The 57,671-nt window shown below is 42.7% G+C and carries 53 protein-coding genes, 1 pseudogene and 1 riboswitch (2 of these 55 only partly in view); of the genes and pseudogenes, 36 read left to right on the top strand and 18 right to left on the bottom strand.

The window, feature by feature from the left end; genetic code table 11:
• Positions 1 to 1,305, top strand: partial view of a bifunctional acetaldehyde-CoA/alcohol dehydrogenase gene (gene adhE / locus AB5I83_RS05890; protein WP_448973936.1) — the 3' portion only. The gene continues 1,338 nt to the left of window position 1, outside the view; only the last 1,305 of its 2,643 coding nucleotides appear in the window; its start codon lies off the left edge, out of view; the stop codon is at positions 1,303 to 1,305.
• A 134-nt stretch (positions 1,306 to 1,439) separates the two neighbouring features.
• Here the strand turns inward: adhE and AB5I83_RS05885 are convergent, their stop codons facing one another.
• From AB5I83_RS05885 to AB5I83_RS05875, 3 genes are all read right to left on the bottom strand, one after another.
• Positions 1,440 to 2,138, bottom strand: coding sequence for a DUF421 domain-containing protein (locus tag AB5I83_RS05885; protein ID WP_448973578.1), 699 nt, complete (start codon positions 2,136 to 2,138; stop codon positions 1,440 to 1,442).
• A gap of 239 nt (positions 2,139 to 2,377) precedes the next feature.
• Positions 2,378 to 2,578 (bottom strand): cold-shock protein, encoded by a 201-nt coding sequence (locus AB5I83_RS05880; protein WP_044392209.1) that lies wholly within the window; start codon positions 2,576 to 2,578, stop codon positions 2,378 to 2,380.
• A 172-nt stretch (positions 2,579 to 2,750) separates the two neighbouring features.
• Positions 2,751 to 4,328 (bottom strand): bifunctional metallophosphatase/5'-nucleotidase, encoded by a 1,578-nt coding sequence (locus AB5I83_RS05875; protein ID WP_448973576.1) that lies wholly within the window; start codon positions 4,326 to 4,328, stop codon positions 2,751 to 2,753.
• A 176-nt stretch (positions 4,329 to 4,504) separates the two neighbouring features.
• Here AB5I83_RS05875 and AB5I83_RS05870 point away from each other — a divergent pair, with 176 nt between their 5' ends.
• Complete coding sequence (locus AB5I83_RS05870) at positions 4,505 to 4,687, top strand: hypothetical protein (RefSeq protein ID WP_167830734.1); 183 nt, start codon at positions 4,505 to 4,507, stop codon at positions 4,685 to 4,687.
• A 21-nt stretch (positions 4,688 to 4,708) separates the two neighbouring features.
• Entirely contained in the window at positions 4,709 to 4,831 is a 123-nt protein-coding gene (locus AB5I83_RS05865; RefSeq protein WP_448973574.1) for a hypothetical protein, read from the top strand.
• Positions 4,832 to 5,133: 302 nt separating this feature from the next.
• Here AB5I83_RS05865 and AB5I83_RS05860 read toward each other — a convergent pair whose 3' ends face one another.
• Positions 5,134 to 5,724 (bottom strand): biotin transporter BioY, encoded by a 591-nt coding sequence (locus tag AB5I83_RS05860; RefSeq protein WP_448973572.1) that lies wholly within the window; start codon positions 5,722 to 5,724, stop codon positions 5,134 to 5,136.
• A gap of 236 nt (positions 5,725 to 5,960) precedes the next feature.
• Positions 5,961 to 6,269 (bottom strand): hypothetical protein, encoded by a 309-nt coding sequence (locus tag AB5I83_RS05855; RefSeq protein WP_448973571.1) that lies wholly within the window; start codon positions 6,267 to 6,269, stop codon positions 5,961 to 5,963.
• A gap of 154 nt (positions 6,270 to 6,423) precedes the next feature.
• On the opposite strand from AB5I83_RS05855, the gene AB5I83_RS05850 reads away from it, so the two are divergent.
• The 3 genes from AB5I83_RS05850 to AB5I83_RS05840 all read left to right on the top strand — a co-directional run bounded on the left by AB5I83_RS05850 (position 6,424) and on the right by AB5I83_RS05840 (position 8,911).
• Positions 6,424 to 7,389 carry an alpha/beta hydrolase gene (locus tag AB5I83_RS05850; RefSeq protein WP_448973569.1) on the top strand — a complete coding sequence of 322 codons (966 nt, stop codon included), beginning with the start codon at positions 6,424 to 6,426 and terminating at the stop codon, positions 7,387 to 7,389.
• Between the two features lie 9 nt (positions 7,390 to 7,398).
• Positions 7,399 to 8,256 carry an MBL fold metallo-hydrolase gene (locus tag AB5I83_RS05845; protein WP_448973567.1) on the top strand — a complete coding sequence of 286 codons (858 nt, stop codon included), beginning with the start codon at positions 7,399 to 7,401 and terminating at the stop codon, positions 8,254 to 8,256.
• 202 nt (positions 8,257 to 8,458) lie between these two features.
• Positions 8,459 to 8,911, top strand: coding sequence for a CoxG family protein (locus AB5I83_RS05840; protein WP_448973565.1), 453 nt, complete (start codon positions 8,459 to 8,461; stop codon positions 8,909 to 8,911).
• A gap of 32 nt (positions 8,912 to 8,943) precedes the next feature.
• Here AB5I83_RS05840 and AB5I83_RS05835 read toward each other — a convergent pair whose 3' ends face one another.
• Positions 8,944 to 9,252 carry a hypothetical protein gene (locus AB5I83_RS05835; protein ID WP_448973563.1) on the bottom strand — a complete coding sequence of 103 codons (309 nt, stop codon included), beginning with the start codon at positions 9,250 to 9,252 and terminating at the stop codon, positions 8,944 to 8,946.
• A 122-nt stretch (positions 9,253 to 9,374) separates the two neighbouring features.
• Between AB5I83_RS05835 and AB5I83_RS05830 the strand changes: the two genes are divergently transcribed.
• Entirely contained in the window at positions 9,375 to 10,079 is a 705-nt protein-coding gene (locus AB5I83_RS05830) for a DUF2161 domain-containing phosphodiesterase (protein ID WP_448973561.1), read from the top strand.
• Positions 10,080 to 10,500: 421 nt separating this feature from the next.
• Here the strand turns inward: AB5I83_RS05830 and AB5I83_RS05825 are convergent, their stop codons facing one another.
• On the bottom strand, positions 10,501 to 11,370 hold the full coding sequence (locus tag AB5I83_RS05825) for a TetR/AcrR family transcriptional regulator (protein WP_448973559.1): 870 nt from the start codon (positions 11,368 to 11,370) through the stop codon (positions 10,501 to 10,503).
• 185 nt (positions 11,371 to 11,555) lie between these two features.
• Between AB5I83_RS05825 and AB5I83_RS05820 the strand changes: the two genes are divergently transcribed.
• The 3 genes from AB5I83_RS05820 to AB5I83_RS05810 all read left to right on the top strand — a co-directional run bounded on the left by AB5I83_RS05820 (position 11,556) and on the right by AB5I83_RS05810 (position 14,122).
• A complete protein-coding gene (locus tag AB5I83_RS05820; protein WP_448973557.1) occupies positions 11,556 to 13,094 on the top strand; it encodes a DHA2 family efflux MFS transporter permease subunit in 1,539 nt (512 codons plus the stop codon).
• Between the two features lie 72 nt (positions 13,095 to 13,166).
• Positions 13,167 to 13,505 (top strand): nuclear transport factor 2 family protein, encoded by a 339-nt coding sequence (locus tag AB5I83_RS05815; protein ID WP_448973555.1) that lies wholly within the window; start codon positions 13,167 to 13,169, stop codon positions 13,503 to 13,505.
• 470 nt (positions 13,506 to 13,975) lie between these two features.
• On the top strand, positions 13,976 to 14,122 hold the full coding sequence (locus tag AB5I83_RS05810) for a hypothetical protein (protein WP_448973553.1): 147 nt from the start codon (positions 13,976 to 13,978) through the stop codon (positions 14,120 to 14,122).
• Between the two features lie 21 nt (positions 14,123 to 14,143).
• Here the strand turns inward: AB5I83_RS05810 and AB5I83_RS05805 are convergent, their stop codons facing one another.
• Positions 14,144 to 14,980, bottom strand: coding sequence for a GDSL-type esterase/lipase family protein (locus AB5I83_RS05805; RefSeq protein ID WP_448973551.1), 837 nt, complete (start codon positions 14,978 to 14,980; stop codon positions 14,144 to 14,146).
• Positions 14,981 to 15,152: 172 nt separating this feature from the next.
• Between AB5I83_RS05805 and AB5I83_RS05800 the strand changes: the two genes are divergently transcribed.
• Together AB5I83_RS05800 and AB5I83_RS05795 are read left to right on the top strand one after the other, a co-directional pair.
• Positions 15,153 to 16,520, top strand: a complete 1,368-nt coding sequence (locus AB5I83_RS05800) for an MATE family efflux transporter (RefSeq protein ID WP_448973549.1) — start codon at positions 15,153 to 15,155, stop codon at positions 16,518 to 16,520.
• A gap of 148 nt (positions 16,521 to 16,668) precedes the next feature.
• Positions 16,669 to 17,209, top strand: a pseudogene (locus AB5I83_RS05795) (DUF1572 family protein).
• Positions 17,210 to 17,231: 22 nt separating this feature from the next.
• Here AB5I83_RS05795 and AB5I83_RS05790 read toward each other — a convergent pair.
• The gene (locus AB5I83_RS05790; protein ID WP_448973547.1) at positions 17,232 to 17,663 is read right to left on the bottom strand and encodes a DUF4395 domain-containing protein; all 432 of its coding nucleotides are present in this window, start codon (positions 17,661 to 17,663) and stop codon (positions 17,232 to 17,234) included.
• A 184-nt stretch (positions 17,664 to 17,847) separates the two neighbouring features.
• Between AB5I83_RS05790 and AB5I83_RS05785 the strand changes: the two genes are divergently transcribed.
• Positions 17,848 to 18,855 carry a VanW family protein gene (locus tag AB5I83_RS05785; RefSeq protein ID WP_448973545.1) on the top strand — a complete coding sequence of 336 codons (1,008 nt, stop codon included), beginning with the start codon at positions 17,848 to 17,850 and terminating at the stop codon, positions 18,853 to 18,855.
• Positions 18,856 to 19,212: 357 nt separating this feature from the next.
• Here AB5I83_RS05785 and AB5I83_RS05780 read toward each other — a convergent pair whose 3' ends face one another.
• The 6 genes from AB5I83_RS05780 to AB5I83_RS05755 form a co-directional block, all read right to left on the bottom strand.
• Positions 19,213 to 19,431 carry a hypothetical protein gene (locus AB5I83_RS05780; protein ID WP_448973543.1) on the bottom strand — a complete coding sequence of 73 codons (219 nt, stop codon included), beginning with the start codon at positions 19,429 to 19,431 and terminating at the stop codon, positions 19,213 to 19,215.
• Between the two features lie 118 nt (positions 19,432 to 19,549).
• A complete protein-coding gene (gene metH / locus AB5I83_RS05775) occupies positions 19,550 to 23,002 on the bottom strand; it encodes a methionine synthase (RefSeq protein WP_448973541.1) in 3,453 nt (1,150 codons plus the stop codon).
• Complete coding sequence (locus tag AB5I83_RS05770) at positions 22,983 to 24,845, bottom strand: bifunctional homocysteine S-methyltransferase/methylenetetrahydrofolate reductase (RefSeq protein ID WP_448973539.1); 1,863 nt, start codon at positions 24,843 to 24,845, stop codon at positions 22,983 to 22,985. The genes metH and AB5I83_RS05770 overlap by 20 nt, the downstream gene beginning before the upstream one ends.
• Positions 24,842 to 26,026, bottom strand: coding sequence for a cystathionine beta-lyase (gene metC, locus AB5I83_RS05765; protein ID WP_448973537.1), 1,185 nt, complete (start codon positions 26,024 to 26,026; stop codon positions 24,842 to 24,844). The genes AB5I83_RS05770 and metC overlap by 4 nt, the downstream gene beginning before the upstream one ends.
• A complete protein-coding gene (locus tag AB5I83_RS05760) occupies positions 26,023 to 27,138 on the bottom strand; it encodes a methionine biosynthesis PLP-dependent protein (RefSeq protein ID WP_448973536.1) in 1,116 nt (371 codons plus the stop codon). The genes metC and AB5I83_RS05760 overlap by 4 nt, the downstream gene beginning before the upstream one ends.
• Before the next feature lie 159 nt (positions 27,139 to 27,297).
• A riboswitch (SAM riboswitch) is annotated at positions 27,298 to 27,410 on the bottom strand.
• Between the two features lie 844 nt (positions 27,411 to 28,254).
• Positions 28,255 to 29,883, bottom strand: coding sequence for a M4 family metallopeptidase (locus AB5I83_RS05755; RefSeq protein WP_448973534.1), 1,629 nt, complete (start codon positions 29,881 to 29,883; stop codon positions 28,255 to 28,257).
• Between the two features lie 253 nt (positions 29,884 to 30,136).
• Here AB5I83_RS05755 and AB5I83_RS05750 point away from each other — a divergent pair, with 253 nt between their 5' ends.
• The 4 genes from AB5I83_RS05750 to AB5I83_RS05735 all read left to right on the top strand — a co-directional run bounded on the left by AB5I83_RS05750 (position 30,137) and on the right by AB5I83_RS05735 (position 33,970).
• Entirely contained in the window at positions 30,137 to 31,879 is a 1,743-nt protein-coding gene (locus AB5I83_RS05750) for a carbon starvation CstA family protein (RefSeq protein ID WP_448973532.1), read from the top strand.
• A gap of 58 nt (positions 31,880 to 31,937) precedes the next feature.
• Entirely contained in the window at positions 31,938 to 32,201 is a 264-nt protein-coding gene (locus AB5I83_RS05745) for a cory-CC-star protein (RefSeq protein WP_167830760.1), read from the top strand.
• Between the two features lie 11 nt (positions 32,202 to 32,212).
• Positions 32,213 to 33,175, top strand: coding sequence for an ArsA family ATPase (locus AB5I83_RS05740; RefSeq protein ID WP_448973530.1), 963 nt, complete (start codon positions 32,213 to 32,215; stop codon positions 33,173 to 33,175).
• A 117-nt stretch (positions 33,176 to 33,292) separates the two neighbouring features.
• Entirely contained in the window at positions 33,293 to 33,970 is a 678-nt protein-coding gene (locus tag AB5I83_RS05735; RefSeq protein ID WP_448973528.1) for a hypothetical protein, read from the top strand.
• Positions 33,971 to 34,385: 415 nt separating this feature from the next.
• On the opposite strand, the gene AB5I83_RS05730 is transcribed toward AB5I83_RS05735, so the two are convergent.
• A complete protein-coding gene (locus AB5I83_RS05730; protein WP_448973526.1) occupies positions 34,386 to 35,159 on the bottom strand; it encodes a hypothetical protein in 774 nt (257 codons plus the stop codon).
• Positions 35,152 to 35,316, bottom strand: coding sequence for a hypothetical protein (locus AB5I83_RS05725; protein WP_448973524.1), 165 nt, complete (start codon positions 35,314 to 35,316; stop codon positions 35,152 to 35,154). The genes AB5I83_RS05730 and AB5I83_RS05725 overlap by 8 nt, the downstream gene beginning before the upstream one ends.
• A gap of 124 nt (positions 35,317 to 35,440) precedes the next feature.
• Here AB5I83_RS05725 and AB5I83_RS05720 point away from each other — a divergent pair, with 124 nt between their 5' ends.
• Positions 35,441 to 36,682 (top strand): ATP-binding protein, encoded by a 1,242-nt coding sequence (locus tag AB5I83_RS05720; RefSeq protein ID WP_448973523.1) that lies wholly within the window; start codon positions 35,441 to 35,443, stop codon positions 36,680 to 36,682.
• Between the two features lie 170 nt (positions 36,683 to 36,852).
• A complete protein-coding gene (locus AB5I83_RS05715; protein WP_448973521.1) occupies positions 36,853 to 37,806 on the top strand; it encodes a hypothetical protein in 954 nt (317 codons plus the stop codon).
• Between the two features lie 33 nt (positions 37,807 to 37,839).
• On the opposite strand, the gene AB5I83_RS05710 is transcribed toward AB5I83_RS05715, so the two are convergent.
• Positions 37,840 to 38,682, bottom strand: coding sequence for an STAS domain-containing protein (locus tag AB5I83_RS05710; protein WP_448973519.1), 843 nt, complete (start codon positions 38,680 to 38,682; stop codon positions 37,840 to 37,842).
• A gap of 285 nt (positions 38,683 to 38,967) precedes the next feature.
• On the opposite strand from AB5I83_RS05710, the gene AB5I83_RS05705 reads away from it, so the two are divergent.
• The 17 genes from AB5I83_RS05705 to AB5I83_RS05625 all read left to right on the top strand — a co-directional run.
• Positions 38,968 to 40,113, top strand: a complete 1,146-nt coding sequence (locus AB5I83_RS05705; protein WP_448973517.1) for an exonuclease SbcCD subunit D — start codon at positions 38,968 to 38,970, stop codon at positions 40,111 to 40,113.
• Positions 40,110 to 43,247, top strand: coding sequence for an AAA family ATPase (locus AB5I83_RS05700; protein WP_448973515.1), 3,138 nt, complete (start codon positions 40,110 to 40,112; stop codon positions 43,245 to 43,247). The genes AB5I83_RS05705 and AB5I83_RS05700 overlap by 4 nt, the downstream gene beginning before the upstream one ends.
• Before the next feature lie 121 nt (positions 43,248 to 43,368).
• A complete protein-coding gene (locus AB5I83_RS05695; RefSeq protein ID WP_167830769.1) occupies positions 43,369 to 44,430 on the top strand; it encodes a DUF3900 domain-containing protein in 1,062 nt (353 codons plus the stop codon).
• Between the two features lie 152 nt (positions 44,431 to 44,582).
• A complete protein-coding gene (locus AB5I83_RS05690) occupies positions 44,583 to 45,074 on the top strand; it encodes an NUDIX domain-containing protein (RefSeq protein ID WP_448973513.1) in 492 nt (163 codons plus the stop codon).
• 27 nt (positions 45,075 to 45,101) lie between these two features.
• Positions 45,102 to 45,881 carry a class I SAM-dependent methyltransferase gene (locus AB5I83_RS05685; RefSeq protein WP_448973511.1) on the top strand — a complete coding sequence of 260 codons (780 nt, stop codon included), beginning with the start codon at positions 45,102 to 45,104 and terminating at the stop codon, positions 45,879 to 45,881.
• A gap of 206 nt (positions 45,882 to 46,087) precedes the next feature.
• Positions 46,088 to 46,840 (top strand): SDR family NAD(P)-dependent oxidoreductase, encoded by a 753-nt coding sequence (locus AB5I83_RS05680; protein ID WP_448973509.1) that lies wholly within the window; start codon positions 46,088 to 46,090, stop codon positions 46,838 to 46,840.
• A 39-nt stretch (positions 46,841 to 46,879) separates the two neighbouring features.
• On the top strand, positions 46,880 to 48,493 hold the full coding sequence (locus tag AB5I83_RS05675) for a long-chain-fatty-acid--CoA ligase (protein WP_448973507.1): 1,614 nt from the start codon (positions 46,880 to 46,882) through the stop codon (positions 48,491 to 48,493).
• An 80-nt stretch (positions 48,494 to 48,573) separates the two neighbouring features.
• Positions 48,574 to 49,137, top strand: coding sequence for a TetR family transcriptional regulator (locus tag AB5I83_RS05670; RefSeq protein ID WP_448973505.1), 564 nt, complete (start codon positions 48,574 to 48,576; stop codon positions 49,135 to 49,137).
• 109 nt (positions 49,138 to 49,246) lie between these two features.
• Positions 49,247 to 49,654, top strand: a complete 408-nt coding sequence (locus AB5I83_RS05665; protein WP_448973503.1) for an acyl-CoA thioesterase — start codon at positions 49,247 to 49,249, stop codon at positions 49,652 to 49,654.
• Positions 49,655 to 49,689: 35 nt separating this feature from the next.
• Complete coding sequence (locus AB5I83_RS05660; protein WP_448973501.1) at positions 49,690 to 50,469, top strand: SDR family NAD(P)-dependent oxidoreductase; 780 nt, start codon at positions 49,690 to 49,692, stop codon at positions 50,467 to 50,469.
• Positions 50,470 to 50,507: 38 nt separating this feature from the next.
• The gene (locus tag AB5I83_RS05655) at positions 50,508 to 51,299 is read left to right on the top strand and encodes an enoyl-CoA hydratase/isomerase family protein (RefSeq protein ID WP_448973499.1); all 792 of its coding nucleotides are present in this window, start codon (positions 50,508 to 50,510) and stop codon (positions 51,297 to 51,299) included.
• Positions 51,300 to 51,313: 14 nt separating this feature from the next.
• The gene (locus tag AB5I83_RS05650) at positions 51,314 to 52,288 is read left to right on the top strand and encodes a quinone oxidoreductase family protein (RefSeq protein ID WP_448973498.1); all 975 of its coding nucleotides are present in this window, start codon (positions 51,314 to 51,316) and stop codon (positions 52,286 to 52,288) included.
• A gap of 15 nt (positions 52,289 to 52,303) precedes the next feature.
• Complete coding sequence (locus tag AB5I83_RS05645; protein WP_448973496.1) at positions 52,304 to 53,302, top strand: phosphotriesterase family protein; 999 nt, start codon at positions 52,304 to 52,306, stop codon at positions 53,300 to 53,302.
• 108 nt (positions 53,303 to 53,410) lie between these two features.
• Positions 53,411 to 54,298 carry an MBL fold metallo-hydrolase gene (locus tag AB5I83_RS05640; protein ID WP_448973495.1) on the top strand — a complete coding sequence of 296 codons (888 nt, stop codon included), beginning with the start codon at positions 53,411 to 53,413 and terminating at the stop codon, positions 54,296 to 54,298.
• Positions 54,299 to 54,341: 43 nt separating this feature from the next.
• The gene (locus tag AB5I83_RS05635) at positions 54,342 to 55,859 is read left to right on the top strand and encodes a class I adenylate-forming enzyme family protein (RefSeq protein ID WP_448973493.1); all 1,518 of its coding nucleotides are present in this window, start codon (positions 54,342 to 54,344) and stop codon (positions 55,857 to 55,859) included.
• Between the two features lie 12 nt (positions 55,860 to 55,871).
• Positions 55,872 to 56,765 carry a R2-like ligand-binding oxidase gene (locus tag AB5I83_RS05630; protein ID WP_448973491.1) on the top strand — a complete coding sequence of 298 codons (894 nt, stop codon included), beginning with the start codon at positions 55,872 to 55,874 and terminating at the stop codon, positions 56,763 to 56,765.
• Between the two features lie 30 nt (positions 56,766 to 56,795).
• Positions 56,796 to 57,671 carry the 5' portion of an aldehyde dehydrogenase family protein gene (locus AB5I83_RS05625; protein ID WP_448973489.1) on the top strand. 654 nt of this gene lie beyond the right edge of the window, so only the first 876 of its 1,530 coding nucleotides appear in the window; the start codon lies at positions 56,796 to 56,798; its stop codon lies beyond the right edge, outside the window.

Raw genomic sequence — 57,671 nt, 5'->3', positions numbered from 1 at the left:
AATTCAGTTTCTACGAACGTCGGTGCCATCAACCTGATCAACGTGAAAAAAGTTGCGAGAAGGAACGTGAATATGCAGTGGTTCAAGGTCCCATCAAAAATTTACTTTGAAAAGAACTCAACTCAATATCTTGCAAAAATGCCAAAAATCTCGAAAGCTTTCATTGTAACAGATCCTGGAATGGTCAAGCTGGGATATGTTGATAGAGTGCTTTATCACTTAAGGAAGCGCCCGGATTACGTACATTGTGAAATCTTCTCTGATGTAGAGCCAGATCCATCTATTGAAACAGTCATGAAAGGTGCGGAAATGATGGCGAGCTTCCAGCCGGATGTCATCATTGCATTGGGCGGTGGCTCAGCGATGGACGCGGCGAAAGGCATGTGGCTGTTCTATGAATATCCTGACGCAGATTTCCATGGCTTGAAGCAGAAATTCCTTGATATTCGCAAACGAATCGTCAAGTACCCGCAGCTAGGCCGCAAAGCACAATTTGTTGCCATTCCGACAACATCAGGCACTGGATCAGAAGTGACATCTTTCTCGGTTATCACCGATAAAAAGGCCAATATCAAATACCCGCTGGCAGACTATGAATTGACTCCTGATGTCGCAATTGTCGATCCGCAGTTTGTCATGACTGTGCCGAAGCATATTACGGCCGATACGGGAATGGATGTACTGACACATGCTATTGAAGCGTATGTCAGCTGCATGGCAAATGACTATACAGACGGTCTTGCAATTAAAGCCATCCAATTGGTATTTGAGTATCTGCCAAGAGCGTATCGAAATGGCGAGGATGAGGTGGCACGGGAAAAGGTTCACAACGCCTCAACGATTGCCGGGATGGCGTTCGCCAATGCATTCCTGGGTATCAACCATAGTCTGGCGCATAAGCTTGGAGCGGAATTCCATATTGCACACGGCCGTTCCAATACTATCTTAATGCCGCATGTCATCCGTTATAACGCGACAAAGCCGAAGAAATTCACGGCATTCCCTAAATATGAAAGCTTTGTCGCCGACCAGCGGTACGCAGAAATCGCCAGGATACTAGGACTTCCATGCCGAACCACTGAAGAAGGGGTGGAAAGTTTCGTCCAGGCAATCATCAAATTAGCAAGGGAAATGGATATTCCAATGAGCATCGAAGCAAATGGTGTAGAAAAAGCCGAATTTGAAGCAAAAGTAGACCAGCTTGCAGATCGTGCTTTCGAAGACCAGTGCACAACTGCCAACCCTAAGCTGCCGTTAGTATCAGAACTAGCCGAAATCTATCGATTGGCATTTAAGGGAGTGTAATAGAATGAAAAGGGGTGGATGTATGCTTCCACCTCTTTTATTTTTTCAGTGTATTTCTTTTCTTTGTTATGTGGCCTCATTCCAACAGTTCCGGATTGGACTACAATAAATAAACCTAGTTAACATGAGCATCGTTAATGCAAAAAATCTTCTCTTTTATCAATATACAACTTCCCATCAGGCTGTACTTCTGCGTAAAAGACATCCTCTGCTGACTGGATTCCAGCCTGTTGAAGCTGCTGGTCAAGCCACAATCGATCCTTATTCATCTTAGCGAGGTTTTGGACATTTACTATTCCATCAGATACCAGTTCTGTTGAAAGCGGAACAAAGTCGCTTGAAGCCTTCGCTATCTTCATATCCGTTTTTGTAACCGTCTGCTTGCCTTCTTTCTTTAAGACAGAAAGTTTTCCGTCTGTTTCAAAGATGGCATAGTCAACATCGCTCAAAGAAAAGATATTCTTCTCCCGGAGTCTGGCTTGTAGTGAATCTGCATCAAGACGAGTCTGCCTAAGAGCATCCTCCATTATTTCACCTTTTTTAATAACAATTACCGGGTTACCCATTAGCAGTTTCCTGGCTTTTTTAGATTTTAAGTGAATTTGGTCGGTTAGGACTGTAAAAGCAGCCCAGCCAACTAACGCAATGACACCATTAACAATGCTTACCGCAGAATTGACTACAAGCGCTGCCGCTATTGACCCAAATGCAATAGCAGATACTAGGTTAAAAAAAGTCATTTGGCTGATTTCTTTTCGGCCAGCCCATCGTGCCATTGAAAGCAAGACAATAAAACCAATTGTGATTCTTGTTAATAATTCTAGCTGATTCAATAGCAATCCCGCCTTAATTTTAGTCTTTTAAATTATTTGCTTGGAGTCGAAATCATATTCGATTAAATTCACATTCCATTCTCATGGTTATTAAAAGTTTATTTCTACATACAGCTTGATTGGGATATGTGAATGAGAAAGTTGGTTGTTGTTGGATTTGTGGGGTGGTGAGGGAGAGGGAAGTAAACATAATAAAAAGAAGGTCCCTGAGGAACCTTCTTCATTTGACAAAACTAATATTATAGTTTTGTTACGTTAGCAGCTTGTGGTCCGCGAGCGCCTTGCTCAACGTCGAAAGATACTTTTTGACCTTCGTCTAATGATTTGAAACCTTCAGATTGGATAGCAGAGAAGTGTACGAATACGTCGTCTCCACCTTCGCGCTCGATGAATCCAAAACCTTTTTCTGCGTTAAACCATTTTACTGTACCTTGTTCCATTACTTGTTACCTCCCAGTGCATTTGCACATTATGTTACTATCCTTGCCCAAAGTGATCATTAAGACGAAATAATTTCTATCCTTTACACCGAACAAAAATAATTCTACTTCATCATAACAGATACTGGAATCAATAGCAAACATTAATAAAAGATTTCGTCCTAATTGCCTATTAGGGAGACAACACTCTCCAATTATTATTGCAAGTAGCCTGAATTCTCCCATGCCTCTGGATATATTCAGCTAGTAATTCTGTCATGTCTGTCTGGATTTCTCTTTTAACAGGCTTATCTTTGAACATATCGTAGTTTCCTCCGCCGCCTGCACGGTAATTATTGACGACTATGTCAAAGGCATGATCTAATTGCAAAGGTTTCCCTTTATACTCCAGATGTTTCACCCTGTTACCGATTGGTTGGGAAATATCAAGCAGGTATTCAATTCCCTCCCACATATCATAGTTATAATGCTGTGGTTTAGGATACTCAAAGGCCGGATTAACCTGGATTTCGCCTTTGGAATCTAATAGGAAATACTCTGCTGATTTTTCGATTGCGTCTTTAATATCCTGACCTGAAACAGTAATTACTTTCAACGTGTTGGGGTAGACATAGTTTGAAACGATGTCTCTCATGGTGATCCTATTCGGAAATCCAGGGGCCCCATTATGGAAGAGCGCTGTTGAAGATATATCCACTTGGGCAGCATCCATTTGTACCATATTAATTAACTCGATGAGTGGATGATCTTTTATTCGGGTTTCAAAAGGGGAGCTGATCCGCATATCTCCGATAATTTCTCCTAGAGGCTGGTCGAGCCATATTTGTGTGGCCTCTTCGTACGCTTTGGTCATCTCTAGGATCGTTGCATCCTGCTCAACGCTTTCATCTATTTCTACTATCTCAATCGACTGACCAGCAACATTCCAGGTTCCGTTCAATTTCTCAAGTTTAAAACAAACCTTTGAAAAGGCATGTGCATTATGTCCTGGCTGAACAACCAGCACTCCATTAAGTTGTCCCGCAAGCTGGCGGTGCTGGTGGCCAGTCAGTAAAACCTGGATTCCCGGTATTTCCTTGCAAATTCGATAGGCTTGATTTTCACCAGTTAGCTTTTCAGTCTCACATCCTGTTTCAATGTCTCGTTCAAATCCACCATGATAAGAAACAATGAGGAGGTCGTATTTCTCATGTTCTTGTAAATACTCAACCCATTTTTTTAGTGTTTCAAAAGCATCATGGAATTCAAGCCCTTTGATGTGAGCAGGGTTTTCCCAGTTCGGTATATAATGTGTGGTGGCTCCAAGGACTGCTACACGCAAGCCATTTTGGAAGGTTTTGATAAAATAGGGCCTTCCGAAAGCAGGTTCTCCTGAATGCCTCGTCACAATATTCGCTGACAGCCAAAGAAAATGGGATTCCTTAATCGCATTTTCCAATAATTCGATCCCATAATTGAATTCATGATTGCCAATGACTGCGCAATCATACTCCAAGTAATTCATTACACTGATAACTGGATTTTTTAAACTGTTCATATATCTCGAATAATAATAAGTAAGGGGAGTGCCCTGAATGACATCGCCGTTATCTATTAATAAGCTGCAATCACAATTTTTTCGTGCCTCTTTGAATACAGATGCCAGTTTCGCCATCCCTGAATGTGATACTGAATGGTCCCCATAATTAATAGGTAAAAGATTGCCATGAATATCGCTTGTTTGAAGCACAACCAGATCGCATTGATCCATGAAATTCACGTCCATCCATATAGATTTACACCTTTATTCTTGCCCACTTTTACAAAAGTGCATGAAATAAAGCAAATGATTTATTTCTTTTTCATTGAATGAGGAGAGGTATACATCATTAATCAGGAATGATAGGGAATGATTTAACAAATAGTAAGAAAAAAGGGGGGAGTAGTATGGGAAAATGGAACGAAGAAGGTGCAGCCAATAATAATCTTTCTGCCGAGACAATTGAGAGCTCAAAGCTCTTGGGTAAGCCGGGACTTCAGGAGCATGAGTTTTCCGAGGAACTTGCAGATGGTGGAGAGAGGGATAAGGCGATCAAGAAGCAAATAAAGGAGCAACATTCTGATATGTAATAGAAGGGAGAGGATTTTATAATGAAAAGTAAAGGTAATTACCTAAATGAAAGAGGAGATTTTACTGCTCCGCCTCAAGGTACTGCTGATTATCCGAAGAAACCAGATCACAGGAAAATTGAACCTGAGAATAAAAGGAAGTGACTTGGGAGTTGTCTGGTGAGTGTGCCAGACACTTTCTTTAAATGGATTAGAGGAAAAGATTATATGCTTTTTAAGGCAGGGTTCAGTTTTTCGAACCGTGCGCTGGCGAAACTTAATTGATTGTTATCTTTTATTTTATGAATTGCAAATACTATAATGTTTTAAGCCAAGCAGATAAAAAACACAGCTGTTCCTTTAAGGATCAGCTGTGTTTTTATTATACTTCAAGTTAATTCCTTAAGTTGTGATTGCTAAAATTCAAGTTCAATTCCTAGTCACCGCTGCCTCTTTACATATAATACCTAAGCGGCTTTTCTTAAGTGTTTGAAGTTGCCTTTGGATAGGACCGTTTTTTCCAGTCGATGGCCCATCATGCCAGCGAATACAGCAAGGATAATATCTTTTGGAAGCGGGGCAACCATCCAAAGCCATGCCATTTTATATGTAAATCCTTCAGGAGCAGCTGCCCAGAATTTATAGGCAAAATACATCCAATTTGTTCCGAAAACATAATTGATGACGAGACCGATTAATGAAGCAATAACAAATGCAGAAAGAGTTCGGTTCTTTTCCACGATTTTTCCTACAACATATGCTGTTAATATGAAAGATAGAATAAATCCGAATGTTGGACTGATAATAGTAGAGAAACCAGCTCCAAATCTAGCAAAAATAGGTACGCCTACTAATCCTACTAATGCATAGACAGTCATTGAAATGGCGCCTAATCTGCTCCCAAGGATGATCCCTGCTAATATGGCAAAGAAGGTTTGCAGTGTGATCGGTACACCGCCAACAACCATGAACGGCACAAATGAGGTAATATTTGCTCCGATAGCCATCAGGCCGACAAACATTGATGCCAGAGTTAAATCTAATGCTTTGAACTTCATGTTAGATGCTCTCCTTTTTCGTAATATACATAAAGAATAAACTTTTTGAATATTTTATGTCAACCTAAAAATATTTAAGTTAACAAATATATTTTAACCTTATAAATTTTAAAAAGTAACAGGGGAATGGGTGGATTGAGCATCCTACATAGTTATGAAGCGTCTCACTGAAAGTAATGACTAAACAAAGTTGTCTAATAAACAAGGTGCACGGACAAAAATCCGTGCACCTTTTCTTATCTAATGCGATTATTCATTGCCCGTTCTGGCAAAGGCCGCTCTATATCCTTGTTCTTATCTTTTTCTAATGCGGGGTTTTCTGTTGGGTCATCCTTGTAATCTTCAAAAGCCGGTTCTCCCATATCGAGCTCACCTGGACTAAAGGCATTCGTAGGGTATTCTTTGGTGGATTTCTTTTCTACGTTATAGCCGGAAATGGAACTGTTTACTGGATGATCTTTCTCGTCTTTAATTTTTTCAATAGAATCAATAGCTTTCTCTTCGTTTTTATATGACTTAAGGATATGTTTTTTTTCAATTTCCATTTCAATCAGCCTCCTATCCGTTTTATTGGTATATACCCATAAAATGGTCCACACTAACTTTTACAAATTCCCGCTATAAGGTCTTTTTTTCCATACTTTCTGGTAAACTATTTTTAAAAAGAACAAGAACTAGGGGAAAAAGGGGAATGTGATTGTGAAGAAAAAATTAATATGGATAGTAACTGGTACGTTTCTGACGATTTTCATTCTATTGATTGCTGCAGGGAACTATTTTTATAATGTCGCGATTAATCGGAGCCAAGAATCTGTTGATCTTCATGGTGGCGGAAAAAGTGTAACGGCTGCCAAACTGTTAAGTGAAGATGAGGAGCAGAGGAAGTTGGAGGAAATCACTGACTGGACAGCGAAACAGGATTTTGAGTTGGTAGAAATAGAATCAGAAGACGGGCTCAAACTGAAGGCTCGCTTTTTAAAGAATGAGAACCCCTCCGGTAAAGCAGTGATTCTTGCTCATGGATATAAAGGAAACAGTGAACAAATGCCTGGTATCACGAAGTTTTATTATGAGCAGGGCTATGATATTCTAAAGCCTGATGCAAGGGGACACGGTCTTAGCGAAGGAGAGTATATTGGATATGGCTGGCATGATCGCAAAGATTATGTTCAATGGTCAAGGTTTTTAGCTGAAGGAGCTGGAGCGGAAACGATCTTCTTGCATGGCTTTTCCATGGGTGCAGCAACGGTCCTGATGGCGAGCGGCGAAAAACTTCCTGAGCAAGTCAAGGGAATCATTGCTGACAGTGGATATACGACAGTTCTTGAGGAATTAAGCCACCAATTGAAGTATTTATACAAACTGCCAGCTTTCCCGGTCATGCAGGTTACAAGTTTCATCACGGATATCAGGGCAGGCTATACATTCGCTGAAGCATCGGCAATTGAAAGTGTTGCAAAAAACAAAATTCCATTACTCATCATCCACGGTGATCAGGATGCATTAGTTCCAACTGAAATGGGACAACGTTTATTTGATACAGCAAATAGCGAAAAAGAACTTTGGATTGTGCCGGGAGCTGGGCACACAGAGGCGTATACAATCGCTGAAGAAGAATATCAAGAAAAATTAAAGGCTTTCTGGACGAAAGCCATAGGAAAATAGGTGAAATGAATGCAAACAATTGAAAGAATTGGCGAGCGATTTTGGTATATGACGCCAGTTTCTGAGACAGACAGGCCAATCCTCGGAATCGTTGCAGGCAGCGAAAGAACTCTGATGATTGACGCGGGAAATTCTGAAGCCCACGCTAACCTTTTCATGAAAATGGTCAATGAAAAAGGCGTGGATCTTCCTTCTTATGTAGTTTTGACTCACTGGCATTGGGATCATATATTCGGCCTGTCTGCCTTAGGCAATTTATTATCAATCTCTTCGACGAAGACGAAAAAAGAAATTGAAAAGCTGCGCCCATTATCCTGGTCCAATGAGGCAATAGATCAAAGGGTAGCGGAAGGAACGGAGATTGAATTTTGCGCGAATGCGATAAAACAGGAGTTCCCTGATAAGCGGGACATTACCATCACTCTGCCTGTGATGACATTCGAAGATGAAATCGAGATCGACCTTGGCGGCATCACATGCATTATTAAACATGTAGGAGGTGACCATGCTGACGATTCGGTGGTCATCTATGTCAAAGAGGAAAAGATATTGTTCTTGGCAGACAGCTTTTATCCAGATATTTTTTCCGAAAAAGATAACTATACAGTCGATGGAATCAGGGAATTATTGAACAAACTTGAAGTCTTTGATGCAGACTATTATATTCTGTCGCATACCGGCATCCTATCTAAGCAACAGTTCGCAGAGGAAGTAAAACTCCTAAGATCCATCGCGGATCTGACAGAAAAATACGAAGGAGTTTCTAAAGTAATCATTGACGAATACAGGAATATGGCTGGCAGGGACCTTAGCGAGGACGAACTCGAAACAGTACAATTTTTCGTCAATGGATTTGATATGAAGTAGCAGCAAAACACATCTGAAAAGGTGTGTTTTTGTGTTTTATGAAGGGAATATACTGACAGATGGCTCCAATCTGGAATGGTCTTTTTTTACAGTAAATACAATTTCATCTGAATGGCAAACTGCTCTTTAAAATAGTATGGACAAAGTATAAATCCATACGGAAAACATATATCTCATAAAGGATGAAAAAGGAGGAGAGATCATGCCAGAAGGAAAACACGATATTGTCATTGATGTTCCAATCGAACAAGTCTGGGATTTCGTGAAGGACATGGACAACTGGGCGCCATTATTGCCTGGATATATCAGCCATGAAAAGTTGAACGAAAAACAGTCCAATTGGATATTCAAGGAAACAGTGGTTGTATTGAAGAAAAAAATCAGTTTGCAGGTGACTATCAAGGAATGGATTGAGCCGACTAGAGTGACATTTGATTTAAAGGGAATCAATGAAAACCTCACTGGTACCGGTTATTTTAACGCTGAAGCGCTGGACAAAAACCGGACAAAGATGACTGGTTATCTGGAAATGACCGCTGAAGGCGCACTTGCACCAGTCATGAATGCCGTAATGAAGACTTCTTTGCCGAAAAGCGGCCAAGAGCTTACGACGGCAATCGCACAAAAGCTCGAGGAAAGAAAGGTAATCCGATAAAAATTCGAGGGAGCTGGCTATCAACTGGCTCCCTAGTCTATTTTTTCTATTTTTACAGGTCCATCAATACGCCCGCTTTTATCAAAGTACACTAGAACGGAATCCCCATTTTCAAACTTCTCGTGGTCTGGCACTTTCTCCTTTTTGAAATAAATGCTTTTGCCATCTCTGCTCGCTCCGTAATATCCTGAATCATCTCTCTCGCTGATTGTGTATTCTTCAGATATATATTCTGTTTCCGTCTCATTTGAAGCTCTTTTGGCTTCCTCCATTTCAACCTTCAAGTAAATCATCAATCCAAGAAGCATCGTCAATAAAAACAGGAACACTATCCTCATCATTCATCCTCCACTGCTTAATCCGTAAACATTATATGTAGAAGGCTTGTCTAAATGACTTAAACATTTAAAAAGTTTGCTATAATGATAGGAATAACTGCCGGATGGACAGAAGGGTTTGACACATGACAAAACTATACGAAGCCGATTTATATGAGCCGATCCGCAAGCATTTTATAAAACAAGGCTATCGTGTCAATGGTGAGGTGCACGATTGCGATTTAACAGCTGTGAAGGATGACGTTCTCATAATCGTGGAATTAAAACTAAATCTGAATATCGATCTTTTGCTTCAGGCTACGAGAAGGCAGCGCCTGACAGACCTTGTTTATATAGCTATTCCTAAGCCGAAGCGCATCACGAGGAAACGATGGAATGATATTACACAATTGATCCAAAGGCTTGAGCTGGGGTTGATTATCGTATCATTTGCTGGTAACCGGAAGAAAGTTGAATTCAAGATTCACCCTGAACCTTATAAGCGTATGACAAGCAAGAACACCAGGAAAAGAGCTGCCCTGATCAAGGAGATAGAAGGAAGAAGCGCTGACTATAATATTGGCGGCAGCAGCAAAACCAAGATCATGACTGCCTACAAAGAAAACTGCATCCAAATCGCCTGTTATCTTGAAAAACTCGGGCAAATGTCTCCAAAAGCACTGGCTGCTCTCGGAACAGGCAATAAAACGCCATTGATCCTTCAGAAAAACTATTATAAATGGTTTGAAAGAGTGGAGAGAGGCATTTATGTGATTACAGAGCAAGGAAGGTCCGAACTCAAGGACTATCCAGAACTCGTGGAATTTTATTTAAGGAAACTTGATCAGTAATCCTGATTTCACGGAACCTACTGTTTAGTAATTAATTTCAATGTGGTTAATGACCTCAAGTGGACGGTAGTGAATATGTAGCTGGCCAATAAACCATATTGGCGAACTGGAAAAAAAGGCTCTAAATTTCCAGTTCGCCAATAAATTTAGATTTTCGCCAATAAATAGAAGAAAATCGCCAATATAAAATGATTTTCGCCAATAAAACGAAATTATCGCCAATAAAATTGTGAAAATCGCCAATAAAGTGCGTTACCCATTATGATCTTACAGAACTGAACCATAGATTTACTCATTTTCGATCAGATGGACAAAAAACAAACAGCGGTAAAAGAATATAATTGTACGCATTGTGGAAACTTCGCAATAAATTCCTTAAAAAAACGTGGCAGAAAACAAAATCGTTTTCTGCCACGTTTTTTCATGCTTTTTCAAGGAGATTCTCATCGATTAATGCTTGTAAGTCGTTAAGTTCATTGGCATCGACTTCTTCCATTGATTGAAGGACACAATCAATCAGGAATTTTCTTGGTGAGGATGAACGGAGGATTTCTTCCTCGATGAATTCAAGCTTCCTTATATAATCAGTGTTATTGCAGACTGGCTTTTTCATGCGTGAGATAACTGAATGGATTTTAATCCTCCAGTCAAGCTCTTCTGATTTGGAGACGGGCAGCCACTTCTCCATGATCTCTGGAGCTACTAATTGTTCCCCGGTAAATACAAGCTCATCTAGCGTATTCAAAATCCGAGTGACACTATACCGAACAACGGGATGTAAATGGGCTGTTTCGCCGTTTGCTTTACGGTGGAACCTGATGTTCTGGAGAAGGATGCCATTAAGCATGATCGCCGCATCAAGAAGGTATGGCTGGGTACTTTCATCCGTTATGTTTCCGAGCCGTTCAGCGAACCAGCGTAACACCTTCAATTGACCTACTTCAATGAATTGTTTCAGTTCTTTGTCTCCCGAGAAAAACACTTCTTCAAAAAGAGGAATGATCTTATTTTCACGGTTAGCGGTCATCTGGAATTCGATTTGACTGATGAAAATTTCCGCGTCCCCAGGATCTTTACCAAGCAACATGCCATTCCGTTCATTTTCCATTTTCCGGAAAGCTGTTCTGAAAATATCCATGAGCAGCTCATTTTTAGATGAAAAATAATTATAGAAGGTTCCTTTTGATATTCCGCTGTATTCCAGGATATCCTGAATAGAAGTAGCCTGGAAACCTTTTTCGATGAAAAGCTGATGTGCTTTTTCAATTACATGGCGTTTTCTGTCGTTCATTTCATCACCCTGACCTTTTTTGTACCGGTTGTATAAAAAATATACTACATTAAATTTTTAGACTTTACAAACCCCTTTATAATAACGATTTAAAAACGTTGCAAAAAATGTACCGATAGTATATGCTAGTGTCTATGCAATTACATTGTTTACAAATTTGTGAACAATCTAGGGGGAAATAAAGAATGGAACAGAATATGAAAACACCTGACAAACCGCCCTATGGTATACTGGCGGTATTAATTGTTGGAGCATTTATTGCATTTTTAAATAATACATTGCTAAATATAGCTTTGCCTTCCATAATGACTGACTTGAAGGTCGAAGCAACCACAGTTCAATGGCTTACGACCGGCTTCATGCTTGTCAGCGGTGTCATGATCCCGCTTAGTGCCTATTTGATTCAAAAATATTCGGTAAGACGATTATTCTTGACAGCAATGGGTTTGTTTACAGCAGGTACGATTTTAGCCGGAGCAGCTCATATTTTCCCGCTTTTATTGGCAGGAAGGATGATTCAGGCTTCCGGGACGGCAATCATGATGCCGTTATTGATGAATGTTATGCTTGTCAGCTTCCCGATTGAAAAACGAGGAACGGCAATGGGTGTATTCGGATTGGTCCTTATGTTTGCGCCAGCTATTGGACCGACACTTTCGGGCTGGCTCATCGAGCACTACGACTGGAGAATGCTTTTCCATTTTGTCACACCAATCGCAGCCATTGTCCTTTTGCTTGGATTCTTCATGCTAAAAGACAAAAAAGAGAAAGTGCAGATGCGTCTCGACATCATCTCTTTATCCTTGTCTAGCATCGGGTTTGGCGGACTGTTGTACGGTTTCAGTTCTGCTGGATCGAAGGGGTGGGACAGTCCGCATGTCTATCTGACACTGACAATTGGAGCGGTTTCCCTTATCGTCTTTATCCTTCGTCAATTAAGCCAGGATAATCCAATGCTAAACTTCAGGATCTATAAGTATCCAATGTTTGCTTTATCTTCCGTGATTTCAATGATTGTCACAATGGCGATGTTCTCAGGAATGCTGTTGCTGCCGATTTACGTACAGACCATCCGCGGAATTTCTCCATTGGATGCAGGGTTGATGTTATTGCCTGGTGCGATTGCCATGGCGATCATGTCTCCTATCACCGGAAGATTATTTGATAAATTTGGCGGCCGTGCTTTGGCGCTTATAGGTTTGACCATTACGCTAGTGACTAGCTATTATTTCAGCAAGCTATCGATGGAAACAACTTACACACAGCTGATCATCCTTTATACAGTTCGCATGTTCGGTATGTCTATGGTGAATATGCCGGTTAACACCAACGGTCTTAACCAGTTGCCTGCACGTTATTATCCACATGGCACGGCTATGAACAATACGTTGCAGCAGGTGTCCGGTGCAATTGGAACAGCGTTGCTGGTCACTGTCATGTCCATGCGTGCGGAATCTTATGGGAAAGAATTAGCTGCTTCAGCGCTTAAAGAGGCTTCAGCAGCAGGAAAAGCCGTCACACCTGCAGTTCAGGCAGAAATGGAACAGCAGATTGCCATGCAGGCTATGCTTCATGGAATCAATGACGCATTTTATGTCACTGTATTTTTATCAGCCATTGCCTTGGTGCTGGCATTCTTTATCAAACGTGCAACACAGGCAGAAGACACAATCGGCAAAAAAGCCCCAGTTAAGAAGCAAAATGCTAAATTGGTCAATAATTAATTCATTCCCCCTGTTTTCAGGGGGTTTTTGTATAATTGGAAGTGAACTAATTCTAATCGAGGAGACCGGATTATGGAAAAAATATCAGAAATGCTCGCGCAAAAGCAACTTGATGCCTATAATAGACAAGATTTAGAAGAGTTTTTGTCCGTTTATAGTGATGATGTGGTCATAATGGATTTTCCCGGCAATAAGGTAATGACAAATGGCATTGATGAAATGCGGAAAAGATATGGCCAGCTTTTTAAAGAGCATCCAAATAATCATGCTGAATTATTGGCAAGGATCGTCCATGGCAATAGAGTAGTCGACCATGAACTTGTCACAGGCAGGGAGAATTCCACACCCAAAAAAGCTGTCGCCATATATGAAATAGATGGCGAGAAGATAGCGAAAGTATGGTTTTTATAAGTTAAAAAATGAAAGCCAGCACTCCTATTTACATCAGGATGCTGGCTTTTTTTCTTTGTGGCGATAGAATAAAGGTGTTGCTCGGGGTAGAATCATTCGTCATTTCAAAACTGTAAAAGCTGACCATTACAGGTTCAGTAATACCATTATAATTTCGTTTTCAAGGGGGAATCTATCCTTAAATAAACAAAAAAAGAAGTGACGCAGCTGGAAATTAGAAAAGGCAGCATCCTCTTGTACCACAAATTGTTTATTGGGCAAGATTAATTCGCATGAATACCGATGGACGATGAAGGGGCTTAACCTGCCTCCGCTAGGTGAAGGACCTGTGTATAGGCTGATAATTATGTGGTAAAATCCATGAGTAACGAAAATAGAGTAATTCTGATTGAAGACTCAAACATTTTCATAGAAAGAAATCAATGAGCTGAATTCACTATAGATTGAACCATGAAAGGAGGTCTGCCGATATGCATAAGGATAAAGCAGGTCACGAGAGTGAGGTAGCTCAACTATTCGGACTGGATGAAGAAACAAGTTTGCAATCGGTTAATTTTGCGACAACTGAAAATCCTCTGTTAAATGAACATTTCCAGGAGGAACAGGAACATAAATAAAAGCCAGGCGTAAGGCCCAGCTTAATTTTCGCGGTTTGCCAGTACGGCATCCGCTTTCTGCTGTTGTTGAAATTGCTTTAGCATCTGGCTTGATATTGCCGTATTCCCTGATGGGTTTGGGTGCACTCCATCACTAGCCAGGTACTCGAGATTTTTGCTGTTAATGACATTCGTGGTTTGAACCACGATAGAAGACGATGTGCTATTTGCAGCTTCGTAAATCATTAAATTCCACTGCGGAAGAAGCTTATCTGCCAATGAGTAAAACTGATGATCTGATGGCATCGGGTTATAAAGCTCCATGAGGACGATCGTTGCTGATGGATTCAATTGTTGAATTCTTGAAGTGATTTCAGCAAGATTTTGAGAAAACACTTCCTGCAGACTGTCGAAGGATTTAAGGGCACTATATATATCGCTCTTTTTGACCAATTTAAGAATGTCATTGCCACCGACGTTGACAGTGATGATGTCAGCCTCTTTGATTGCTTCGTCGTACACTCCATCCTGAACCAGAACGTTCAGCCTCTCGCTTGTAATCCCAATCACACCTTCATTTTGTGAAAGAACTTGTTTGCCAGTTTCCACACCTAGCTGGGAGGAGAATTGACTGATGATATTTTCTTCATCCGGAATTCGGTAGCCACGGATAATTGAGTCACCGAGCGCAAGGTGATTGATGGTACTTTCAGAAGAGGTACGATAATAATCTATATAAGTGAGCTTATTAGTCTTTTCAGTATTGGGTGCATGTTCCTGCTTGATTTTGTTTATCTGGTATTGTGGATAATAGATCCATGCGGAAAACGACAAAAGAGCAAGCAAAGACGACAGAAGAAGAAATTTGATGATTTTCATGGTGAATCACTCCTCGATATACTTCTATTGTATCAAGGATTGCAAAGGAAATAATTAGGGGGGTATTTCCATTTTTAAAATAATAATAATATTTCGTGATTCAAAAAAATTTCGGTTCCTGAAATGATATTTTGTTATAATTATATAATTACTATATTCAAGGAGTACACAGATGTACCAGACATATTCGACAAAAGAGAAAATAAAACAGATTTTTGTCATGCTGATCCCAATTTTGATCACTCAATTAGGCATGTTTTCAATGGTATTTTTCAACACCATCATGTCGGGAAAGTATAATTCCTCAGATCTTGCAGGTGTTGCCATTGGATCCTCGATCTGGAGTCCGGTCTTTACAGGGCTCAGCGGGATCCTTCTTGCTGTATCGCCAATTGCAGCTCAGCGATTTGGTGAGAAGAAGGGAAGAGAAGTATCTTCTATCCTCACCCATGGTATTTACTTAGCTTTGATGATTGCTGTACTTGTCATCATCCTGGGGGTTTTTCTGCTTAATCCAATTTTAACCGCGATGAATCTTCCGGAAAGTGTCCATGAAACGGCATTTCGCTATCTGGCTGGTTTAAGTTTTGGTATCATCCCGCTATTTATTTTTAATGTATTGAGATCATTCATTTACGCACTAGGAAAAACAAGAGTGGTCATGTATATCCTGCTCATGTCATTGCCAATCAATTTCTTTTTGAATTACGTCTTGATTTTCGGCAACTGGGGTTTTCCTGAATTAGGAGGAGCAGGAGCTGGTTATGCCACGTCGATCACTTATTATGTGATAGCGGGATCAACAGCATGGGTGATCATTAAGCAAAGTCCATTCTCCGATTTTGTCGGGTTGAAATACTTCAAGGAATTTTCCAGTGAAAAAGTGAAGGAGATTCTGAAAATCGGTGTGCCGATGGGATTATCGATTTTCTTTGAGACCAGCATGTTTGCTGTTGTCACCATACTCATAAGTAAATTCAACATTACGACGATAGCAGCCTATCAGTCAGCCCTGAACATTGTTTCCTTTCTATATATGATCCCGATGAGTATTTCAATGGCTCAAACTGTATTGGTTGGTTTTGAGGTAGGTGCCGGCCGTTATGAAGATGCCAAAGCCTACAGCTGGATGGGCATTTATCTCGGCGCCATTATTGCTGTCGGAGCAGGATTGCTTGTCGTTCTGTTCCGATATAAGGTAGCCGGGTTTTATTCGAATGAACCCGCGGTCATTGCTTTAACAGGCCAATTTTTGATTTATGCATTGTTCTTTATGATATCTGACGCCATCCAGGCAACTGCACTAGCCGCCTTGCGCGGATATAAAGATGTGAATATATCCTTTATCATCACATTGATCGCCTACTGGCTCATCTGCCTTCCGGTCGGATACCTGCTAGCTCACAACACTGCCCTAGGAGCTTCAGGATATTGGGTAGGGTTGACAATCGGATTGCTCGCAGCGGGGATATCCTTATCGTTGAGATTGATCTTTATCCAAAAGCGTCGTTTTAACGCTAAAATGGCAGAGCTTGTTTAAAAGAGTGAGGTTCCAATAGGAATCTCGCTTTTTTGCATTATATGGTCTAAGTTGTTATTTATAATCATTGGTACTTAAGTACATTAAAAAAATCCTAATACTGGAAAACAAAGAAGGAATTCTCCCATTTTGGAGGAATAGATATTGCATGGAGGTGTTGAAAATGGATTATTTAATGTTGGTCACTGAAAATTTCAAGAGCATTAAAAATCAGTCTGAAAGAGCGATGGAACAATTAAATTTAGAGGAACTTCACTATTCACCAAACGAAGAATCAAACAGCATAGCCATTATTGCGAAGCATATGAGCGGCAATCTTCGATCAAGGTTCCGAGACTTTTTGACAAGCGATGGGGAAAAGCCCGATCGCAACAGGGACGGAGAATTTGAAGGGTCATTTCCCACGAGGGAGACTCTGAATTCACATTGGAATGCTGGCTGGGATGTACTTTTCCGAACACTTTCACAGTTATCACAGGAGGACTTGGACAAAACAGTCTACATTAGAAATGAACCCCACACCGCCATTGAAGCGATTCAGCGTCAGGTTGTCCATCAAGCAACACATGCTGGACAGATCGTCTATTTAGCAAAGATAAATCAAGGACACGGAATGGAGCACGCTCAGTATTCCAAAGGGTCAATCACAGCAATTCAATGAAAAGTTGATGGAAAGACAAAAAAAATAAGAGACCCGATTGAAGGTCTCTCTTAAGAATTTGCTGCATATTTTTTGTGCTTGTATTTAGACCATTGGAAGCGAATGAAGCAGCCTATGCAAAATCCCAGAATTGCAATAAAAGCGGCTAAAGCTACCATTATAGTGAATATATGTCCTAATAGCGTCAAACCAGCTGCATAAGCAATAAGTCCGCCTGTTAAACAGCCAACAGCAATTTTTTGATTGAACTGCTGTTGATCCCAGTCTTCCGGGATATAGTCTGATTTTTTCTTACTAAGGAAGGCGCTCGCTATTCTCATTACCGGATTATTTCCAAATAGAAGTCCTGAAATTCCTGCAAGGAGCGGCAAAGCCAGGATCCATTCAAAGCCTGTTAACCATGTGCTAATGACACTAATGACAATGAACCACTGATTTGTTCTAACCAGGGGACGAGGAACTGTGCGAATTTCAGCAGTCACATTAATCCCGACCTTTCTTATTGGTTTATAAGTATTTTATCTTTTTTTCCTTAAAAAGTGAAGCCTTAAGACTTTATTTTAATTTTTTTTAGAACTTCCGGAAATATGGAAAAGTATTCCTGAATATAATAGAATGCTGTTTTTCAATATATAGAGGAATGATGGGGGTAACATGGGGAGAAAAATGAAGATTATTTGGCTGTTGTTTGTAGCGATATTCATTGGATTAACTGGCTGTTCCCAACCTAGTGCTAAGAAGGGTGAGAACGAGAATAAGGTGATTGAACAGGTACAAGAGCAAGAAAGAGAAAATGCAAATGACGAAAATGAGCCTGTGGAAGAAGAAAAAGAAGAAGAGGCTGAACCCATTGTAGTGAATGTTATCGAGCCTACCACTCAAGAAGTGCTCAGATCACTTACACCTATTGAAATGGGTTACGGAAGAGATGATGAAAAGTATAAAGCTGATTTGGCAAAGTGGGCTAGTGAATTGGCTCGCGGTACCGATACGACCCCAGGATATGATCGAAGGATGATCCCAGATAAACTCGGCCTGGATGGCCAGGTGATCAAAGGCAGCCCTTTAATCATTTTGGAAGAAGCTGAACTAGTGGAAAACATCATTCAGGCATCAGAAAAAGGGGGGAATGTTGAGCTTCCGCTGTATGTGACCGCAAGCGGATATGAAATCACTGATGCTGCGCAGCTTGGTGAGGTAGTTGTGGGTAAATACACAACCTATTATAACGCATCCGTTGCTGGCAGGACGAAGAACATTGAGCTGTCAGCGGAGGCAATCAACAATGTCATCCTGGGAGTAGGAGATGTTTTTTCTTTCAATACAACTGTCGGTCCTAGTGATGAAGCACATGGATATCAGCCTGCTGAGGAAATTGTCAATAAAAAGCTCGTCATGGGGATAGGGGGAGGCATCTGCCAGACCTCGTCTACTTTATACAATGCTGTTGATGTAGTTGGTGTTGGCTATGTGGAAAAACATCATCACTCACTGTCTGTAGGCTACGTCCCAGAAGGAAGGGACGCAACAGTCTCTTATGGAGGCAAAGATTTCAGGTTCGAGAACACAACAGGCGTGCCTCTTTTACTAAAAGCAATCGTTGGAAAAGGTTCTTTGACAGTAGAAGTGAGAACATCAAAGGAATACGAAGCACAAATGAAAAAAGGCGTATAAAGGTCTTAAAAACAATCCGTCAAGAGACGTAGAAAGAATCAATCGTATGGTGAATGTTTCCATATCCAATCTCCCTTATTCTTAAATTAAGAACAAGGGAGGCTAACGATATGGAAATGAATTATTTAGCATTAGAATATATTTGGAACACAAAGAAGGAAGAAATGAAAAGGAAAGATGAATTTCGGGAAACGTATAAACTTTATAAGGGTTTTAATTGGAACAATTCCTTGAGAAGAAAGAAGAAGTCAGAATAACGATGGCCTCAGCCCTTAACATAGCAAAAAAACAGCGGCTAAAATCAAGCCGCTGTCTTCTTCATTTAGATCAAGCCAGGACTCCATGCATCCTATTCTGTCAAGAAGTCCTCTTTTTTTCATTTACATTCACCAAAAGGCCTCGTTTGATCCAATAATCAAAATTATCCACCGGAAAAACACTTCGATTTTCCGCGTTATTCATCTTGATGATCACACTGCTGTTAGAAACCTCCAAAACCCTCAACCTGTCTGAATTGTACATATTCGGCATAAAGCCATGTTGGATTTCAAACTCCATATTGTTTTGATATTCCATAAAAAAACCTCCAGCATTTCTTCATGGACATAATATTTACCAATTCGTGATTATTTATCCATTAATTAAACCCAGAAAAAGCAAGAGGGCGAGGAACCTCTTGCTTCATTTTTCTTCACTAGTTCTTCAACACATTGAAATATCTTGCCTCTGGATGGGAAAATACGATTGCTGTAACAGATGCTTCAGGTTCCATCATGAACCCCTCGGTCAAGTGGATACCGATATCTTCTGGTTTAATCAAGTTAAAAAGCTTCCGTTGATCTTCTAGATCAGGACAGGCAGGATAGCCGAATGAGAAGCGCTGACCTTGATACTTAGCGGCAAATCGGTCCTTCATTGTCATATCAGGTGTGTCTGGGAAACTCCATCGATCCCGGATTTGGCGGTGGATCAATTCGGCAAACCCTTCTGCCGTCTCGAGTGCAAGTGCCTGAAGAGCATGGCTTTCCAGGAATCTGCCTTCGTCTTTCAATTGTTCTGCCGCCTGGCGTATCCCTGCTCCTGCGGTGACAGCGAACATTCCGACATAGTCCTTTTCCAAATCACTGACAGGGCGGACGTAATCTGACAAACATAAACCCGGAGAAACCTCTTGTCTCGGGAATTCAAAAGTCTCGATCATTTGATCCGGCTGTTCTGGATTAAATATATATAGACTATTTCCATCTGCTTGGGCAGGGAAGAACTGATAGACAGCAGCTGGTTTAATCCATCCATTTGCTTTTGCTTCTTTTAGCAAAGATTCAACGATTTCATTAAGCTTGATTGCCTTTTCATTTCCTTCAGCAAGCAATTTATCTACCTTTCCCTTTAATCCGAGATGGTGCCCTATCAGCATTTGCTGGTTGATATAAGGCTCAATATGGGAGAGGGAGTATGATTTAACCAAGTGCCTTTTTGTATCTTGTGGAATAAATACCGGTGCCTTTGCGATTCCCTTTGGACGTTCCAAAACGGTTATAGCAGAAGTGCGGCCAGCTGCTGAAAATTCTTGCTTATTCATTGCAGCTTCTTGTTTCGCTTTTTGTTCTGTTAAAAATTGTTCGTACCCGCCCGGCTCCCTGAGTTGATTCGCGATTGACAGCCCGTTCATCGCATCTTTTGCATATATCACAAGTCCGTCATACTCTTTGGCGATTTTTGCATCTGTGAATTTCCGGGATAAAGCAGCACCACCCACCAGGATGGGTGTATCGATTCCAGCTTGCTTCATATCATGGGCAGTCAGCACCATTTGCTGAGCGGATTTCACTAGCAACCCTGAGAGACCAATGATATCAGGCTTTTCCTTTTTAATCTTCTCAATAAGGGCAGTAGGGGTAACCTTGATCCCAAGGTCGACAACATCATAACCGTTGTTGCTGAGGATGATATCCACCAGGTTTTTTCCGATATCATGGACATCACCTTTTACTGTGGCGAGAAGCACCTTTCCCTTTGCAGCAGTTGAATCATTTTTCTCCATGTGAGGCTCCAAATGAGATACGGCAGCTTTCATCACTTCTGCACTCTGAAGGACCTCAGCCACAATTAACTGGTTATCATTGAACAGTCTGCCAACTTCCTTCATCCCATCCATCAATGGACCGTTGATGATATCAAGCGGGGCAGGGTAGCTTCCAAGTGCTGCTTCAAGATCTGGATGGAGGCCTTCTTTCGTGCCTTCAACTACATAATAGGCCAGCCTTTCTTCAAGCGTCATATCCGGAAGGGTGCTTTTTGTTTCCTTCTTTTTATCACGGTAAAAATCAGTGAAATCTGCAAGTGTCTTATCTGTTGTATTGAATAATAAATCCTCGGCCATTTTTATTTCAAGTGGACTTATTGAAGCAAAGCGTTCAAGTTTTTCCGTGTTCACAATGGCGTAATCCAGTCCAGCCTGGGTGCAGTGATAAAGAAATACAGAATTTAATACTTCACGGCCAACAGGAGGGAGGCCAAAAGAAACATTGCTGATTCCAAGGATCGATTGTGTTTCCGGGAGAGCTTCCTTGATCCTCCTGATTCCATCCACGGTTGCTTTCGCTGAGCCAATATACTGTTCATCACCGGTGCCGACAGGGAAGACGAGGGGATCAAAAATCAAATCCTGTGCCGGAACTTTGTATTTATTGACTAACAGATCATAGGATCGTTTGGCAATCTCCAATTTTCTTTCAGCTGTAACACCCATGCCCTCTTCATCAATCGTTCCGACCACCACAGCAGCTCCAAATTTGTGAATAAGGCGTGCAACGGACTCAAATCGTTCTTCGCCATCCTCCAGATTGATTGAATTAATGATCGCCTTACCCTGAGAATAACTGAGCGCTTTTTCGATGACCTCATCATCAGTAGAATCAATCACGAGCGGCGCCTTCACTTTTTTAACAACTTCCTTAATGAATCCTTCCATATCCTGAAGCTCATCTCTGTCTGGATCCGCCAGACAGATGTCGATGACATGTGCTCCGTTTTTAACCTGAGCCCTTGCAATCTCAGCTGCTTCTTCCAATTTCCCTTCTGAAATCAGGCGTTTGAATTTTCTTGAACCGATGACATTCGTCCGTTCACCGACCATGATTGGCCTTAGTGTCGGATCATCATAGATGAAAGGCTCAATCCCTGAAACCATATGAAGCTTATTTTCTTCTCTCTGCCTTGGAGCGCGCTGCTGCATTTTTTCAGCAATCGCCTTTATATGTGCTGGAGTAGTGCCACAACAACCGCCAACAATATTCAGCCAGCCTTCACGGGCGAAGTCGGACAGCTTCTGGGCAAGCGTGTCAGGTGTTTCATGATATTGACCTTCCTCATCTGGCAGGCCTGCGTTCGGATAACAGCTGACAGCAGAAGTCGAAAGGGAGGATAGTGAACGCAGATGTTCCTGCATGAATTCCGGTCCGGTTGCGCAATTCAGTCCGATGGCAATCGGATTCATATGCTGGACTGAAATATAGAAAGCTTCGATCGATTGGCCAGCAAGTGTCGTCCCCATTGGTTCGATAGTGGCAGAAATCATAAGCGGGAGTTCTTTGCCACTTTTCTGGAATGCGCGCTGGATTCCTGTATAAGCCGCTTTAACATTCAGTAAGTCCTGGCTCGTTTCAAGCAAAAGCAAATCAACATGGCCATCGATCAACCCAAGAGCCTGTTCCTCGTATGAAACAGACATCTCTTCGAAGGTTGCTCCGCCAGTCACGCTAAGTGTTTTGGTTGTCGGACCCATTGAACCCGCCACAAACCGGGGCTGAGAGGGAGTGGAGACTTTATCGGCTGCTTTCCTGGCGATCAAGGCTGCTTCCTTGTTGATTTCGTAAGCCCTATGGCCCAGGTCGTATTCGTCAAGGACCAAACTCGTGGCTCCGAAAGTATTCGTCTCCACGATATCCGCACCGGCTTCAAAGTATTCCAAATGTATTTTTTCAATCACTTCCGGTACCGTTATATTCAGAATTTCATTGCACCCATCATATTCTTCGCCGCCAAAATCTTCTGGAGTCAAATCTGCCTGCTGGAGCATTGTTCCCATCGCGCCATCCATGATCAGGATTTTCTTCTTCATCTGTTCAGTTAACAACGTTGACATTTTGTTTCCTCCTCTTTAGAAGGCTGCTGTATTCATTAGCGTAGCTGGACAATTCGACGCTCATTTCATAATTCATAAAAGGGGTGATGATATAGATTCCGTTAAACAGTTCAGCTGCAGCCTCAATCAAACCCTTTGTAATCGCTATGCCTTCCTTTTTCGATTGAAGCGGTTCATTATTAAATTTCGCCATAATATCACGGACTTCCTGAGAAATCTTGATGCCAGGAACCTCATTATGAAGGAATTCCGCGTTTCGGCTGCTCGTAAGCGGCATCAGTCCGATGAAAATCGGAGCATCGATGTGCTTCGTCGCTTCGTGAACATCCAGAAGCATTTTTTCAGAATAAACTGGCTGGCTAATGAAATAATGTGCACCAGCCCGGATTTTCTTTTCCATCCTCAAGACAGCCTTATCGATGGAACGGACATTCGGATTGAAAGCTGCACCTATTGAAAAAACTCCTTTTTGTCCTAGATCTTTTCCAGAGTAGGAAAGACCATCGTTAAACTGTGTGATCATTTCAATTAATTCAAAGGAAGAGACATCAAATACAGAAGATGCTCCCGGAAAATCACCTACTCGGGCAGGGTCGCCGGTAACGGCTAACACATCATGCAGGCCAAGTGTATGCAAACCCATTAAATGAGATTGAAGCCCTATGATATTGCGGTCACGGCATGTTAGATGCACTAGCGGGCGCAAGCCGACTTTTTCCTTCACAAGCTGCCCGATTGCCGCATTCGAAATCCTTGGAGAAGCAAGTGAATTGTCAGCCAGGGTAAGGGCATCAATCCCTGTATCCTTTAGTGCTCTTGCTCCTTCAAAAAATCGAGTAGTATCCAGTTTCCGCGGTGAATCAAGCTCCACGATTACAGAAGGCCGCTCTTGTACTACCTGATGAAGTGGAGCCACCGGCCTTTTTACATCAGCGGGAGTGACAAAAATTTTCGATTTCTTCGCTGGGATTTTCTTATTTAAAACCGGGGCTAAACCCATTAGCTCATCAGCAAATGCCCTAATATGTTCAGGCGTCGTTCCGCAGCAGCCGCCAAGCAGCCTTACTCCCTGATTCCGGAAACTTTGGGCCGAATTGCCAAAATATTCAGGATCGCCTTCGTAGTGGAATTTACCATCCGTATAAGCAGGCAAACCGGCATTTGGATAGGCTGAAAGAAATGCCTTTGAAGGCAGCTCGATCTGCTCCAGGCTTGAAATCATATGATGGGGCCCAAGTCTGCAGTTTAGGCCAACTAAATCTGCGCCAAGATCTTCGAGTCGATGGAATGCCTCCTGAAGGGGCGTTTGATCCTGCATGATCCCAATTTCCTGAAGGGATACCTGGGCGATGATCGGCAAATTGGTTTCCTTTCTGGCAATTTCGAGCACAGTCTCGATTTCTTCCATATCATAAAAGGTTTCCAGCAGCAGCCCATCTACACCCTCCAGAAGAAGGCAGTATAGCTGCTCCCTGAAACTTCTCTTGATTTCCTCAATGGGGATGGCAGATGGTCTTATACCACGGTTCCCGCCAATTGTTCCAAGTACATATGCATCAGTGCCTGCTGCCTGGCGGGCGAGCTTAACTGCCGCACTATTAATCTCTTTTACCTGGTCCTCGAGTCCATATCTTTCAAGTTTTATATAATTCGCTGCGTAGGTGTTCGTCTGGATCAAATCGGCACCTGCATTGATATAAGCTTTATGGATCTGGATGATGTCATCAGGATGCGAAACATTCAACTCCTCATAACAAGTACCGGCTCCATAAGCGTGGAGGAGAGTCCCAATCGCTCCGTCGGCAATTAATATTTCATTTTCCAGGCGTTTCAGAAAACTCATTTGACTTCCTCCTTTTTCACTGCAAAAATCCCTGCACTATTCAAAGCTTGGTCAATGTCCGCAATCAAGTCCTCTGCGCTCTCTAGCCCGACTGAGAGCCGGAGGAGGCCATCACTGATTCCGCGTCTTTCACGTTCATGCTGCGGCATGGCTGCATGGGACATTTTTGCGGGGTAGGAGAGGATGGACTCAACCGCTCCAAGACTTACTGCAAAAACAGGCAGTTTCAATTGTTCTATAAATCTAGATAAAAGCTTTGCATTCTCAAGTTCAAAAGATAATACAGCTCCGGGTCCAGAAGCCTGCTGCTTTTGAATGCCTGACTTAGGGTGGTTCAGAAGACCAGGGTAAAAGACATTCTTGATGAAAGGCTGTTTATGTAAAAATTCAGCGATTTTCTTGGCGCTTTCCTGAGACTGATTCATTCTGACCGACAGAGTCTTCATGCCTCGCATCACAAGCCATGCATCCTGTACCCCCAAGACTGCACCAAATGAGTTCTGAAGGGAATACAGCCTTTTTGCCAGTTCTTCATCCTTGACTACCGCTAGACCCGCGACCGTATCACTGTGGCCGGATAAAAACTTTGTAGCGCTGTGAAGGACAATATCAGCTCCGAATTCAAGAGGTCGCTGCAAGTAGGGTGTCATGAAAGTGTTATCAACAAAGGTTAGGGCACCGTGACTCTTCGCTATTTCGCTGATCGCGGCAATATCCGTTACTTTTAACAGGGGGTTGGAAGGCGTTTCTGCATATAGCAGGGCTGTGTTTGGCCTGATCGCTTGTTCCACTGCCTCAAGATCGGTCATATCGACAAAAGTGTGCTCAATACCAAAACGGTTCAACACCAGTGTCACCATCCGGTATGTCCCGCCATAAACATCCTCGGTGACGACCACATGATCACCCTGCGAGAGAAGCAAAAATGCCGTTGAAATTGCTGCCATTCCAGAAGAAAAAGCAAAACCCCGGATACCCCCTTCAAGCTCGGCGATAATGTCCTCAAGCGCCTCTCTGGTGGGATTAAGGCTGCGGCTATAATCATATTTCCCGAACTTGTCTGCCGAGAGCTGATGGAAGGTAGAGGCATGCTGGATGGGCACACTCACTCCACCGGTTGCAGGGTCAAATTTATGCTTGTTATGCAGAAGCTGGGTTTCGAAAGTATATGGATGGCTCATAAAACTTCAACCTCCTGGCGTGCTTTATTGAATGAATGATCCAAGTCAGATTTCAAATCCTCCACATTTTCGATTCCCACCGAGAACCGCAGCAGCCTTTCACAAACACCCGTTTTTTCTCGTATTTCTGCCGGGATGTCAGCATGTGTCTGTGTTGCAGGATAGGTAATAAAGCTTTCAACTCCGCCAAGACTTTCAGCAAACGTGATGACTGATAGACTTTGTAAAAATGGATTGACCATGGCAGGTGAATGTACCCTGAAAGAAATCATTCCGCCTCTTCCGGGATAAAGGACATCCTTCACTGCAGGATGATGCTGTAAATAACCGACCAATTCACTGGCATTTTTCTCATGGCGTTCCATTCTTAATGACAATGTCTTCATACCACGGATCAGCAGCCAGGAGTCGAATGGACTTAAGACCGCTCCACCGCCATTATGATGGAGGAAGAGGGATTCACATAGATGCTCACCCTTTGCCACGATCAGGCCTGCAAGCACGTCATTATGCCCTCCAAGATATTTAGTTGCACTGTGAATGACGATATCGGCACCTAAAGTCAATGGTTTTTGCAGCAGGGGAGTGTAGAAGGTATTATCAACAATCAGAAGAATACCGTTCTCTTTAGCAATCTTGGCAATTGCTTCAATATCTGCTTGTTCCATCAGCGGATTCGTCGGCGTCTCTACAAAAAGAGCCTTCGTCTTTTGGGTTATGGCCGTTTTGATTTCGCTTAGATCAGACATGTCAGAATAAGTACTGTGTAATCCCCATTTTTTGAAACCTTGTTCGAGAAGACGATAAGTGCCTCCATATAAATCCTTAGAGACAATCCATTCATCTCCGTGCTCGAATAGTGAAAGAACGGTCCAGATTGCTGCCATTCCGGAGCTGCAGGCAAAGCCGCGATCACCCTCCTCCAGGTCTGCGATCGCCTTCTCAAGAATTTCACGAGTAGGATTGCCGGTGCGGACATAATCATAGCCGCTGGACTGGCCAATCCCTTCGTGCCGATAGGCTGTCGTCAAATAGATTGGTGGATTGACGGCTCCTGTTATTGTTTCACTCCTGTTTCCAAGCTGTGCAAGCTTTGTATCGATTTCTGCCAATAGACTCACTCCTAAAGATGTAGTGGAGGGCAATTTTTGTTTTACCTTCGGTTTAAAACAGACAGGTTCCACATAAGCTCCAGAAAACAATGCGGGAAGTCCTTAATAAAACAAAAAAAGCCTTCTTAAGAAGAAGACTTTTACAGATGATAGCCATTCTTCTTATCTGCCAAGTTAAAAAAACTTGCTGGAATTAGCACCTTTTCAACAAACAAGGTTGAAGGTTGCTGAAGCTTCATTGGGCCAGGACCCTCAGCTTCTCTGGATAAGATTTCATATTATTGAATTATTAAATTTCTCTAAATATTACAGCTGTTAAGGATGAATGTCAATCATTAAATTAAAGCGGTGAAGTAAATAGGTAAAAAATCATGGTGGGTGTGCGAATTAATTTGTTTTTGATAGATTCTGGGGGATAAGGGGGCTACTGCTGTCATGAATCTGATGTTATTATGATAGGTTTTCAGATTAAAGGCATAACCCTGTCAAGAATACGTTGTTTTTTTGACAACTTTTCAGCTTATGGAGGCGAACCTGTCAAGAATAGGATGTTTTTTTGACAGCTTTTCAGCTTATGGAGGCGAACCTGTCAAGAATAGGATGTTTTTTTGACAGCTTTTCAGTTTATGGACGCAAACCTGTCAAGAATCTGCTGTTTTTTTGACAGCTTTTAAGTTGATCGGGGCAAACCTGTCAAGAATACGTTGTTTTTTTGACAGCTTTTCAGCTTATCGGGGCAAACCTGTCAAGAATCTGCTGTTTTTTTGACAGCTTTTCGGCTTATAGAGGCAAACCTGTCAAGAATCTGCTGTTTTTTTGACAGCTTTTAAGTTGATTGGGGCAAACCTGTCAAGAATACGTTGTTTTTTTGACAGCTTTTCAGCTTATCGGGGCAAACCTGTCAAGAATACGTTGTTTTTATGACAGCTTTTCAGCTTATCGGGGCAAACCTGTCAAGAATACTTTGTTTTTTTGACAGCTTCTCAGTTAAAGGAGGCGAACCTGTCAAGAACAGCCCAGCACTTATTCCAGCAGAAAGCCAATTAACAAAAGAACAGAATGAAAAAACTAGCTCATCTCTAAAAGATGAGCCAGTCTGCCTTAAATATTTACCTATTAATATACTCCTACAGCATCAAAAGCTTTATTGACAGCATTTACTTCTGCGGAAGTGGATCCGTAAAGATCTTTTGCTGCTTGTACAGCTCCGGCTCGTGCCTGGCTGAAGTTAGTGGAAGATGTGAAATAGACTGTGTTTGCTCTATAGAAGATCGCACCCAATTTTTCTGTACCGATTCCTGGTACGGATACTCCATAATGTGAACCGCCTTCGCTCAGCAGGTAGGCAGCTTTATTGATGATTCCGCTGTTGATATGGACTCCACCATTATCGGACGTGCCAGTGTAACGAACAGAATAGTGATCTGGATCGCCGTATTTAGCAGGGTCACTCATGGAACGAAGGGCATCGCCGGCTTTATTTGGTGTGTAGATATCTTCACCGATTTCAAAATCAGGATTATTGTTGTCATGGAATTCAGCAAGCGTACCGAAGATATCAGAAATCGCCTCGTTCAAAGCACCTGATTCATACTGGTAAACAAGGTCTGAACTAAAATCAGTTACAGCGTGGGTCAGCTCATGCGCCACAACATCAAGACCGCCGGAAAGCGGGATGAATGTAGTTCCATCTCCGTCACCATAAACCATCTGCTGGCCATTCCAGAAAGCATTGTTATAACTTCTGCCATAATGGACAGTAGATTTCAATGCTGCGCCTTTATTGTCATATGAATTGCGACCATAAGTGTCTTTATAGTAATCATAAGTCAGTCCTGCATAGTAGTGAGCATCTACAGCTGCACCGTCATAAGAAGCGTTCAAATTATTATCAGCATCCACCCAGAGGGAACCTGGCGTTCTCTGGCGATTCTTTGCATCGTATGTGAATACTCCATTCCCTCTTGTATTATCCTGCAAATAATAAGAGCCGCTTGAAAGAAGAGTATTCAATGATTTCGTGTCTCCAAGAACTCCTACACCAGATCCAACAGTGTTTGTTCCACTTAAAGAAGGATTGGTTTTCCCTGCAGTGTGTAGGGCATTGTATTTATTGATGATCTCCCCAGTTGTTGCGTTGACAAAATACTGGTAATTACCCGGTTCAGGACTTAGGAAGTTCAACGTGACATGGTAAGCGTATACTGCTTGCTCCTCACCAGGATAAACAACCAGTTCAGCGGATGGAGCTACTTCATAATCAGGCTTAAAGCCTAAGTCGCCTTCAGCAACAGAGATGGCGTCTCTTTGGGATTTTTTATTGGATGCCTTCACAAGTTTGTTATCAAGCCCTTTGCTGACCGTCCCGCTGAAGACTTTAAGAACTCCTGTTTCATCCACTCTTGCAGACTGTGTTGCTCCCCAGACAGGGACACCATTATACACCTGTTGCAGGCGGACTACATCTCCACCTAGTTTATCTGCTTCCTGCGATTTAACGACGAAACTATCATTTGTGCCCAGGCTGTATTTTCCTTTTGAAGTTTTCAAGTAGCCAAGAACAACGTCCTTTGCTGCTTTTTGGGATGGGTTTGTCAGCTTACCGGCAACAAATTCAGGAGCGCCATGGCTTTTTGTGAACTTTTTTGAAGCTGAATCCGTCGGGGCCGCAAAGCCTGTCGCCGCAACCAATCCGCTTAATGCCAAACTTGCCGTTAAACTTAAGGAAACTACTTTCTTTTTCAAATAAACTCCTCCTAAAATCAAATTCTAGCTAATAAAAATTAGTAGATTATCATATTTATACTTCAATAGTCTGAACATTTCAATAACTAAGTCGCAAAATGTCGAATGAGCATGTTGGGAAAATTTTTTCGATTAGAGAAAAGGGGATATAACAAAATTTCCACAAAAGTAGTCAGAATTTATTGACTAATTTAGCAATATATTTTTATTATTAAGTTGTAGTACCAACTCATAAAAAAGGAGGTTTCAATCAATGAACTCTATATGGTTAGCCGTGATCGGGATGATTGTCTTTGCGATTGGCTATCGATTCTATTCCAAGTGGGTAGCAGAAAAGATTTACCGTCTCGATCCGAATTATGTGACACCGGCACATCAATATTCTGACGGGGTTGATTTTGTCCCAACAAAGAAAATGATCCTTTGGGGACATCATTTTACGTCTGTAGCCGGTGCGGCACCAATTGTAGGGCCAGCAATCGCCGTCTATTGGGGTTGGCTGCCTGCATTCCTGTGGGTTACTTTGGGCACGGTCTTTGCTGCAGGTGTCCATGATTTCGGAACTCTTGTCCTCTCAGTCAGGAATAAGGGGCAGTCAGTAGGGACCATAACCAATAAACTGATTGGCAAACGTGCGAAAATCATGTTCTTATTCATTATTTTAATACTTGTTTTGATGGTCAATGCTGTTTTTGCATGGGTCATTGCCAACCTATTTGTAAAATTCCCTGCGAGTGTTCTATCTGTCTTCCTACAGATCCCGCTCGCGATTTGGATTGGTTATGCCGTTTATAAAAAGAAAAAGGGAATGCTTGTCCCTTCATTGATTGCTTTGGGAGTTATGTATGGGGCTGCAATCCTTGCAAGCCGTGTGCCTGCACTCCAAATTGATCTTGTGAAGTATTTTGGCGGAGCGGATAATACAGTTATGTTCGGTCTTAGTGGTGTGTCAATGGCATTCCTGGTCTGGATTGTCGTGTTGATGGTGTATGTTTACATCGCCTCGACTCTGCCTGTCTGGAAGCTGCTTCAGCCTCGCGATTATATTAATTCACACCAGTTGGTTGTAGGATTATTCATTTTATATGCCGGGCTGGTTTTCCTTCAGCCTGAGGTTACAGCTCCGGCTATGAATGCTGCGGCTACCGATGTTTCCTGGTTCCCGCTTTTATTCATCACCATTGCATGCGGGGCAATTTCAGGTTTCCATGGACTTGTTTCTTCAGGAACATCCTCCAAGCAGCTTGAAAAAGAAACCGATGCGCGGTTTGTTGGTTATCTCGGAGCAGTCGGCGAAGGGGTACTTGCCCTGATCGCTATCATTGCGGTAGTCACCGTATTTGCAACAAAAGCAGATTTTACTGCTGCTTATTCTAGTTTTGCTGCTGCAAGTGCAGGGGGCCTTGGCAACTTCATCAATGGTGCTGCACAGCTTGCAACTGGAATCTGGATTCCTGCAGATATTGCAAGGACGATTGTTTCCATCATCGTTGTCAGCTTCGCTGCTACAACATTGGACACATCCGTAAGATTGATGCGTTATATCATCGCTGAGATTGGAAGCGAGTACAATGTTCAGGCTTTGACAAAAACTCATGTAGCCACGACTGTAGCAGTTGTTTCAAGTGCTGCACTTGTACTATTGCCAAAGGGACCAAACGGATTCGGTTCTGGTGGATACCTGTTGTGGCCATTGTTTGGAACGAGCAACCAGCTTTTGGCAGGTGTAAGTCTTCTGCTCGTTTCCATCTGGCTGAAACGTCAGGGAAGGAACTATCTTGTCACCTTCATTCCAATGGTTTTCGTATTCTTCATGACACTCTGGGCCATGATTCAGCAGGTTGTCTTCCAGTGGTCTGGATATGGAGGCGGGGAGTTGAATATGCTGCTCTTTGGCATCGGCGGACTGATCCTGATTTTTGTATTCTGGATCATCCTCGAGGCAATCACTGCTTTCAGCAAGAATAATCCTCCGCCTATAGGCAAGGAAATGTAAGGTAGTGGAGGCCGGGTGACCGGTCTCTATTGTCATTTTGGAAAGGAGGTAAAGCATAATGGGTTTCTACGACCAATTCAAGCGTGCCATCGCTGTATACGATGAAATCCTCAGGCAGCCGCACAGAACGGAAATTGCCCGTGAGTTAAGAGACGAAGAAGACCTTTTTATGCTCCTTTGTTTTTCGGAAATGCTCGGCCTGCCTAACCCGGCATTTTACTATACCTTGGAACTCTACCCTGTCATTATCGAACGTTTCCATGATTGGCATCTGAGGGCAGGTATGGAGAAATCCCCGCTTGAAGGAATACGCTGCTGTTAGGAGGAAGTGTTATGACTATACTGGATAAAAAGATTTATTTTATTGGCGGAAAAGGCGGTGTTGGCAAAAGTACAACATCAGCAGCCATGGCACTCTTGCTTGCGCAAAAAGGGAAAAAGATTCTGCTGGTTTCAACAGATCCCGCCCATAATACTGGTGATTTATTTCATAGGAACTTCACTGGTGGGAAAATTGAAAGAGCAACCCGAAATCTTGATGTTTTGGAGATTGACTCGGAGCAGGAGTCCAGGAACTACATCAATGGTGTAAAGGGGAATTTGAAAGGACTGGTGAAAGCGACCATGCTGGAGGAGGTCAACAGACAGATTGATATGGCCGCATCCTCCCCTGGGGCAGAAGAAGCAGCGCTGTTTGACAAAATCACCTCATTGGTTTTGGAGGAAATAACAAATTATGATGCCATTGTTTTTGATACAGCACCGACAGGTCATACAATCCGGTTGCTGACTTTGCCGGAGTTGATGGGTGTCTGGATGGACGGGCTGTTGGAACGGCGGAAAAAGGTGAACGAAAATTACGCGCAGTGGATGAACGATGGTGAAATCGTAGACGACCCTTTATATGACAAGCTGAATGAACGAAAAAATCGCTTCAAACGCGTTAGGGAAATCCTGCTTGACGGTAGACAAACAGAGTATGTGTTTGTACTAAACGCCGAACGTCTGCCAATACTTGAAACAGCCAAGGCAATTGAAACACTGCATCAGCATGGGATTCATGTGGACTCCATCGTTGTTAACAAGGTTATCCCTGAGGAGGCAGATGGAAGGTTCATGGCACAAAGGAGATCGAACGAAAGATTATATCTAGAAGAAATCAAAGAACAATTCAAGAATCAGAGACAAGTTTTCCTGCCTCTCCTTGAGCAGGATATTTCCTCACTTAGCACCCTGGAATTTATTTCAAGACTTTTGGGAAAACAAATTGATATGAACTTAGAGCATAGTCAATAGTAAAGTTTTTATTGCATTAATTTGGGATATATAAAAGCATGGTTAATTTTTAGGGAAGTATGGAAAAGTATACTATTGAAAGCGAATGGAAACTGTGGCACAGAAAGGGGCATGAAAATGAGGCGAATCTTTGCCGGCTCGATTACATCTTATAGTCAGTTCGGACATTTGAAGGTCCCTAAGGGTATCAGAAATATCTGTCCTGTTTGCAAGGAGAAGGTGGAGTTTGTACTTAAGTCGACGTATCAGAGCAGCAAACATGGACTGATGACTGAAAGTGTTTGCCCCTCATGTAAAAATAGTGTTCCATTTGTGATCATTACGAGGGAAAACATGACACAACCTGATGTATACATATATGATCCACAAAGCTCAACTGATCCAACAAACCAGATCGAGCACATTCCTAAAATACCAGAAGAATTGGTCAGGGCTTATAAATCAGCAGTCAGCGTCTATCTTTCAAAAGAAAATACAGCAACTGCTGTACTGGCCAAGCGGGTTCTTGAGAATGTGCTGAAAAACTTCCTGGGGGATAAGGCAAAGGGCTTGACTCTTGACGAGCAATTCGAAATGCTGCCGGACCATATTCATTTGGATAAAGCAGTCACTTCATTAAGCCCTTTGATGAAACCTGAAGGGGCGCTCCATAAGATGCTTGAGTTGGAATACGAGATGGATGATGAAATGACTGAACTAATCATGGATTTACTGGAAGATTTAATTCAATATCTATTCGTATTGCCCGGAAAAATCGAAATGACCCGAGAACAAATTGAAAAAAAGCTAAATTGACTTTCGCAGCCTCCTCAGGAGGCTGCTTTTCTATTCATGATGATGAATTCCCGCCAGGCAGATCATGATGGACATAATCATGGCTATATCGATAGAAAATGTCCATCATCAAGGGTATGACGGACAAAAATCATGGCTCCATTCAAAAAAGTGTCCGTCATCTAGACTATGACGGACAAAAATCATGACTTCCATTCAAAAAAGTGTCCATCATCCAGGATATGACGGACAAAAATCATGGCTCATTCAAAAAAATGACCGTCATCTAGGCTATGACGGACAAAAATCTCGGCGTTATCAGGAAAAATGTCCGTCATCGAGGTTGTAACGGACATAAATCAAAGCTATCCAAAGAAAAATGTCCATCATAGAGGTTTCAACGGCCATAGATTGAGAAAATAAAATATCAGTTTCCTTAAGGTGCCGCTACTTTCAGCAGTTTGAAGAAATCTTCCCGGTTATTTGCCTCATAGAGCAGTCTTTCATGATTGAAGATGGCATAATACGGCAGTGCTTCGATTGTTAAATCGGGGAATTGCTGGCGTGCTTCTTCAACATTATTCACCTGCATGGAATGAGCTTTGTGAAAATACTTGTTGTTTACCTCTTCAAGAGCCCAATTTTGCTGCTGTGCGTCTGGTAGATATAGCTCCAATACAGCCAAATAGCCTTTTTCTTCGGCGAGCTGGGATTGATAAGAAATCAATTTTTCTATGATGATTGGAAAAGTATAATGATAGACTTTATCTTGCCTGCCGGCTTCTATGATTACCGTACTTAGCCCAGCCACATTGTTAAAAGTGTAGGTATCATCAAAAATCGTTTCTAAAGGCAGTGGGCCCATTTCCAAATCTCCTCGTGAGCGATAAACGGAAACAGTTTCAATCCCGGCTTTTTCAGGTAAAGTGATCTTCAACTTGCTGAATGGTTTTACGCTTACAGGAAGCAAATCATGAAACAGGATTGGTGGCTCATCCTGGTCGACGACAGGTCCGATTCCTTTTTCTACCCAGGAAAACGTACCTGATTTATACAATACTTCCTGACCGTCAATCGTGATGACAGCTTTCGGAATACTAGTAGATGCTTCTTTTTCCTGCTCTGGCACTCGTGAATTATAGGTATCCAATATATAAATTAATAAGACTGAAATAAGGACGAGTGCGTAAGGAAGCCATTTTTTATTCAAGGCTATCATTCTTCGATGTTAGCATGTTTTCGATTTCTTCAACTGTTGGTGGAATCTTTGGATTTAAGAACTCATACAATCGGTCGACCTTTCTATGTAGTCTTACAACATCAATAAGTACAAGCACAAGCAAAACAATGATGATCCATAATAACATATACAACACTCCTTTTTTCCAATATAAAACAAATGATAAGGAATAAAAAGGTGATAATGGGTAAAATTTGCGCTGTTCAATGGATTATAATACTATCTTTATAAGTACTTATGGTGGTGTTACAGTGGAAATTACAAAGCATTTATTAATGAACCTCTCGCTGCTACTTGTCTTGCTGTTTTTTACACAGTTAATCATTGAAAGACAAGTAAATGAAGAGAAGCGTGAAACATATCAATTATTCTATTTTATAATATCGATTTTTACCTGTTATATATTTTCAGTACAAGTTCAGGATGGCATCCGCTTTGACCTTCGACAGGTGCCGATGATTCTCGGAAGCCTCTATACCGGTTATAGTTTTGTTCTTGCAGGCGTTACTCTTCTAATGCGAGGTTTTTTGGGAATAAACGATGGGTTCTGGGTGTCGGTTGGGGTCTTTTCCGGACTTGCCATCCTTTTGAAGTGGATTCACCCCTGGTTTAACAGGTTAAGCTTGAATAGCAGAGTCGGTGTCTCTGTCTTATTGACAGTCATTACTTCCTTTTTATTAATGCAGATGGTCGCCATAGTTAACAAACCCATCAGTCATCCAGAAGCATGGATCAGCTTCATCTTGATTCCTGCCTTAACTTCAGGTCTAGTCAGTTATTCAATTGAGACGATCCGCCAAACCTTCATTATTCGCCAAAGGTTGGCAAAGGCTGATAAAATCGAAGCCGTCAGCCATTTAAGTGCGTCAATTTCTCATGAAATCCGCAATCCGCTAACCACAGTAAAAGGTTTTTTGCAGCTTTTAGGTGAGAAAGACTATCCTGAAGATAAGAAAAAAGAATTCATTGATATTGCTGTCCAGGAATTGAAGAGGGCGGAAGAGGTAATCAATGATTATCTGACTTTTGCTAGGCCAGCGTTTGAAAAAGAAGAGAAAATCGAAGTCGAGAAGGAACTGAATCATGTACTTAATGTACTTAGCCCTTTGGCCAACTTGAATGGTGTTAAAATAACAAAAAAATTCAGTCCAGGTTTATTTATATCAGGAGATCGCTCGAAGTTTAAGCAAGGATTCATCAATCTGATGAAAAACGGTTTGGAGGCCATGCCAAATGGCGGTGAATTGATCATCCAGACGTTCCTCACCGGTTCTGTGGTCCATATTCTTGTCAGGGATACAGGGATCGGGATGAATGAAGAGCAAATTGCCCGGCTTGGTGAACCATACTACACGACAAAAGGAAAGCAAGGAACTGGTCTTGGCATGATGGTAACATTCAGCATCATTCGTGCAATGAGAGGGAAGGTGGAAGTGAAAAGCCAGATTGCAATGGGGACAACCTTCCATATTCGCTTCACCAAAACATTGTAAAGATGATTTCCTGCTAACTTTTTAAAACAATTGCTCCCTTCACTCCAACTTGAAGCTCAGCCAGCTGGCTGGGCTTTTTTAATCATAAAAATTCACCCACTATGAAACTTTTCCATTAAGAAAACCGTATTAACGTTAACAATGATTACATAAGGTGAGGTGCATGATAAATGGGTATTTTCTTAACGATTGCCGCTGGAGCAGGGATCCTTTTTGCGATTTCCTATTTCTCTGGCAATGGAAGCAAGAAGAAAGTTTTATTGAAGGAGAACATCCCGGATCGCCTTGGCTTGCTGGAAAAGGTTCCAGCATCAGCTACCTTCCAAAGACTAGAGAGTGCACTGCCTTATGAATACATCCATCAAGTGAAACAACGTTTTTTAAGTGACCATCCCGAAGTGTCTGATGATGAATTCGAGTGGCGTCTATTTGAACTAAAACGGTATTTCTTCCTTAATTCTTTTTTGAAAAGCACGCCAATGTTCAGCAGCAAGGTGGATGAGGTTTGGCATGAGATGCTCATGTTCACGAAGCAATATGAAGGATTTTCCAATCAATTCCTTGGGAAAATGCTTCACCATACGCCGAACTTGGAACCTGAACCAGCACCCCAGGCAAGGGCATTTTTTGATTGGGTGTTCGCTCAGCTGTTTGAAATAACAGAGTATTCTTGGCAGGCTTGGGGAGATTTCTTCCATTATCCATTGGAAAGGGAAGTGCTCCAAAAAATGAGTTCAATTAGTGATCATGAATTGAAACAGCAGTTATTTAACGTAACTGAAGAAAATCAGGAACTGGTGAATTACTTAATAACCCAGCTAAGAGCGCAATTAAGGGAAGCTCAACAAATCTATCACACAGATAAAAAAGGGTCATTTGAAAGACCAGGGCTATTTGGTGACCTATCTGGATTAAGCTTGGTAATGGTGTTTTATTCTTATTACTACTTTGATGAGTATTGGGATTATGCTCAAGCCTATGCCTATTCAAACCAGGCCCACGGTACCTCCGGGTGCAGTGCCATTTTTTGCGGTTCGGGAGGGTTAAATGATTCTCATAACGATGGTGGAGGCCATAGCTGTTCGAGCAGTTGTTCAAGCTGTGGAGGGGGATGTTCATCTTAAGAAGAAAAACCTGCTAGTGGCTGCTAGCAGGTTTTATTTTCGAATGATTTTTTTTACGACATTCTGCAGGTTACCTTCCGTTGTTATTCCGGAAAAATCAATTCCGAGCTGAACAGCGGTTTGGGCAACTTCAGGCCTGATACCTGTTACGATTGATCGCACGCCAAGGAGATTTAATGCGTCCATCAGTTTGAAGATCTGATGGGCTACCATCGTATCAACCATCACGACCCCTGAAAGATCGACAATCAAGGTATTAATTCGTGCATCAATGCTTTGAATAAGTGTTGATTCCATCAAGCTTTTTGCTCTAGTTGTATCAATTTCACCAATCAATGGAAGGAGGCCGACTTCGTTTGTCAAGCTGATCACTGGAGCGCTCAATTCCTTGATCAAGGTGGCTTGGGAGGCTAATCGGTTCATAAGGATTTCCATAAAAACAACGATAAAGGTTTCAAAGACATAATCCAGTGTGTAATTGATCTTTTTTTCCCAGGTAAATACGTCGTCCAGTGTGATTTCCATTTCCGTCTGTTTAACAAACTTTTGAACATACTCCCAGTAAACTCGGCGAAAAACACCTGAATTCCAAGCAACTTCTGTGAGGTCTGTTTTAGATTGGATTCGGTCAGCTGCAGTCTGACTCGTCCATGCCGAAATCGTTTCCTTCATCTCTTCCTCAGTCTGATAAAGCGATTTGGCAACAAGACGAACATAGTTTGAATTCTGTTCCTTCACTCTGTTCATTACTTCAGAAGGAGCATCAGCAGAGTAATCCGAACCCTTTATTACACGTTGGTGCTTAAGCCAATCCTCTGAAAAATCCGTTGCATGCTCTACCAAAAATTCATATAATGCCTTTGATTTTGTAACCATTCTTATCCCTGCTTTTATTATTTGTCTTTAACTCTATTGTGGAAAACTGCAGAAGAAAAGTCAAATCTGAGAATCAACTACTAACTGTTAAAGAATAGACAAAATAAGAGGAAAATTCAGGTAGATTTAAGATTGGATGTTTGATAGAATCAGAACAAACGTTCCTTTCACTTTCCTTTTTTTGAGTGCACATTAGATTTTTGAGTTTGATATAATAGAAACATTGTCAAAAAAGCATTTATGAATTATTTAAATAGATAATTTAATTAACAGGGGGGATTGGGGATGAAATTTATCCATACAGCTGATTGGCATCTTGGGAAGCTGGTCCATGGGATGTACATGACGGAAGATCAGCGAGAAGTATTGAATCAATTTGTTGAGCTTGTTGCAGAAGAACAACCTGATGCTGTAGTGATTGCAGGTGATTTATATGACAGGTCTGTACCGCCAACAGATGCCGTCGAGCTTCTTGATGAAGTGCTGTTCCGGATTAATGTGGAGCTGAACACTCCTGTTGTTGCAATTGCTGGGAACCACGATAGTGCAGAGCGCCTGTCATTTGGGAGCTCATGGTATCGCCATAATCATTTTTACCTTACAGGAAAATTGACAAACAATTTTAAACCAGTACATATCAATGGTGTGAATTTTCATTTGGTTCCTTATGCGGAACCTGGAGTTGTCCGCCATTTGCTGGACGATTCTTCCATCCATTCCCATCAGGATGCAATGAAAGCAGTGGTAGGAAAAATAGAAGAAAACCTGAAGCCAAACGAGCCAAACGTTTTTGTAGGACATGCCTTCGTTCTTGGCGGAGACTCATGTGATTCGGAGAGGACATTGTCAGTTGGCGGTTCTGGCTGTGTTACGCAGGATCTATTTGACCCATTCTCCTTCACAGCACTCGGACACCTTCACAGTCCTGATGCGATCAAACATGACAAGATTAAGTACTCTGGATCGCTTTTAAAATATTCCTTTTCCGAGGCAAAACAGCGGAAGTCCATTTCAATAGTTGAAATGAATGATAACGGCAGTTTCGAGATGCGCTATAAGACTTTAACACCGAAGCAGGATATGCGGGAGTTGGAAGGCCACTTAGAACAGCTACTTGATCCATCCTTTTATGAAAAAGAGAATACGAATGACTATTTAAAAGTAACTTTGCTTGATGATGGGGCGATGATTGACCCAATGGGCAAGCTGCGTCAGGTTTTCCCAAATGTTCTCCACCTTGAGAGAAAAATAGAATCCATCGACCAAAAACATAAGCAAAGCTTCACATCCATAAAGGAAGAAAAAAAATCTGAACTAGAGCTATTCCAACAGTTTTACCAGGAAATGACGACAAGTGAATTCACAGACGAAAAACGAGGCGTCATGACAGATGTGATTGGCAATGTGCTGAAAGAGGAGGGGCAAAAATGAAACCTCTAAAATTGACCATGCAGGCGTTCGGTCCTTATGCCGGTACCGAAACTATCGACTTCAAACAGTTGGAGAACAGGACGATGTTTGTCATTTCCGGGAAAACAGGTTCTGGTAAAACAACGATTTTTGATGGAATCAGTTATGCGATTTACGGCAAGGCAAGCGGGGAGGATCGGAACGGGCCTGACTTGCGGAGCCAGTTCGCAGAAGATGATGTTTTGACAGAGGTTTCCTTGGAGTTTTCTCTTCGCCGAAAGACTTATCGAATCACAAGATCTCCACAACAGGAGAGGAAAAAGAAGTCAGGTGAAGGAACAACCAATGTAGGAGCAAAAGCCGAACTCTATTTGATTGATGAAAATGGTGAATTGCAGCTGCTAGCATCGAATGTTCGCGAAGTTGATGAAAAAGTCAAGGAAATCATGATCATCGACAGCAATCAATTTCGGCAGATCCTGATGATTCCTCAGGGGGAATTCCGCAAGCTGCTAACATCTGACAGCAAGGAAAAAGAAGTCATCCTGCAGAGATTATTCCATACTGAGATTTATAAAAGGGTAGAAGAGAAACTTAAAGAAGAAGCAACTCTTTTGAAAAAATCGGTTGAGGGCCAGGTTGAAAAGAGGGACACCCAGCTGCGAAGCATTAAAGCTGTCGAGAATGATGAACTCAAGGAGCTGGTAGCAGCGGGCAGTGTGAATGATGCCTTGATCCTCCCGTTTCTGAAAAAGGAAATAAACGCAATGGAGGAAAAGCTTCAGCATCTGGCAAAAGACCGTGAAAAGCTTCAGCTTGAACGCGACCAGATGCAGCAGCGCCTATTCGAAGCAGAAGCTACATTGAAACAAATTCAATCTCTTGAGACCTTGAAGACAGTGAAGGAAAAACTGGAAGCACAGGAGTCATTATTTGTTGAAAAAGAGAAGCAGTCTATGCTGGCGAAAAAAGCAGCACTGCTTGACGCCCAGGAACAGCTCTGCCACAGATTGAAGGCTGATTTTGATACCATTTCGAACCAGGCTGCACAAATAACGAAACGAATCGAATACTTAACAGAGAAACTGAAGGCTGCTGAACAGGAACAACAGAAGCAAATCGACCGTGAACCAGAACGGAAGGCGGCGGCTGACCAACTAAGTAAGCTGGTGAATATGAAAGAAGAGGTCCTGGCCTTTTCCCGCATTGATTCCGAGGTAAAGAAAATTAAAGCAACCTTCGATGCAAAAAAACAAGAACGGGAAAAGGCTGAAAATACCCTTAAGACGGCTGAAGACCGTCTAAAGGTTTTACAGGCTGGCAAGGAAGAGGCAGAAACAGCTCAGATTACTTATTTCGAGAATGACAGGCAGCTGGAAAAACTGATCCGTGAACTGGACAAGCTGAAAAAACTTTCCATTCATAACCAAAGACGCCATCAGGCCCAAAAAAGCTTTGAGACAAGAAAGGGGCTGTTTAACCAGACTGTTGCCCGTTTAAACGATGGCAAATCCGCAGCAGAAGAGCTGGAGCAAAAGTGGCTTCATTCCCAGGCTGCTGTGCTGGCCGGAAAGCTTAGCGTCGGCAATTCCTGCCCAGTTTGCGGCTCAGACCATCATCCCTCGCCAGCAAAAGCAAGCGAAGGCTTCATACCTACTGAAGAGGATCTAAAAGCTGCACGTGAACAAGTCTCTCTTCTTGAAAAAGAAAAGAGCAGTGCTGAAAAATCTTTTATTGAAACTGAAGCGAACCTAAGGTCTTTGAACGAGGCTGGAGAGGAATTACTTGCTGAAATTACCGGCTTCCTGGCTGGATTTGAAATGGAACAGCTGTCCGATGCTGTGATGTTGACAGAAAGGGATATAGAAAAGCTAAAAAAAGAGCAGCAAAACCTTTCTTTGAAGAAAAACAACCTTGAGAAAATAAAAGCAGAAATCACTAGATTCGAAGAAGGAAAAGAAAAATTGCAGCAGCAATTGAAAGAGTTGGACGAAGGCTATCAAAAACTGATCATCCAGTATACAGAAAAGAAGACGACGCTGGATCGAATGATTGAAAGGATACCAGCTGAGCTTCGATCACTCCATGCCTTCGAGGCAAGCCTCCATTCCGCAGAACTTTTGCAAAAGCAGCTTGATCAGGAACTTGAACAGGCCCGGAAAAACTTCCAGGATGCCAAGGAACTGCTGGGAACCGAAACTGCCCGTCGTGAAGAGGCTGAAAAAAGGATAAAAGAAATTGAAGCAAAATTGACAACCGAACGCGAAACATTCAAAGACAATATGACAGCACAGGGGTTTGAAAACTACCAAGCTTATAGTCAGGCTAAAATTTCTGAGCAAGCCATACAAAAGCTTGAATCAGATGTTAGGAATTATCGTGAAGAGGTCCGGTCTGTAAGGGATCGTTTTTCAGAACTTACAGAGATGTTAAAGGAAGTTAAAAAGCCGGATATGGATACACTCCAAAATCGCTTTGCAGAATTAAACCAGAAGATTAAAGAAGCTGACGAGGCGTATCAGGATTTGAATATGAAAAAACGCGACAATCAATCGATCTTTGAACAGGTTGTTACCTTAAATGAACAAATGAAGGTGCTTGAGGAAAAATATAAACTGGTAGGTCATTTATATGAAATCTCAAAGGGTCAGAACACATATAGGATCACATTCGAGCGCTTTGTACTAGCAGCTTTCCTCGATGATATCCTTCAGGAGGCAAATGTAAGGTTGAACAAAATGACGAGTGGCCGATATCTGCTAATGAGGAAAACGGATCGTTCAAAAGGCAATGTCCAAAGTGGTTTGGAACTTCTCGTGCTAGATGCATACACAGGGCAGGAAAGGCATGTCAAGACCTTATCTGGAGGTGAAAGCTTCAAGGCTGCGCTGTCACTGGCGCTTGGCTTGGCCGATGTGGTCCAAAACTACGCTGGCGGTGTTTCGCTTGAAACCATGTTCATTGATGAAGGGTTTGGAACCCTTGATCCGGAGTCACTCGATCAGGCAATCGAAGCATTGATCGATATTCAAAGCAGCGGCCGTCTTGTCGGGATCATTTCCCACGTTCCTGAATTAAAGGAAAGAATTGATGCAAGACTTGAGGTTATCTCTACACAAACAGGAAGCAAAACAGAATTCGTCTTAATGAATTGACGCTGAAATACAGCATCCATAATCAGATGCTGTATTTTCGCGCTTATCGGATGTCTTTAAAAACCTTATTAATGCTTATCTACAAAGCGTTCATTAAATATAGTCAGCAGGGAGTTTGATCATGGAATTTGAAGTTCAATACCTTTCTTTTTATGTTGTACAGGTAGAAGGCAAAGGGGAGCAAGCAGATAAAAGATATAAGCATTTCCAGACTTTGAATGAGGAAGAATATGAATCCGGTCCATTAAAGGATTTCCTCGATGGGGAGTTTGCAAAAATCGTCAAGCGCAAGGTGGAACGTCATCCAAAGACGGACGAAGTTCCTACAAAACTCGGATACTTCATCGTTGAAGAAGGACATGATTTAACATCAAATCCAAACTACAATTTATTTCATCGTGTTCGCTTTGCGGAGTCAAAAGAGGCATTCCAGCAAGAGAGTGAAAAGTTTGCCATTGCCTACGTTGATACAAGCGCTGTGAGAGGCGGTGCGTTTATCGTGGCTAGAGCAAAGCTTCGCAAGTTTTTCGACGATGCGTTTGTGTTCATCCTGAAATGTGACTTTGAACCAAAAGTAGCTTCCATTTCAGATGAATCGACTTTGATTCGGCAGGTTGAGATGGCGATCACAACGAAGAATATGAAATCAATTCAATATCCTTATATGCCAGAAGAGGGAATGATCCAGGATAATGAATTGAAAATTAATCAATCTTCGCATGCACGTTATTTTGAAGACTTTTTGAAATACGTGGAGTATGGCCAGTCGATGCCGGAAATTGTTAAAACCCAGGTCATTGAAATGGTCAGAGGGCATATGGAGGAAACCTTTGAGCCTGAAAGTGAGGAACGGGAGCAGCTTGAGAATGCGATGGAAATCTGGGCTGCAAGCGATAAACGTGAACTCCAGGAGCGATTCGAACCAGAGCAGGTGATTGAAGCGGCTGCTCAGCTTATCGAGCATACACCTGAACTGGAGCTGAAGATGAAGCTCGATCACATTTCCGTTAAAGGTCTGCTGGCTGATTATGGTGACAGTATCCATCTTGCAAAGGTTAACGGTAAGTATGTCATCATGATTGAAGCTGATACGATCACCTTTGAAAAAGGTTTTTCACCAGTGGAATTTGCCAAGCCTGATGAAATAGGCACTGTTGTTGAAAGAATCAGGCAAAAGGGCTAATGACAATGATTGACTTCACACCTTGAGCATGAATTTCTAGAAACTTAAAAAGCATTGGCCAATTTGCCAATGCTTTTTTATATTGTCACCCACTTCATATTTTGGTTACAATTGGAAGGAATGGGCTGGCAAAACTGAAAGGGGGAGTATGGTTGGTCACTACATATGTAAACTGGGATCATGCAAAAGTAAAGTTATCATGGCAGGAAGAGGAACAGCTTCCTCCCAGGGATTTGATTAGCAGTGTCCATGGCTTCTGCTTCCACGATGATAAGGTGCTCCTAGTTAATTTGAATCAACGCGGATGGGATATGACTGGTGGTCATATTGAGGCAGATGAATCTACTGAGGAGTGTTTTAAGAGAGAAACCATGGAAGAGGCCTATGTTTCTGGTGATTGTACGTTTTTAGGTTGTATTATAGTCGATCATAGTGAAAACACCCAATGGAATGAGGATAGTCCATATCCAAAAATCGGTTTCCAGGTCTTTTACCGGATGGATATAACGGAAGTCCATGAGTTCGAAGCAGAATACGAATCCTCAGAACGAATCTTCTTGGATCCTAACCAGGTACAAGAATATTACCATGATTGGCACCAGCTTTATGAGCATATTTTAAAAATTGCAGTAAGTAAAAAATAATAGATTAGGAAAGTACGGGTGAATAGAATGGACGCTATTAAACAAAATAGTCTTGCTTGGGACAAGAAGGTTGAAAGTGAGTCAGTATATACCAAGGCTGTCTCCAGGGAGATAATTGAAAAGAGCAAAGCAGGCGAATGGGAAATTACGGTGACAACGGGAAAACCAGTCCCTAGAAATTGGTTTCCTCAATCGTTGGCAGGCTTGAAGGTTCTATGTCTTGCTTCTGGCGGAGGACAGCAGGGGCCTGTTTTAGCGGCAGCAGGAGCGGATGTAACGGTTGTTGATATTTCCAGAAAACAGCTGGAGCAGGATGAGTTTGTCGCTAAAAGAGACGGACTTCAATTAAGCACTCTGCAGTGCAGCATGACGGATCTTTCGGCATTCAGTGATGAAGAATTTGATTTGATCGTCCACCCGGTGGCCAATGTATTCGTTGATGATATTTCCCTTGTGTGGAAAGAAGCTTCAAGAGTATTGAAAAACAATGGAACCCTTATTTCGGGATTTACAAATCCTCTTTTATTCATCTTTGATGATGAAGAGGACATGAAAGGGAATCTTGTGGTGAAGAATAAAGTTCCCGGTTCATCCCTGGACAACCTGACAGAATATGAAAAAGAGAAATATATAGAATCAAACAATACCATTGAATTTTTTCATACACTAGAAGACCAGATTCAAGGTCAAATTGATGCAGGCCTAGTCATTGCTGGTTTGTATGAGGACGATTTTGGCGGCAGAAGGCCACTGGATGAGTTTATTAAATGCTTCGTCGCAACAAAAGCTGTAAAAATAAAGCTCTAAATAATCTTAGCCCTAAGTACTCTTAGGGCTTTTTTATCATATCTGCAATAACCTTCTTAGTAGGAATAGTACCGATCCTTCTTAGTAGTATTATTTACTAATTTATTAGAATATTTAGACTAATAGTTGAATATTTCAATATAAACGTTATAATAAAGTTATCAATACATACCGACCGGTTAGTAGAAAACTATAGGGGGAATATAATGAGGTTAGTGACTAAGACGGCAATTATAACTGGCGGTGCCAGTGGAATAGGACGTGCAGCCGCACTCCGCTTCGCTCGTGAAGGAGCTCAGGTTGGTATCGCGGATATGAATGTCGATGGCGGCCGGGAGACAGCTGACCTCATTGAGCAACAGGGAGGCAGCGCTCTTTTTGTAGAGACAAATGTAAGCGATTCCAAACAAGTGAAGGAACTCGTTTCCGTAACTGTCGAAGCCTTCGGTAAGCTGGATATTCTCTTTAACAACGCAGGGATAGGGAATCCGAATGTAAATAGTGTCGATCTCGAGGAAGATGACTGGGACCAGATCATTGATATTAACCTTAAAGGTGTTTTCCTCGGTATTAAACATGCAGTTCCCGAAATGAAGAAGGCTGGCGGCGGCGCAATCATCAACACCTCAAGCTTGCTTGGGATAAAGGGGCAAAAGTATCTTGCAGCTTACAATGCATCGAAAGCCGGGGTCATCCTGCTGACAAAGAATGCAGCATTGGAATATGGCAAAGATCATATTCGTGTAAACGCCATTGCACCTGGTGTCATTGATACACAGATCATAGAAGGATGGAAAAATGATGAACGCAGATGGCCAATCATTTCAAGGGCCAATGCCTTAGGCAGGATCGGGACACCCGAGGAGGTCGCTAATGCGGTTCTGTTCCTCGCTTCTGATGAAGCTTCTTTTATTACCGGTGCCACTTTGTCAGTCGACGGCGGTGGACTGACATTTTAGCCATAAATTTCAAGTAATTATTTGAATGGGGGAAATTAAATGAGCGAGAATAATGTCTGGCTTTCCAAGTATCCTGACTCCATTGCGTCCACAATCACAGTTCCTGAAAAATCTTTGCCACAAATGCTGCGAGAATCAGCTGAGAAGTATCCTCAAAATAATGCCTTATCTTTCTATGGCAGAAAAGTCACTTATGAGCAACTATCCCAAACAGTTACACATTTTGCTTCAGCCCTGCAAAACAGCGGTGTGGAGGGTGGAGACAGGGTTGCCATCATGCTTCCAAATTGCCCTCAATACGTCATATCCTATTTTGGTATATTGACCGCAGGTGCGATCATTACCCAGGTTAACCCAATGTCCGTTGAACGCGAACTTGAATACATCCTTAATGATTCAGGAGCAGAAACGATTGTTGTGTTTGATGCGCTTTATTCCAAGGTTAAAAGTGTTCAGGCTTCTACCAAACTAAGAAATATTATCGTTGTCAGCCTTCAGCCTACCGAACATACTTTTGTACCGGATAAAAAATTCGAAGCGTTTTTAGCAGAAAGCAGCGGCAGGACATCTGTAGTGGATGTTAATCCAGCTGAAGACGTCGCTGTCCTGCAGTATACGGGCGGCACTACAGGAAGATCCAAGGGTGCGATGCTGACCCATCGGAATCTGCTTGCAAACGTACTGCAATCATATGAATTTTTCAAGCATGACATCAAACCTGGGGTTGAGCGTTCATTGACGGTCATCCCCCTGTTCCATGTATTCGGGATGACAGCATGCATGAATCTATCAATCTATACAGGAGCAGAAATCATCTTATTGCCACGTTTCGATCTGGAAGAGGTCCTGAATACAATTAAAAATGAGCAACCCACCATGTTCCCAGGCGTTCCGACAATGTACGTCGCCATTACGAACCATCCGAAGGCAGAGGAGTATGGAATTGGCAGCATAGAAATTTGCAACAGCGGCAGCGCACCAATGCCAGTAGAGCTGATGAAAGAATTCGAGAGAAAAACCGGCTCAAAAATCCTTGAAGGCTATGGCCTATCCGAAGCCTCTCCTACTACACATTGTAATCCAAGCTTTGCGGAGAGAAAGCCTGGCAGTGTCGGGATCGGCATGCCTTCAACGGAATACAGAATCGTCGACCTGGCAACAGGTACAAAAGACGTTCCAACTGGAGAGCTGGGTGAAGTCATCCTCAAAGGCCCACAGGTCATGAAAGGCTACTGGAATATGCCGGAGGAGACAGCCAACACCTTAAGAGATGGATGGCTATATACAGGAGATATCGCTAAAGTTGATGAAGACGGATATCTCTATATTGTCGACAGGAAAAAAGACATGATCATCGCGAGCGGATATAATATTTATCCGCGTGATATTGAGGAAGTCCTTTATGAGCACCCAGCTGTACAGGAGGCGGTTGTCATTGGCATCCCTGATGAATACCGTGGCGAGGCTGTCAAAGCAGTGATCGTCCTCAAAGCAGGCAAGGAGGCGGATGAGGATCAGATAAAGGAATTTTGCCGTGAAAATATGGCCGCATACAAGGTTCCAAACGTCGTCGAATTCCGTGAACAGCTTCCGAAGACAAGTGTTGGCAAAATTTTGCGAAGAGCCCTAAGAGAAGAAGTGAAGAGCAGATAAATACTTTAAACCCAATGGGACAGGGGGTAAAATATGGTATAATTTCTGTACAGACTAGTTAGGATTGCGAGGACAGCATAGTGAAAGAAAAAATTACCGCACACAGCATAAAATTGTTTGAGAAGAAAGGCTTCAGTGAAACATCGATCCAGGATATCGTCGATTCTCTAGGGGTGACAAAAGGTTCTTTCTATTATTATTTTTCCAGCAAAGAAGAATTACTGATGGACATTCACCTGAGATATATTGACGAATTACTAGGCCGTCAGGAAGAAATTCTCGCCGAGACATCAACAAGCAAGCAAAAAATATTCGATATCGTTTATATGCTGATCAGCAGCATTAAATCCAAAGGAGCATCCGCAAAAATCTTTTTCAGGGAAATGCGCCACTTAAGTGATGATCGTCTGGCCCAGATTGTCGCTAAACGCGACCAATTCAGATTGAACGTCGAACGGCTCATTCGCGAAGGGATCGAAAGCGGTGAATTCCGTAAGGATTTGAATCCAATCATTGTGACATTTGGTATACTGGGCGCTGCAAACTGGAGCTACCAGTGGTTCAATCCACAAGGGAAAGTTTCTGATCGGGAAGTGGCGGAAATTTTTGTCGAAATGATACTGAAGGGAATCGAAGTCAACTGAAGTATACTATTGTAGGGAGAGGTGTAGAAAGCCTGGCCTCTTTCTACGCCACTTACATACCAACCGGTTAGTACAAAAAATAATAATCAGAGAGAAAGAGGAGAGATGCATGCAGGAAATCCAGGTTCAGGCACGTTTTGGCGAGACAGATGCGCTGGGACATATCAACAATACCAGTTATTTTGTCTATCTGGAGGAGGCGAGAATCCGTTTTTTTGAAACATTAGGATATAGCATGGAATTGAACGATTGGAAATTCATTTTGGCTTCCACTAAATGTGATTTTGTCAGCCAGGGTTATTTCGACCAGCTATTGACTGTAAAAACTTATGTTTCAAGAATAGGTTCAAAAAGCTTCCAGCTTGAGCATGACATTGTATGCTCTCAGACCCAGCAGTTGATTGCTAAAGGCACCGCAATTATTGTGTATTATGATTTTAAAAACCAGAATAGTGAGGTATTACCCGACTTGTTGAAAGAAGGGCTGAAAAGTTATTTACTGCCAGCGCGTAAATAACTGAATATTCCGTTAAAATCCAGGAGGTGAAAGGATTGAGATTCGCAGACACAGTGGTTCTAGTTACCGGAGCAGGGAGTGGAATCGGGAAAGCGGCCGCCGCCCGGTTTGCAAGTGAAGGAGCAAAAGTACTTTTGGTTGGACGGACGAAATCCAAACTTGAGAGCGCGGCAAACGAAATAAATGAATCATTCAAACTTCCGAGAGCTGAAATCTTCCCTGCTGACGTAACAGATGAGGAAGATGTTATCGAGTTAGCAGAATACGTGGAAGAGCAATTTGGCGAATTGCATGTTCTAGTCAATAATGCCGGCGGTTCGGTCCACTCAAAAATAATGGAGACTTCGGCAAGTGATTGGGATTTTGTACAAAATACGAATCTAAAAAGCGTTTTCCTCGTTTCGAAAGTGCTTGGAAAACTCATGGCTGATCACTCAGACGAAAAAAGAGATTTCCCGCAAAACCGCTCGATCGTGAACGTGGCCAGCTTATCCGGTCACCAGGCCGGTGCGCATATCCCTCATTATAGTGCAGCAAAAGCGGGTGTCATCAATTTTACTAAAGCATTGGCTCTGGAATTGTCTCCTTTCGGGATCAGGGTCAATTCCGTATCACCTGGATTCGTGGAAACTCCGCTGACTGAGCAGGGAATGCAAAATGAACAATTTGTAAAAGCAATCAGAAAAAATACAGCCTTGAAGCGAGCTGGCAAGCCCGATGAAATCGCAAATGTGATTGCTTTTGTCGCTTCACCGGAAGCTTCTTACATGACGGGTTCTGACATCCTGGTTGATGGCGGCTGGCTGATTAAATAAATTTATGATTCTATTAAATCCGAGAAAGGATGATTGATTTGACGAATGTAAAAAGTAGTGACCATTTGGTCAAGAACAAAAATGGGGCAGTACTTTCCTTAACATTGAACAGACCCGAAAGCTTGAATGCCTTCAGTCCGGAAATGATTCTAACACTGACGGAGGAATTAAGAGAGGCACAGCTTGACCCTGAGGTAAAAGTAATCGTTTTGTCTGGCGCCGGCCGATCGTTCAGTGCTGGCGGCGATGTAAAAACGATGGGCCAGGCAAACGCGGCAGGAGTATATGACCATATAGGCAGGCTGAACGAATGTATCCTTGCAATGAAAGCTTTGGAGAAGCCGATTATTGCAGCGGTCCATGGCTTTGCTGCTGGCGCAGGTTTTAATCTCGCACTTGCTTGTGACTTAATTGTCGCTGCGGAAGAAAGTCAATTTGCGCTTAGCTTTTCGCAGGTTGGCCTTGTCTCAGATGGCGGAGGTTCCTATTTTGTCCCAAGATTAGTAGGTCCTCACCTGGCAAAACAATTTATGTTCACTGCAGAACCAATACCGGCACAGCGGTTATACCAGCTGGGCGTGATAAACCATCTTGTCCCTGCTGCACAATTACAGGAAGAGACGCTTAAGCTAGCTGGCCTTCTTGCGAATGGGCCGACCAGGGCATACGGTATGATCAAAAAACTGGTTGACCATTCCATGACAGCTATGCTTGAAGAGATTCTTGAGCAGGAAAGGATTACACAGACGATGATGGTTTCTACGGAAGATCATCAAGAAGGCATTGCAGCCTTCAAAGAAAAAAGAAAGCCAAACTTTACAGGCAATTAACGAGGAGGCAAATCATGAAAGCAATTCAACTGAAAGAATATGGCGGTCCGGAGGTTCTTCAGGTAGTAGAGCTCCAACGCCCAGTTCCTGAAGGGCATCAGGTATTAATCGAAATCCATGCGATTGGGGTCAACTATGCTGACACTGCAAGAAGAGAAGGACAGTATGTTGTTCCAACAAAACTTCCGTTTATCCCTGGTGCAGAGATTGCGGGAGTAGTAGTAGAAACAGGAGAATCCGTCACAAATGTTCAGGCAGGAGACCGTGTGGTTACCCTGATTGAATCTGGAGGTTACGCTGAGTTTGCGCTGGCTGACAGCCGTGGATTGATTCCTTTACAGGAGAAGATGGAATTTGAGCAGGCGGTCGCACTCCCGCTTCAGGGTCTGAGTGCTTATCATATCCTGAAAACGATGGGACGCCTGGAAGCAGGAGAAACTGTTCTAGTCCACGCTGCAGCCGGAGGAGTCGGCACGCTGGCTGTCCAACTTGCCAAACTATCAGGCGCAAGCAAGGTAATAGCGACTGCTAGCACAGATGATAAATTGGCATTGGCCGCTGATATGGGAGCTGATGTGCTGATCAATTATACGGAACAAGGTTGGGAAGAAAAGGTTCTTGAGGCGACCGGCCGCAAAGGGGTCGATGTTGCCCTCGAAATGGCAGGCGGCGAGATTTTCAACAAAACGCTTAAATGTCTTGCCACATTTGGCCGACTCGTGATCTATGGAGTGGCCAGCGGGGAGCAGAGCCGCTTTTATCCATCATCCTTGATGGCACGGAACCAATCAGTCATCGGTTTTTTCTTGCCGCAAATCATGAGGAAGCCAGCATTGATTCAATCAAGTATGGCTGAAATGCTTGGTTATTTATCAAAGGGACAATTAAAGCTGACAATCGGAGGAATATTCTCACTCGAGCAGGCAGCAGAAGTCCATCGGCTTTTACAATCACGGCAGACGAAGGGTAAATTGATTCTAAAACCTTAATAAGGGGTGTGCTGAATGGCAAGTATTAATACAGTAACTGGTCCTATCAAAGCAGAGCAATTGGGAAAGACACTGATACATGAGCACTTTATCTTTGGATATCCTGGTTTCCAGGGAGATGTAACATTGGGTGCTTTTAATGAGGAATCAGCCCTGGAAGAGGCAATTAACATTGCCAGGTATATACAGAGTTTCGGTGTGAAGACAGTCGTGGATCCGACACCAAATGAATGTGGAAGGAACCCGGAGTTTTTAAAGAAAATCTCTGAAACGACTGGTCTCCAGATAATTTGTGCGACCGGCTACTATTACGAAGGCGAAGGGGCAACCCCTTACTTTAAGTTTCGGCAGGCCCTGGGGACAGCAGAAGAGGAAATCTATCAAATGTTCAAGAAAGAGCTCACCGAAGGAATCGCAGGTTCCGGAATCAAACCTGGGGTGATCAAGCTCGCTTCAAGCAAGGATGAAATCACAGAGTATGAAAAATTGTTTTTCCGCGCAGGCGCCCGTGTACAGCAGGAAACTGGCGCAGTAATCCTCACACACACCCAGGAAGGTACGATGGGACCTGAACAGGTCAGGCTGTTGATCGAGAATGGAGCAGATCCAGGCAAAATCATTATCGGCCATATGTGTGGAAACACCGACCCTGAATATCATAAACAGGTAATGGATCTCGGAGTCAGGATCGGACTGGACCGTTTTGGCATCCAGGGAATGGTTGGAGCACCTTTTGACCAGGAACGGGTACAGACTTTATTGGCTTTACTTAATGATGGATATGAAGATCAAATTTTACTGGCACATGATACTGTGAATATCTGGTTAGGCCGCCCGCCTGTTATGCCGGAGCAAGCAGCGAAAATCATGGAAAACTGGCAGCCAGGACATATTTTCAATAATATCCTTCCACAGCTTAGGGAAAATGGAGTATCTGAAACACAAATTGATAAAATGCTCGGCGGTAATGCTGCCGGACTGTTCACTGGCGCTCCGGCAAAGGTAGTTTCCTAGAAACAGTTCTCTGGTGCAGAATTAGATTCTAATAGAAAGGGGCGATGACCTATTCAAAAAATTATACCTCTTACGCTGGATTCGCCTTTTTCTGAAGGAATCGTTGTCGTGTATGCTGTTATTGGTGAATCAGCAACACTCATAGATACAGGCAACCCAGGCGAGAAATCCTTTTACCAGCTTAAATCTCTATTAAATGAGCACAATCTGACGTTTAAAGACTTTGACCATATCATTGTCACCCATATGCATACGGACCATTGTGGAGGAGTCAGCCTGATCCAGCAGGAAGCCAGCCTCCCAGTGTATGTACATGAGCTTGCCAGGCCAGTAGTTACAGGAGGGGAAACTGAGTTTAATAGACTCAATCAGTTTTTTAATGATTTCTTAAAGGAATGTGGTGCTGATCCTTCCGTTCATCAGCACCCGCGAAAATACAAGGAAGAAATTTGGAAGGATGTCCATTTTGTCAGCGAAGGTGATGATATTTACATAGGTGGAAAATCATACAGTGTGATGCACGTCCCTGGACATAGCCAGACAGATATCCTTCTGATTAATGAGGAGCAGGGAATTACGTTTGTCGGGGACCATATTATTCCGGAACTGGCAGTCAACGCTTTTATCGAACCTCCTGTACCAGGAGAGAAGCATCGTCCATCTCCCTTAATCCAATACAGGGAATCCCTGATTCGTTCAAGGTGCATACAGCTTGGGAAATGTTATTCAGGACATGGATTACCCTTCACACAGCACACGGAACTCATTGATAAAAGATTGGCTCAGCAGGATGCACGCTGCCAGCAAATACTCAAGGTATTAAATGAGGGGGATAAAAATGTCTTTGAGATTTGCCAGAGGATCTACCCGCACTTAAAGGGCGAGATCGTGTTTCTTGGGCTCTCCCAAATACAGGGTCATCTTGATTTGATGGAAGCCCGAAATGAGGTGATGAAAGAGGAAAGAGACTCAATTATTTATTACAAACTGATCTGATAGTTGCCATAGCTTCTTGAACTTTTTAACAGGAGTGGATTAAATGAAGCTGAAAGATCTGCTTGAAAATAATATCAGTCATTACGGTGAATACCCATTTATCTATTATAAAGACCAGCAGTATACAAACATTGAAACGAAGCTTTATGCTGACCAAATTGCGAATGGTCTCCATAAGCTCGGTGTGGGAAAAGGGGACCGGATTGTCGTCTGTATGCCAAATAACCCAGAGGTGATTTACTCTTATCAAGGAATCACCAGGAGCGGCGCAGTGATTGTTCCGATTATGTTCACCCTTCACCCAAAAGAAATACAATACATCATCAAAAATTGCGAAGCTAAAGTTGTCATTGCCTCTTCCTATACAGCAGAAAATATGAAAAAGGCAATCGAAAGCCTTGAAGTCAAACCAATCCTGGTTGTTGCAGATCTTCCTGGCAGTGACGAAATGATAAATCTTTATGATCTTATGTCTCCCGATTTAGCTGTTACCGAGGACAATTCAAATGAAGACGATGTCGCAGTGATTTTATACACCTCAGGAACGACTGGAAATCCGAAAGGCGTTCTATTGACCCACAAAAATCTCTACACCAATGCAGTCAACTCCGCAGCTCATAATGAAACCGAAAGAGGCGTTACGATTGGCGTCCTGCCGTTAGCACATGTTTATGGTCTTACCATATCGAATACGTGCTATATAACGGGAAGTTCAGTCGTTGTTTTCGCCCGGTTTGACCCAGAGGAAACTTTCAAAGCAATTGAGACTTTTAAGGTAAAAGCTTTCTCCGCAGTGCCTGCGATGATTCAAGCCATGGTTGGCAGCCCCAAAGCCGCCCAATATGATACATCCTCCCTTGAGTGGATAGGCTCAGGTTCGGCTCCGCTGCCCATTGCGCTACTGAACGGTTTTAACAAGAAGTTTGGCGCGAAGGTTTTTGAGGGCTATGGGTTATCAGAAGCAGCCCCAATCGTAACAGCGCATAATAAAAAAATTGAAATAAAACCAGGTTCAGTCGGCATTCCTCTTCCAGGTGTCAGCCTAAAAATCGTTGATGATCAGGGAAGTGAAGTTCCTGCAGGAGAAGTTGGCGAATTGATTGTCTCAGGTGACAATGTTACCCCGGGATACTACCAGAACAGTGAAGAAACAAACAAGGTAATCAAGGGAGGTTGGCTTTTCACCGGTGATATGGCCAAAGTAGACAACGAAGGCTATCTCTATATTGTCGACAGGAAAAAGGATTTGGTCATCAGGGGAGGTTTTAATGTATACCCACGTGATATTGAAGAGCTGCTGAACGCCCATGAGTCTGTCTCAGAGGCCGCTGTTGTAGGGGTGCCTGATGAAGCGATGGGTGAGGAAATCATCGCATGTGTCGTGAAAAAGGCCGGATACAATGTTACGGAAGAAGAACTGATCTATTACTGCCAGGACCACTTGGCGAAAAACAAAACACCGAAACGGATTGTTTTTATGGAAACTTTGCCACGGAATGGAGTCGGCAAGATCCTCAAGACCCGTCTAAGAGAAACAGCTGCTACTATCATCACAATATAAGGAGGACTGCAAGTGGAACAAAGAACAATATTAACAACCAGCAAGCGGGGACTGCAGATAGATTCCTTTCCTTTCCGGCTATACCAAAAAGCGAAGAAATTTGGAATCTGGAACCCTGCTGACATTGATTTTACTCAGGATCAACAAGACTGGAAACAGTTGGACGCCGAACAGCAAAATGATATTCTGCGCCTGATTTCACAGTTCCAGGCTGGTGAGGAAGCCGTTACCCTCGATTTGCTGCCGCTGATCATGGCTATTGCCAAGGAAGGCAGGCTGGAGGAGGAAATGTTTTTAACCACCTTCTTGTTTGAAGAAGCCAAGCATACGGAATTCTTCCGGCTAGTCCTGAATGTGCTAGGGGAAAAAGGTGATCTATCAGGACACCATACAGAAACGTATAAAAGGATTTTCTATGAGATTCTTCCAACAACGATGGACCGATTGCTTACTGACCAATCACCTGAAGCCATAGCCGAAGCAGCCACTGTTTACAATATGTTCGTAGAAGGGGTCCTTGCTGAAACGGGCTATTACTCATTCTATCAAAATCTTGAAACACTCGGTCTGATGCCAGGTTTGCTCAAGGGGATCGGCAATTTGAAAAGAGATGAATCAAGGCATATTGGCTATGGAACCTTCCTGCTGCAAAGACTGATTTGTGAGCATCCACATTTGTACGAGTATGTTGAAGGGAAGATGCAGGAACTGACCCCGCTTGCCATCCGCCTGAACCAGGAAGGATTCAAAGGGAAGGATGTAAGCACTTTTGGAAATCAGATTGAAGACACCATGAATTTTACAATGAAACAGCTTTCTGTAAGGATGGAAATCCTTTCACGTGCAAGGGGCAAACGGATTGAAGAGATTTATAGAGTTTCAGAGACTGAGATGGGTGTTCTGTAAACAAATGAAAATGATTGAGGAGGAAGCAAAATGACAGTAAATGTCGATGTAAAAACGTTCCCGTTATTCATTAATGGAAAATGGGAAGCAGCGGACAGCCAGGAAACCTTTGATGTCTTTAATCCAGCGACTGGAGAGCTTGTGGCACGAGTGGCAAAAGGGAATGCATCCGATGTGGACAGGGCTGTTGAGGCAGCACGTAAGGCATTTGATGAAACGGACTGGAAGGATATGAAGCCGAAGGACAGATCGAAGGTTCTTTATGCGATTTCCTATCAAATAGCTGCCCATGCTGAGGAACTTGCTTATCTGGAAGCCATCAGTTCCGGTGGTACGGTTAGAAGAATTGGCGCAAACGATATTTTACAAATGGTCGATTTGTTCCAGACTTTGGCCAAGTTCGTTGAAGAATACGAATTTTCCGAAACGCTGCCTAGTCCGCCATTCCCCGGGCCGGCACATAATTTTATCTGGCGCGAGCCAATCGGAGTTTGCGCAGCGATTACTCCTTGGAACCTGCCAATGGTGATTGCGACATGGAAAATCGCTCCAGCACTGGCGATGGGGAATACGATTGTGGTGAAACCAGCGAGCTACACTCCATTGTCGACATTGAAGCTAGCAGAAATCATTTCACAGGTCGTCCCTCCTGGAGTCATCAATGTCGTGACTGGACCAGGTGCAGAAGTTGGGGAAAAGCTGGCAAGTCACCCAAAAGTTGATAAGGTTGCTTTTACAGGTTCGACTGAAGTGGGCCGAAAGGTGATGCAGCTTGCTGCAGGGACAATAAAGAACACGACTCTCGAGCTTGGCGGCAAATCACCTAACATCATTTTGGAAGATGCTGACTTAAGTCTCGCTCTGCCAGGAAGCTTATTTGGAGTGTTTTTGCATTCGGGCCAGCTT

This window comes from Mesobacillus sp. LC4 (assembly GCF_053543455.1).
This window is presented reverse-complemented; position numbering and strand designations above follow the sequence as displayed.

Coding starts and splice junctions, on each gene's coding strand:
- AB5I83_RS05880 (WP_044392209.1), bottom strand. CDS start 2,578: ATGGAACAAGGTACAGTAAAATGGTTTAACGCAGAAAAAGGTTTTGGA.
- metC (WP_448973537.1), bottom strand. CDS start 26,026: ATGAGCCATCCATATACTTTCGAAACCCAGCTTCTGCATAACAAGCAT.
- AB5I83_RS05700 (WP_448973515.1), top strand. CDS start 40,110: ATGAAACCTCTAAAATTGACCATGCAGGCGTTCGGTCCTTATGCCGGT.
- AB5I83_RS05705 (WP_448973517.1), top strand. CDS start 38,968: ATGAAATTTATCCATACAGCTGATTGGCATCTTGGGAAGCTGGTCCAT.
- AB5I83_RS05820 (WP_448973557.1), top strand. CDS start 11,556: ATGGAACAGAATATGAAAACACCTGACAAACCGCCCTATGGTATACTG.
- AB5I83_RS05645 (WP_448973496.1), top strand. CDS start 52,304: ATGGCAAGTATTAATACAGTAACTGGTCCTATCAAAGCAGAGCAATTG.
- AB5I83_RS05650 (WP_448973498.1), top strand. CDS start 51,314: ATGAAAGCAATTCAACTGAAAGAATATGGCGGTCCGGAGGTTCTTCAG.
- AB5I83_RS05815 (WP_448973555.1), top strand. CDS start 13,167: ATGGAAAAAATATCAGAAATGCTCGCGCAAAAGCAACTTGATGCCTAT.
- AB5I83_RS05715 (WP_448973521.1), top strand. CDS start 36,853: ATGGGTATTTTCTTAACGATTGCCGCTGGAGCAGGGATCCTTTTTGCG.
- AB5I83_RS05810 (WP_448973553.1), top strand. CDS start 13,976: ATGCATAAGGATAAAGCAGGTCACGAGAGTGAGGTAGCTCAACTATTC.
- AB5I83_RS05635 (WP_448973493.1), top strand. CDS start 54,342: ATGAAGCTGAAAGATCTGCTTGAAAATAATATCAGTCATTACGGTGAA.
- AB5I83_RS05735 (WP_448973528.1), top strand. CDS start 33,293: ATGAGGCGAATCTTTGCCGGCTCGATTACATCTTATAGTCAGTTCGGA.
- AB5I83_RS05770 (WP_448973539.1), bottom strand. CDS start 24,845: ATGAGTTTTCTGAAACGCCTGGAAAATGAAATATTAATTGCCGACGGA.
- AB5I83_RS05860 (WP_448973572.1), bottom strand. CDS start 5,724: ATGAAGTTCAAAGCATTAGATTTAACTCTGGCATCAATGTTTGTCGGC.
- AB5I83_RS05800 (WP_448973549.1), top strand. CDS start 15,153: ATGTACCAGACATATTCGACAAAAGAGAAAATAAAACAGATTTTTGTC.
- AB5I83_RS05830 (WP_448973561.1), top strand. CDS start 9,375: ATGACAAAACTATACGAAGCCGATTTATATGAGCCGATCCGCAAGCAT.
- AB5I83_RS05745 (WP_167830760.1), top strand. CDS start 31,938: ATGGGTTTCTACGACCAATTCAAGCGTGCCATCGCTGTATACGATGAA.
- AB5I83_RS05695 (WP_167830769.1), top strand. CDS start 43,369: ATGGAATTTGAAGTTCAATACCTTTCTTTTTATGTTGTACAGGTAGAA.
- AB5I83_RS05840 (WP_448973565.1), top strand. CDS start 8,459: ATGCCAGAAGGAAAACACGATATTGTCATTGATGTTCCAATCGAACAA.
- AB5I83_RS05845 (WP_448973567.1), top strand. CDS start 7,399: ATGCAAACAATTGAAAGAATTGGCGAGCGATTTTGGTATATGACGCCA.
- AB5I83_RS05685 (WP_448973511.1), top strand. CDS start 45,102: ATGGACGCTATTAAACAAAATAGTCTTGCTTGGGACAAGAAGGTTGAA.
- AB5I83_RS05835 (WP_448973563.1), bottom strand. CDS start 9,252: ATGATGAGGATAGTGTTCCTGTTTTTATTGACGATGCTTCTTGGATTG.
- AB5I83_RS05740 (WP_448973530.1), top strand. CDS start 32,213: ATGACTATACTGGATAAAAAGATTTATTTTATTGGCGGAAAAGGCGGT.
- AB5I83_RS05855 (WP_448973571.1), bottom strand. CDS start 6,269: ATGGAAATTGAAAAAAAACATATCCTTAAGTCATATAAAAACGAAGAG.
- AB5I83_RS05780 (WP_448973543.1), bottom strand. CDS start 19,431: ATGGAATATCAAAACAATATGGAGTTTGAAATCCAACATGGCTTTATG.
- AB5I83_RS05725 (WP_448973524.1), bottom strand. CDS start 35,316: ATGTTATTATGGATCATCATTGTTTTGCTTGTGCTTGTACTTATTGAT.
- AB5I83_RS05680 (WP_448973509.1), top strand. CDS start 46,088: ATGAGGTTAGTGACTAAGACGGCAATTATAACTGGCGGTGCCAGTGGA.
- AB5I83_RS05805 (WP_448973551.1), bottom strand. CDS start 14,980: ATGAAAATCATCAAATTTCTTCTTCTGTCGTCTTTGCTTGCTCTTTTG.
- AB5I83_RS05865 (WP_448973574.1), top strand. CDS start 4,709: ATGAAAAGTAAAGGTAATTACCTAAATGAAAGAGGAGATTTTACTGCT.
- AB5I83_RS05750 (WP_448973532.1), top strand. CDS start 30,137: ATGAACTCTATATGGTTAGCCGTGATCGGGATGATTGTCTTTGCGATT.
- metH (WP_448973541.1), bottom strand. CDS start 23,002: ATGTCAACGTTGTTAACTGAACAGATGAAGAAGAAAATCCTGATCATG.
- AB5I83_RS05875 (WP_448973576.1), bottom strand. CDS start 4,328: ATGGATCAATGCGATCTGGTTGTGCTTCAAACAAGCGATATTCATGGC.
- AB5I83_RS05710 (WP_448973519.1), bottom strand. CDS start 38,682: ATGGTTACAAAATCAAAGGCATTATATGAATTTTTGGTAGAGCATGCA.
- AB5I83_RS05665 (WP_448973503.1), top strand. CDS start 49,247: ATGCAGGAAATCCAGGTTCAGGCACGTTTTGGCGAGACAGATGCGCTG.
- AB5I83_RS05825 (WP_448973559.1), bottom strand. CDS start 11,370: ATGAACGACAGAAAACGCCATGTAATTGAAAAAGCACATCAGCTTTTC.
- AB5I83_RS05785 (WP_448973545.1), top strand. CDS start 17,848: ATGAAGATTATTTGGCTGTTGTTTGTAGCGATATTCATTGGATTAACT.
- AB5I83_RS05675 (WP_448973507.1), top strand. CDS start 46,880: ATGAGCGAGAATAATGTCTGGCTTTCCAAGTATCCTGACTCCATTGCG.
- AB5I83_RS05870 (WP_167830734.1), top strand. CDS start 4,505: ATGGGAAAATGGAACGAAGAAGGTGCAGCCAATAATAATCTTTCTGCC.